Source organism: Methylobacterium sp. B4 (genome assembly GCF_003201865.1).
GTDB lineage: Bacteria > Pseudomonadota > Alphaproteobacteria > Rhizobiales > Beijerinckiaceae > Methylobacterium.
Window position 1 is genome coordinate 115,344 of the sequence record NZ_QJJJ01000004.1, and the last position, 56,675, is coordinate 172,018.

A 56,675-nucleotide genomic window follows, 5' to 3' on the forward strand; every position below is an offset into this window, starting at 1 on the left:
GAGGAGTGGGGCACGAAGTCCGGGCGCGAGAGCGGCAAGACCGGCGAGCGCTACCTGCCAAAAAAGGCCCGCGAGAAGCTCTCCGACTCCGAATACGAGCGCTCGACCGCCAAGAAGCGGTCCGATAGCGCCAAGGGCAAGCAGTTCTCGAAGCAGCCCGACGACGTGGCCGAGAAGGCCGCCTCGAGCCGCAAGACCGGCGGGAAGACCGGCAAGACCGCCGCGAAGGGTGGCAAGACCACCACGAAGGGCGGCAAGAGCGGGACGACCAAGGCGCAGTTGATGGAGCGCGCCCGCAAGCAGGACATTCCCGGCCGTTCGAAGATGACCAAGGGCGAGCTGGAGCGGGCCCTCGCGTAGGCACGCGGAAGCGATGGCGGGAAGGTTCGATTCCTCCCCGTCGTCGTCTCAGGAACCTTTCCCGGGCTCGATCATGGCGAAACCAGCCCTGTCGAAGGAGGGCCGGGCCTCCGGGCTCCGCACGCGCGGAAGCGTCAGGAAGCGCGGCTCCGTTGCATTGCGCGCGTCCTTGGTCAGGCCGGCGAGAAGAACGGCGAGCCGCCCGGCTGTCCAAGTGCGGCGGGTTCACGCGCAGCCGATCATGACAGATCCCGGGATCGCGGGCCGGATGCCGCATTCACGGCGCGGGCGCGAGGGCTTTGCCAGGCAAGCTGGTCCGTTAAATCCAGGCGGACATCGCGCGGAGAGGGGCGGCTTTCGCAGCCCCCGGCCGAGACCGGCTCACTCCTCGTCGGGGCCGGCGGCGGAGACCTCGGGCTCGTCGGCCGTGTAGCCTTCGAGCCAGTCCAGGCTTTCCTGCGAGCCGGCCTCGTAGGGGTTGGCCGAATCGGGCTTGCCCATCGCCTTGGCGGACTTGCCCTCTTCGAAGATCGTGTACGACACCACCGCCATCGGATCACCCTTTTCTCGACCTGCGAACCGCGCATCCCGGCTCGGCAGAAGCGCCGTGACAAGCGTTGCGCGTGCGCCCGGGTTCCGCTCCCGCCTCAGGGGGCGGCGTCCGGATCCCCGGCCGGCCTGGCCTCGGCGCGGTGGAGGCGGCTCAGCAGCACCAACAGCGGGCCGGGCAGCGGTGCTTCGAGGGCGGCCGCATCGAGGATGTCCGGCCGCGCCGTGCGGCGGCGGTCGGCGCGCGGCTCGCGCTTGACGATGATGGGTGAGCGGGGACGGGCGGGTCTGGGTGTCATGACGCGGCAGGTACTCGAAGCGCCTCGATGAGCGGGACGAACTAACCCTCGCAAGACACCCTTTCGCCGTTTGCCGTCCCAACGGCCGCGACGGCTCGGACGGGCGTCTGTGCGAGAAACACTTTGGCCGGTGAGAACGTCCCCTCTTCACCCCGGTTCCATGAAATTCGTCCGGAAATTAAACATAATGCCGCAGGATTAGGCTTTAAAGTCCTTGCCTGTGCTTCCGGGATCACGGCTTTGGCCTGCCGGCTCGCAAAGCAGGAGGCGCGCCGGCATGCTGCGGTTATCCGTGGCCCTGCGGGCGGACGGATGGTAGAGGGCGGCTCATGCTCGAAGGTCTGCCGCCGCATCGTCCCACGCACGTCCTGCGCCTGATCACGGACGAGCCCTCCGCTCGCGCCATGACCGAGCTTCTGGGCGAGATGTTCGACCCGATGGAGACGGCGGTGGCCGCCTTCGAGGTCGAGGAGACCGGGGCGTGGCGCCTCGAAGCCTATTTCTCGGAGGAGCCGGACGCGGAGATGATCCGCGACCTCATCCGCCCCCTGGTCGGCGACCAGGCCGACGAGGCCGCCTTCGAGACCATCGACCAGCAGGATTGGGTGCGCGCCTCGCTCGAAGGGCTGAAGCCGGTGCGGGCGGGCCGCTTCCTCGTGCATGGCGGCCACGACCGGCACCACGTGCGGCCCAACGACCTCGCCATCGAGATCGAGGCGGCGCTCGCCTTCGGCACCGGCCACCACGGCACCACGCTGGGCTGCCTGCGGGCACTCGTGGCCGAGATGAAGCAGCGCCGCCCCGCGCGCGTCCTCGACGTCGGCACCGGCACGGGCATCCTAAGCTTTGCCGCCGCGCGCGCGCTGCGCATCCCGGTCGTGGCCGGCGACCTCGATCCGGAGGCCGTGACGACCGCGCGGGAGAACGCCCGCCTCAACGGCCTCGGGCCGCTCATGCGCCTCTACCACGCGCCCGGCGTGCGCCACGCCCTGGCGAACCGGCCGCGCGGCTTCGACGTGGTCTTCGCCAACATCCTGGCCCGCCCGCTCAAGCGGCTCGCGCCCTCGCTCACCGCCGTGGTGGCCGATCACGGTGTGCTGATCCTCTCCGGACTGATCGAGCGCGACGTGCCCGGCGTGCTCTCGACCTACCGCCACCGCGGCTTCCATCTCGCCCGCTCCGGCGTGATCGAGGGCTGGGCGACCCTGGTGCTGCGCCGGGGCGGATCCGCACCGCGCCCGCGCTGAACGAGGGTGACGCGGGCGGGCGCGAGGCGGTACGCTTCCGCCATGACCAACGACCCGCGCCGAAGCTCTCGCCCCCGCTTTCAGACCTTCGACGATCCGAGCCACGCCAAGGGGGCCGAGCGGATCGAGGCCCTGCGCGCGGCCCTGCGCGAAATCGGCGCCGACGGCTTCGTGGTGCCCCGGGCCGACGAGCACCAATCCGAATACGTGCCCGCCAACGCCGAGCGCCTCGCCTGGCTGACGGGCTTCACCGGCTCGGCCGGTCTGGCCGTGGTGCTCGCCGACGCGGCCGCCCTGTTCGTGGACGGGCGCTACACCCTGCAGGCGCCCGAGCAGGTCGATACCGGCACGATCACCGTGGTGCCGCTGGCCGAGACGACGCCGGAAGCCTGGCTCGGCACCCATCTCAAGGCCGGGCAGGTTCTGGCCTACGACCCCTGGCTCCACACCGTCGACGGCGTCGCCCGGCTGGAGCGGGCCGCGGCCAAGGCCGGAGCCTCCCTGCGCCCGGTCGAGGCGAACCTCGTGGACGCGGTCTGGGCCGGGCGCCCCAAGCCTCCGGCCGGCCGGGTCGCGGCCCAGCCGGACGCGCTGGCGGGCGAGAGCCGCGAGGCCAAGCTCGACCGCATCCGCGCCGCGCTGGCCGAGGGCGAGCTCGACGCGCTGGTGATCTCCGATCCGCACAACCTCGCCTGGGCCTTCAACCTGCGCGGGGCCGACGTCGCGCACACGCCCCTGGCCCTCGGCTACGCCGTCCTGCCCCGCGAGGGCCGGGCCGCCCTCTATCTCACCTCGCCCGAGATCGACGCGGATCTGCGCGCCGCCCTCGAGCCGCTGGCCGACCTTCGTCCCCGCGCCGCCTTCGCCGAGGCTGTCGCGCAGGCCAGCGCGGGCGCGGCGCGGGTTCGCCTGGACGCGGCGACGGGCGCGGCGGCGCTCAAGGGGCTCGTCGAGGCGGCCGGCGGCGTGGCCGATACCGGCCCCGACCCGGTCACCGCGATGAAGGCGGTGAAGAACGCCGCCGAGATCGCCGGCTCCCGCGCCGCCCATCGCCGCGACGGGCTGGCCGTGACGCGCTTCCTCGCTTGGCTCGACCGGGCGGCGGAAGACGGCGTGAGCGAGATCCGGGCGGTCGAGGCCCTGGAGGATTTCCGGGCCGAGGGCGGCGAATTGCGGGACGTCTCGTTCCCGACCATCTCCGGCTCCGGGCCCAACGGGGCGATCGTGCATTACCGCGTCACCCGCGCCACCGACCGCACCGCGCGGCCCGGCGAGCTCTTCCTGATCGATTCCGGCGCGCAATACGCCGACGGCACCACCGACATCACCCGCACGGTCGCCATCGGCACGCCCACGGACGGGATGCGCGAGCGCTTCACCCGCGTGCTGAAGGGGCAAATCGCCATCGCCCGCGCCGTCTTCCCCGAGGGCACCACGGGCGCGCAGATCGATGCCTTCGCCCGGGCGAGCCTGTGGGAGGCAGGGCTCGATTACGATCACGGCACCGGCCACGGCGTCGGCGCCTTCCTCTCGGTGCACGAGGGGCCGCAGCGCATCGCCAAGACCGGCACGGTGGCCCTGAAGCCCGGCATGATCCTCTCGAATGAGCCGGGCTATTACCGTGCGGGCGCCTACGGCATCCGCATCGAGAACCTGATCCTGGTCGAGGAGCGGACGGTTCCGGGGGCCGAGCGGCCGATGCTCGGCTTCGAGACGCTGACGCTGGCCCCCATCGACCGCCGCCTGATCGATGCGACGCTGCTCGGCGCCGCCGACGCGTCCTGGCTCGACGCCTACCATGCCCGCCTGCGCCGGAGCCTCACGCCCGATCTCGACGGGGCGACGCGCGACTGGCTGGAGGCGGCGACCCGGCCGCTCGGCGAGGCAAGCGCGTGAGCGGGCGGCCGAACCCCTCCGTCCTGTTCGTGTGTCTGGGCAACATCTGTCGCTCGCCCCTGGCCGAGGCGGCCTTCCGGCTCGAAGCCGGGCGGGCCGGGCTCGCGATGAGCGTCGATTCCGCCGGCACCGGCGACTGGCACGTGGGTGAGCCGCCCGACTCCCGCGCCATCGCGGTGGCGCGGGCCAAGGGCGTCGACATCTCCGGCTACCGCGGGCGGCAGGTGACGGCAGCCGATTTCGACCGCTTCGACCACGTGGTCGCCCTCGATCACGCCAATCTCGCCCGGCTGCGCGCCCTGCGCCCGGCCGACTCGCGGGCGGCCTTGAGCCTGCTCCTCGACCACGTGCCGGGCCGGGCGGGCGAGCCCGTGGCCGATCCCTATTACGGTGCGGACGAGGGCTTCGAGACGACCTGGGCCGACGTGACCGAGGGCGCGCGGGCGCTGGTCCGGCGCATCGCGGGGACGGGATGAGCGACCTCGCGCGCCGTGCCGCGGATCTCCTCGGCGGCCGGCTCGCCGAGGCACGGTCGATGGCGGGCGGAAGTCTCTCGCGCTGCGCGGCCCTGCGCCTGGAGGACGGGCGCGAGGCGGTGGCCAAAACGGGCCCCGCGCCGCGGACCGAGGCGCGCATGCTGGAGGCCATCGCGGCGGCCGGCGTGCCGGCCCCGTCCGTCCTCGCGGTCGATGACGCGATCCTCGTGCTCGAGCGCCTGCCCGATGCGGGGGCCGGACCCGGCGCCCAGGCCGATCTCGGCCGCGTCGCGGCGCGCCTGCACGCCGCCTCCGGCCCGCGCTACGGCTGGTCGGAGACTTACGCCTTCGGTCCCGTCGTCATCGAGAACGCCTGGAGCGACGACTGGCCGGGCTTCTGGGGCGGGCGGCGCCTGCTCTGCCATGCCGGCCACCTGCCCGCGCCCCTGGCCCGGCGGGTAGAAGCGCTCGCGCGCGATCTGCCGAACCGCCTGCCCCGGCATCCGCGCCCGGCCCTCCTCCACGGCGACCTGTGGGGCGGAAACGTCCTCTTCGCGGGCGGGCGCGTCGTCGGGCTGATCGACCCGGCCTGCTATCATGGCCACGCGGAGATCGATCTGGCGATGCTCTCGCTGTTCGGCCATCCGGGGCCGGCCTTCCGCGAGGCCTACGGCCCGGCGGAGCCCGGCGAGGCGGAGCGCGCGCCGATCTACAAGCTCTGGCCGGCGCTGGTGCATCTTCGGCTGTTCGGCGCCGGCTACCGCGGCATGGTCGAGGGGCTGCTGCAGGCGGCCGGCGTCTGACACCGTTTCCGGCCGATCGCCCCGGATCGTCATGGCGCGGCGGAGCCGAAGCCATCCAGCGCTCCGAATGATCCGGAGAAGCCCCGCCCCTGGATCGCTTCGCTCAGGCTCGCGATGACGGCCCGAGGTGAAAGCCGAGATCCTCGAACCGAAGTCCCATCAGAACATCCCGTTCGCGTTGGCGGAGTGTTCGGGCAGGATCTGCAGCACGTCCCAGTGCTCGACGATGCGGCCGTCGTCGTCGAGGCGGAAGATGTCGATGGCGGCGTAGTCGTGGTCGCCCGGCCAGTGCTGGAGACAGTGCAGCACGACGAGATCGCCCTCGGCGACGGCGCGCTTCACCTCGACGCGCTTGCCCGGCCATTCGCGCGCCATGCGCTCGAAATAGGCGATGAAGCCGTCCTTGCCGCTGGCCACGTGCGGGTTGTGCTGGATGTAGTCCGCGCCGGCGTAGCGCTCGATGGCCTCGCGCGGCCGGCCATCGTTGAACATCAGTTCGTAGAAGGCGATGACGGTCGCCTTGTTGCGCGCGAGGTCGCTCATGCTGTCGCTCCGGGTGGCCGGAGGGGGCCGGCTCCCCGCGTCGCCCGGCCCGGACGCGCCGTGCCGATCGCCTCGAGGCGCGCGACCCTACTCCGCCGGGGCGGGAGCCTCCAGCGCGCGCGGCTCGAAGCGGCCATCCTGCGTCGGCTTCATCTCGACGCGCCGGTCGTGGTGCTTGTGCAGGGTCGAGCGGTGGCCGATCGAGACGATGGTCGTGCCGGGCAGCGTCTCGCGCAGCATCCGGTAGATCTCGGCCTCGGTCTCCTCGTCGAGCGCGGCGGTCGATTCGTCGAGGAACAGCCAGTCGGGCTTGGCCAGGATCGCCCGGGCGATGGCGAGGCGCTGCTGCTCGCCGCCGGAGAGGCGCCGGTCCCAGTTGTCGATCTCGTCGAGCCGGTCGGCGAGCTGCGGAAGCCGGGCGGCCTCCAGCGCCGCGCGTATGGCCTCGTCGGAGAACTGGTCGATGGTGTGCGGGTAGGCGACGGCGCCGCGCAGGGAGCCCAGCGGGATGTAGGGCCGCTGCGGCAGCACGAGCGCCGATTGCCCGGCCGGGACGTGGACCCGGCCCTTGCCGAAGGGCCAGATGCCGGCGATCGCGCGGAACAGGGTCGATTTGCCCGAGCCGGAGGGGCCGCTGACCAGGGTCGCGCTGCCCTTCGGCAGGCTGAGCGTGTCCGCCCGCACGATCTCGCGGCCGTCGGGCAGGGCGAGGGTAAGGTCGCGGGCGGTCACGGCGCTCGCGGTGTCATTGTCCTGGGCGAGCCCGTAACCGGCACTCGCCAGGGCCTCGGCCTTCGTCATCGCCCGCTTGAACGAGCCCAGACGAATGGTGTTCGCCTTGTAGGCCGCGAGGATGGTGTAGGAGTTGATGAAGAAGTTCAGCGAGTTCTGGACGTTGCTGAAGGCGTTGGAGGTCTGCTGCAGGGCGCCCAGGGTGATCTTCTTGGCGAAGAACGACGGCGCGGCGATGATGAGCGGGAAGACCGCGCTCGCCTGCCGGTAGCTGAAGGTGAAGGCGATCAGCTTGATGCGCCGGAAGATGATGCCGACGTAGTTGTCGACGATGGCGTGGAACAGGGTGTTGAGCCGCGAGGTCTCGGCCCGCTCGCCCCGCAGCAGGGCGATCTGCTCCGAGTAGATGCGGTTGCGCGCCAGCGCGAAGCGGAAATCCGCCTCGACCTGCTCCTGCCGGTAGTCGAGGCCGATGAGCGGCTTGCCGATCAGGTGGGTCAGCCAGGTGCCGACCACCGCGTAGGCGATGACCAGCCAGACCAGGAAGCCCGGGATCACCGCGTCCGTGAAGGGCAGCACGAAGTCGCGCGAGAGCGTCCACAGGATGACCATGAACGAGACGAGCTGCGCGGCCTGCGAGAGCAGGCGGGTCGAGAGCGTCGTGGTCTGGGCGATGAAGCTGTTGACGTCCGACTGGATACGCTGGTCCGGGTTGTCGGCGTCCTCGTCGGTGAAGGGAATGCGGTAATGCGTGCCGTCCCCGAGCCAGCGCTGATAGAGGCTCTGGGTGAGCCAAGTGCGCCAGCGCAGCTGCAGGGCGGAGTCGACGTAGAGGTCGAACATGCCGAGCACGACGTTGAGGGTCGCGAGCGGAATGAAGACCCACAGCACCTGATTCCAGAAGGCGGGCGCGTCGAGGGCCTGCAGGGAATTGTACATGTCGCGGTAGAAGAAGTTGAACCCGAGGGTCAGCGCGACATCGGCGAAGTTCACGAAGATCGAGAGCGCCACGAGATTGCGGCCGATTCGCCCCTCGGTGGTGCCGAACCAGCGGAACATGCCGACCTCGCGGCTCGGCGCGTCGCGGTTCGCGAAGTAGGGGTCGGCGATGAGGGTGATGTCCCGGATCGGCTTCCAGTGCGAGACGGCGAGCACGATGGCCCCGAAGACGACGGCGCCCGTCGCGGCGAAGTCCGGCGGGAGCAGGGCCGCGACGAAGCCCGGCAGGGCTCCGGCATTGGCCAGCGTCTTGGACACGGCCAGCAGCAGGTAGCCGGCGCCGTAGACCGAGACGAAAATCTTGAGATAGGCCGAGAGGTTGTTCGAGGCGAGCAGGATGCCCGCCATGGCGAAGCCCGCCAGCGAGACGTAGAGCGGGGGCGAGGGAAGCCCCGGCGCGGCGAGCAGCAGGAGGGCGACGAGCGCCGTGAGCACGGCCTGGATGCCGAGCCCGCTCTTCAGTGCGGCCACGCAGGTACTCCTTCTCGCTGTGCCGGTCCGCGTCCACCCGGGTCGGGTGACGGGGCCGGCCCACGGGGTCGGTCGCCGAACGCAGCGCCCGGCACGGCGCCCGTGGCCAGCCGTCATGGCGAGAACGTGGCGTCGCGCCGCTCCTGTCACGTGAAATTTCGGTCATGTCGAGGGCCGGACCGGTCCGCCGCCAGCGCCCTGGGAGCTGAGGTGCGACACCGTGGACCCGTCTCCTGGCGCGGCGCGGACGCGCCCGCTCTCAATTCGGGTCCCAGTTCCAGTCGCCGTAATCCGGCTCGCGGCAGCGGTAACCGATCGGGCATTGCGGGTTGTCGCGCGTGGGCACGAAGCGGAGTTCGGCGATCTCGGTGAGTTCGCAGAAGCTGCGGTCGCGCACGAAGCGTTCCGGGGGGCGCCCGCCCAGACTGAGCACGACGTCGCCCTGCTCCTTCACCGTGGCCATCGCCTCCGCGCAGATCACGCGCGTCGCGGGGGGCCGCGTCTGGGCATGGGCCGGGGGCAGCGCCAGGAAGGGCGCCAGCGCCGAGCCGAGGACGGCGAGGGTGACAGGTTTCATCACGCAGGGACTGTCGACGGCCAGCGGGGACCGCCAAGCTTGACCATGGCAGGTTCTGCCAGCGGCGGGAAGAGCTTGCCGCGCTCCTCGCCGTGCCTCTGCCGCAATCCCGGCGTCTACCCTCAGGAACCGGGCCGCGGAGGGCTTCCGGTCGGCGCCCTGCCCCGCCAGAGTCGGTGCGCCTCTCGCCTGGGAGGCAAGCGAGCCATGGCGTGCCTGTCGATCCTCGATCGCGATGCGGTGCGCGCCGCGCCGGCGTTGCGCGAGCCCTGCAGCGGTCTCCTCGGCGGGGCCGGCATCACCGGGCCGGGTGGCCTCACCGCGGACGCGGTGACACTCGACACGCCGATCGACGAGTTGGAAAGCGACGCGTTCTCCCCCATTCTAGGCGATACTTTCGGCGTCGACCTCGTCCCCTGCCCGCGGCTGACCACGATCATGACGCGCAGCCAGCTCGAATACGGTGCGATCCGCGCGGACGGGCCGTCCAAGGTCGGGGCGCTGCTCGTCTCTATGAATGATGCATGGGACGCGCCCGCCGCGGGCCGCCGGCGGGTCCGCTTCGAGGGCCGGAACGACACGCCCTTCGCCGTCGCGGGGCCGCCGACGAGGGGCACGATGGTCGCTTGTCTGCGCTGCGACCTTTCCCGGCACGGCCCCGCGTCGCTCGAGGGCGAGCGTCGCGTCGTGCGGTCGATCTCGATGAAGGATGCGGCCGAGCCGCCGCGTGAGCGCAACCGGACGGCTCCGTTTTCAAAAGGTGGTTTCGGGCGGTGAACGGCGAGGGTGGAGCGCATGCCGGGGGGACGGCGATGACGGAGGCAGTGCGCGAGGCGGAGAAGCCCGGCGCGGGTGACGGCGAGTCGCCCGGCCCGGCGGCCGCGCGGCGCCGGCTGGCGATCCCGATGATCCTGGCCGCGGGCTGGGGGGCGCTGTTCGCCTACACCGTCGTCGTGCTCACCGATGACGGTCCCGTGGCGGCCACGGCCGGGAGCAGCCGACACGTCTCCAGCGACGGCGGCGGTATCGATGTGCCGGAGGTGCGCCTGCCCGAGCCGGAGCGGGTCGCCGCGCCCGCCGCCGGCCATTCCGGACCCGCGCGGGTTCTCACCGTCGCCGCGCCCGCCCCGCCCCTGGAGATGGTGAGGCCGGACGCCGAGCCGCGGCCCGTCGCGCCGCAGGTGGAGCGCGCGGCCTTCGTCGGCGTGTGGGGGCCGACCCCCGTGGCCTGCGGCCAGCGCCAGCGCCGCCGCGGCTTCATACCCGCCACGATCAGCGAAGAGGGCGCCAAGGCCGGGCGCACCATCTGCCGCTTCCGCAACAACCGTCGAGAGGGCAATGCCTGGACCATGGCGGCCGATTGCAGCGAGCGCGGCCGGCGCTGGACTTCGCAGGTGCGTCTGCTCGTCGAGCAGGACCGACTGACCTGGACGAGCGGCAAGGGACAGGCGAACTACATCCGCTGCGGGCGCAAATCGGGCTGAAAACGCAGCGGCAGGGCTCCCGCCCGAAAGACGACCCGCTCGGGCGTGAAGCGCCAGAGCCGCTCGGCGCCCTCGATCCCGCAGGTCGCCGCCGGATCGAGCAGGACCTCGGTGCCGCCCGTCATCTGCAGAAGGTCGCCGCCGGAAAAATCGGGAAAGACAAGCCCGGCGCGCGGGTTCACGAGCAGGTTGCCCAGCGTATTGAAGAAGCGGTTGCCGGAGTAATCGGGGATCGTGAGGCTGCCGTCGGTTCCGACCCGCACGAAGCCGGGCGGCCCGCCGCGGTGCGAGGCATCGACCTGCCGTCGTCCGTCCCCGTCCTCGACGAAGCTCGCGACGAAGAAGGTGTCGGCCCCCTCCACGAGCGCCCGCGCCCGGCCGTCGAGCCGGTCGGAGGGGACGGGCGCCGGGGCCTCGGGCCGTGCCTCCGCCGTTTGCGTCTCGCGCCGCGGGCGGATGTATTGCGGGCAATTTCCGAAGCTCTGCTCCACCGCGACCGTGAAGCCCGCGGGGCCGTCACGGCGGAGGGTGCCGTTGAGGCGGTTGCGGCGGCGCGTGCCGAGTTCGATCCCGAGCAGGCCCACGCCCGCGCCGTCCTCCAGGCCGTCCTCGGCCGGATCGTCGGGCGCGGGCTCCGCCTCGATCCGCAGATGGCGAGGGTCCGGCGCGTGCAGGAAGCCCGGCTCGCCGGCTCGCAGGGTGGCCCAGGGCCGGCCGGCCCGGTCCACTGTCCCGAGGACGAGGAAGGGGAGCAGCGGATAGAAGTTCTGGTGCTGCTCGGTCAGGTGATCGCGGATGACCCGCGGTCCGAGTTCGGCCAAGCGTGCGGCGAGGCCGACGCTCTCCTGGATCGCCACCTCGCCCCGGTGCCAGGGGGAGGCGGCCTGTGGCTGCGGGCTCATGACCGGACCTCACGCTGCGTTCAGGCCGACGGGTGAGGCCGGGAGCGGCACGAAGCCGGGTAGCGCCTCGATCCGGGCGAGCCAAGCGCGGACGCGGCCGTAGGGCGCCAGATCGACGTTCCCCTCCGGCGCGGCGGCAATGTAACTGTAGAGCGCCACGTCGGCGATGGTCGGGCGATCGGCCGCGATCCAATCGCGCGAGGCCAGTTCCGCGTCGATCAGCGCCAGGATCCTGTGGGCGCGGGCGATCACCTCGCCGGTGTCGAAGGAGGCGCCGAACAGCGTGACGAGGCGGGCGGCCGCCGGGCCGAAGGCGATGGGTCCGGCCGCCACCGAGAGCCAGCGCTGCACCCGCGCCGCCCCTTCCGCATCCTCGGGCAGCCAGTCGCCGCGGCCGAGCTTCTTGGCGAGGTAGACCAAGATCGCGTTCGAATCCGGCACGACGGTCCCGGCATCGTCGAGGACCGGGATCTGCCCGAACGGGTTGAGCGCCAGAAAGTCGGCCGAACGGTTCTGGCCGCCCGCCATGTCGACCTCGACGGTCTCGTAGGGCTGGCCGACCAGCGACAGGAACAGGCGCGCCCGGTGCGCATGGCCCGAGAGCGAGAGACTGTAGAGCTTCACCATGCGTCTCCTTCCGGCCTGGATCGGCCGCGGAGGCAGGAGACTGCCGATCCGGAGCGGTGTGAAGCACGGTTCTCGGCAGATGACTGTTGCGTACAGCGGAATAATCGAAAGGCTCAGCCCGTTCGGGAGGTATGGCGATGGATCGCTGTCAGGGAATGCGGGTGTTCGTGCGGGTGGCCGAGAGCGGCGGCTTCGCCGGGGCCGCGCGCAGCCTCGCCATGAGCCCGCCGGCGGTGACGCGGGCCGTGGCCGCGCTCGAAGACGCGATCGGGGCGCGGCTGTTCATCCGCACGACGCGCTCGGTGAAGCTGACGGAGGCGGGCGCGCGCTACCTCGAGGATTGCCGGCGCATCCTCGCCGATATCGAGGAAGCCGAAGCCGCCGCCGCGGGCTCGACCGCCACGCCCACGGGAACGCTCACGCTCACCGCGCCGGTGCAGTTCGGCCGCCTCTACGTCCTGCCGGTGCTGACGGAGTATCTGGAGCGCCACCCCGCCGTTTCGGCCCGCGCCCTGTTCCTCGACCGCGTGGCCAACCTCGTCGAGGAGGGCGTGGATGTCGGCGTGCGGATCGGACATCTCGCCGATTCCGGCCTCACCGCGCTGCGGGTCGGCAGCGTCCGCCGTGTGGTCTGCGCCGCGCCGGCCTATCTGGAGCGGCACGGCGTGCCGGAGGCCCCCGGCGACCTGCGCGACCACGCGGTGATCGGCTCGACGAGCCTCGGGGCGCTGCCGGACTGGCGCTTCGGCCCCGAGCGGCGCACGAGCGTCACTCTGCATCCCCGGCTCGTTTGCAGCACGGTCGACGCGGCGCTCGCGGCGGTGCTCGACGGATGGGGGATCGCCCGTCTCCTGTCCTATCAGGTCGCGGCGGCCGTGGCGGAGGGCCGCCTGCGCCTCCTCCTCGCCGAGCATGAGGAGGCGCCGCTGCCGATCCATGTCGTGAGCCCCGAGGGGCGCCGGGCGCCAGCCAAGACCCGCGCCTTCGTCGATCTGGCGGCGGCGCGGCTGCGGGCCGACCCGCGGGTGAACCCGGCGGCTTGAGACAGGCCGCCGCCCGCGCCCGTGCCGTGACGCGGAGCCATCCCGCGCGCCACCCTCTCTGGAGAAGGCGGCGCCGCTGGATCGCTTCGCCTTCGCTTGCGCGGACGATGGAGGAAAGACCCCTCCCCTCAGTACACGTCCGCCTGGTAGCGCCCGGTCTTCTTCAGGGCGGCGAGGTAGGCCACGGCCTCGTCCGGGTTCTTGCCGCCGAACTGGGCGGCGACGTCGATGATCGCCCGCTCCACGTCCTTGGCCATGCGCTTGGCATCGCCGCAGACGTAGAAGTGGGCGCCGCCCTCCAACCATTTCCACAACTCGGCGCCGTTCTCGCGCATCCGGTCCTGCACGTAGGTCTTCTCCGTGCCGTCGCGCGACCATGCCAGCGAGAGGCGGGTCAGCACCTTCTCGTCCTTCAGGCCGTTCAGCTCCTCCTTGTAGAAGAAGTCGGTCGCCTGCCGCTGGTGGCCGTAGAACAGCCAGTTGCGGCCGGGCGCCTTCGTGGCCGCGCGCTCGCGCAGGAAGGAGCGGAACGGGGCGACGCCGGTGCCGGGGCCGCACATGATCACGTCCTTGGACGGGTCCTGGGGCAGGCCGAAGCCGTGCGCCTTCTGCAGGTAGATCCGGACCTTGGTCTGCTCCGCGAGACGCTCGCCCAGATGGGTCGAGGCGACGCCCAGACGCAGGCGCGAGCGATGGTTGTAGCGCACCGCATCGACGGTGAGCGAGACGCGGCCGGCATCCATCCTGGGCGAGGAAGAGATCGAGTAGAGCCGCGGCTGCAACTCGTCGAGCGCTTCGAGGAAGACCTCGGCGTCGGGGCGCGCGCCGGGGAACTTGTGGAGCGCGCCGAGCACGTCGAGATAGGCCGCGTCGCCGTCCGGATCCTCGCCGGCCGCGAGCGCCTGCGCCTTCTTCCGAGCGGCGCCGGAGGTCAGCAGCGAGAGGAGCTGGTAGAGGTTGTCCGGCGCCGCACCGAGCGAATAGTCGGTGAGCAGCCGGTTGCGCAGGGTCTTGCCGGCGATCATCCGCTCGGGCCGGGTGCCGAGTTCGGCGATCACCGCATCCACCAGCGCCGGGGCGTTGGCGGGGAACAGGCCGAGGGAATCGCCCGCCTCGTAGGTGATCGGCGTGTCCCGCAGGTCGATCTCGATGTGCCAGGTCTCCTTCTCGCCGCCCGGCGCGTTGAGGCGCGTGCGGGAGAGGAAGGTCGCCTCCACCGGGTTCTCGCGGCAGAAGCCCAGCGGTTCGAGTTCCGGCTCCTTCTTCGGAGCGTCGCCCGCCTCCGCCTTCGGCGCGGCCGCGCCGCCCGCGGCGCCGAACTCCTCGTCGAGCTTCTTGAGCATCCGAAGCGTCTCTTTGCCGCCGGGCTGGCAAAGGTTCAGGCGCTCCTCGCTCTTGAGGAAGATCGCGTTGGCATAGTCGGCGCAGTTGTAGCCGCATTGTCCGCAATCCTGCTGGGCCATGGCGGCCATCAGCTTCTGCGGTTCGGAGCGGTCCTTGGCGATCGCCATGCGGTCGTTGATCGGCATCGACGGGTCGTGCCAGGGCGCGTCGTCGTTGTCGGCGAGCTTCGGGCCCGTCGACGGCGCCTCGCCCGCCGCAAGGGCGGTGGCGCCCTCCACGGCAGGGCCGAGGAGGGCGGCGAAGTAGCCCGACAGCCAGGAGCGCTGGTCGGCGTTGAACGGGGCGCTCTCGGGGATGAGAACGAGCGGGGGCGCGACGTGCTGGGTCATGCGGCGGCCTTGAGGGCGGGTTGTTCTTCGGCGGCGTCGCGCAGGGCCTCGGGGCCGGTGCGCGCGGTGAAGGCTTGGAAGCTCTCCTCCGGGCCCTGGCGGCGGGCGAGATAGGCGTTGAGCAGCGCCTCGACGCGCGAGGGCACGTCGTCGGCCTTCACCGCCTTCCAGATCTCGGTGCCGATCTTCGGATTCTCGGCAAAGCCGCCGCCGACCACGACGTCGTAGCCCTCGACGGTGTCGCCCTCCTCCGAGACGACGACCTTGGCGCCGATCAGGCCGATATCGCCGATGTAGTGCTGGGCGCAGCTATGATGGCAGCCGGTGAGGTGCACGTTCACCGGCACGTCCAGCGCCGGCACGGTCCGCTCGACATGGTCGGCGATGATCATCGCGTGACCCTTCGTGTCGGCGGCGGCGAACTTGCAGCCGCGCGAGCCGGTGCAGGCGACGAGGCCCGCGCGGATGCCGGCGGCCTTGATGGTGAGGCCGAGGGCCGCGACGCGGGCTTCCACTTCCGCCACCTTCGCGTCCGGCACACCCGAAAAGATGAAGTTCTGCCAGACCGTCATGCGGATCTGGCCGTCGCCGCATTCCGCCGCGATCCTGGCCAGACCGCGCATCTCGTCGGTGGTCATCTTGCCGACGGGCAGCACCACGCCGACCCAGTTCAGGCCGGGCTGGACCTGGGCATGGACGCCGACATGGCTGAAGCGGTCGGTCGGCCGGCGCGGCGCGACGTGGGCGCCGTCGACCCGGTCGAGCTTGCGCCCGAGCCGCTCCTCGACGGCGGCGATGTACTTGTCGAAGCCCCAGGCATCGAGGACGTACTTCATCCGGGCCTTGTTGCGGTTGGTCCGGTCGCCGTTCTCGATGAAGACCCGGATGATCGCGTCGGCCACAAGGTTGCAATCCTCGGGCCTGAGGACGATCCCGGTGTCGCGGGCCAGATCCTTGTGGCCCGAGATTCCGCCGAGCACGAGGCGCATCCAGACGCCCGGCGCGACCGCGGCGCCCTCCAGCACCTCGATCGCCTGGAAGCCGATGTCGTTCGTCTCTTCGAGCGCCGGCATCACGCCGCCGCCGTCGAAGGAGACGTTGAACTTGCGGGGCAGGCCGTAGAGCGAGCGGTCGTTCAGGATCCAGTTGTGCCAGGACTTGGTGAGCGGACGGGTGTCCAGCAGTTCCTGCGCGTCGATGCCGGCGGCGGGCGAGCCGGTGACGTTGCGGATGTTGTCGGCGCCCGCGCCCTGCGCGGTCAGGCCGAGATCGATCAGCCCGTCGAGGAAGGGCTGGGCGTGCTCAGGGTTGATCTCGCGCACCTGCAGGCCGGCGCGGGTGGTGACGTGGCTGTAGGCGCCGCCATGGGCCTCGGCGAGGTCGGCGAGGCCGGCGAACTGCCAGTGCTGCAGGATGCCGTTCGGAACCCGGATCCGGCACATGTACGAAGTCTGGGTCGGCGCGACCCAGAACATGCCGTGGTAGCGCCAGCGGAAATTGTCCTCGGGCTTCGGAGCCTTGCCCGTGGCGGCCTCCGCCTTCAGGCGGTTGTGGCCGTCGAACGGGTTCTCGGCGCGCTTCCACTTCTCCTGGTCGCAGAGCTTGCCGCCCTCCTTCACGGTGCGGATCTGCGCCTTGATGTGGATCGCGTCCGGGCCCGTGGGCTCGGCCGGCGCGCTCGCCGGGGCTTGGCCCGCGGCGAGGCCGCCGGTCATCCGGGCGGCGGCGATGCCGGAGGCGAAGCCTTCGAGATACCGCTTCTGCTCGGCGTTGAATTCATCTGCCATCGCTGCCTCACTCACGCTGCGAGGGTTTTCGGGGCCGGGCCGAACATCAGGTCGTCCCGGTCGTCTGGAGAGAGCGGCGCGCCGGAGCGGATAAGCTCCTTGCAGCGCGCCTGCTCGGCGATATCGCCGACGAAGACCGCCCCGGCGAGGCGGTTATCGGCGATGATCAGCTTGCGGTAGAGGCCGGCGGCGGCGTCGTGCATCACGACCGCCTCGGCGCCCTCGGGCGTATCGACCCATCCGGCCGAGAAGACCGGCAGACCCGAGACCTTGAGGCTCGTGGCCAGCGACGTGCCGGGATAGGCCGCCGCCTCGCCCAGCAGGTGGCGGGCCAGCACCTCGGCCTGCTCGTAGGCGGGCTCGACGAGACCGTAGGTCAGCCCGCGATGCTCGGCGCATTCGCCGAGCGCGAAGATCGCCGGGTCGGAGGTGGTCATGCGGTCATCGACGGTGATGCCGCGCCCGCAGGCGAGCCCGCAGCCCTGCGCCAGACCGGTCGAGGCGCGGATGCCCACCGACATCACCACGAGGTCGGCCGGGATCACCGTACCGTCCTTCAGCAGCAGGCGCTCGACCCGGCCCTCGCCCTCGATCGCGGCGGTGTCGGCCGACAGCATTACCTTGACGCCGCGCGCCTCCATCGCCGCGCGCACGAGGCGGGCGGCCGTGTGGTCGAGTTGGCGCTCCATCACCCGGTCCATGACGTGGATCAGGGTGGTGTCGACGCCGAGCCGGGCGAGCCCGACCGCGGCCTCCAGGCCCAGAAGCCCGCCGCCGATGACCACCGCCTTGGCATGCTCCACCGCCGCCTTGCGGATCGCCGCCACGTCGGCGAAGTCGCGAAACGTCAGCACGCCGGGCAGGTCGATGCCGGGCAGCGGCAGCCGGATCGGCAGCGAGCCCACCGCCAGCACCAACTTGTCGTAGGGCAGCACATGGGCGGAGCCGACCAGCGCGATGCGGTTGGCCCGGTCAATCCCGGTCACCGGCGCGCCGGTGACGAGGCGGATGCCGTGCTCCTCGTACCAGGAGAGCGGACGGAAGCCGCAGGCCGCCTCGTCCACCTCCCCGCCGAGCAGCGAGGAGAGCAGCACCCGGTTGTAGGCCGCCACCGGCTCGGCCCCGACCACCGTCACGTCGAACCGGCCCGGGGCGCGCTCGGTCAGCCGCTCGAGGAAGCGGAGCGAGGCCATGCCGTTGCCGACGACGACCAGTCTTTCCTTCACGCCCATGACGCCGTGATCCCCCATCACGATGTCAGGCGGCCAAGGCCGGCTTGGCGTGGCGGGCGTAGAGGAATTCCAGCACCGCGGCGCGGGCGTGGACGTAGGTGGCGTCCTCCACGAGGTCGAGCCGGCGGCGCGGGCGCTTGAGCGGCACGGGCAGGATCTCGCCGATGGTGGCGGAGGGCCCGTTGGTCATCATCACGATGCGGTCGGAGAGCAGCACCGCCTCGTCCACGTCGTGGGTGATCATGATGACGGTGTTCCTGAGCCGCGTCTGGATCTCCATGAGCTGGTCCTGGAGATGGGCGCGGGTCAGCGCGTCCAGCGCGCCGAAGGGCTCGTCCATCAGCAGCACCGTCGGCTCCATGGCGAGCGCGCGGGCGATGCCGACGCGCTGCTTCATGCCGCCGGAGATCTCCGCCGGGCGCTTGTCGGCGGCATGCATCATGTTCACCAGCGCGAGGTTGTGCTCGATCCACTGCGCCCGCTCGGCGCGGGACTTCTTGCCCCGCGCGACCTTGTCGACCGCGAGCGCCACGTTCTCGCGCACGGTGAGCCAGGGCAGCAGGGACTGGTTCTGGAACACCACCGCGCGGTCGGGGCCCGGGGCGTTCACCTCCTTGCCGTCGAGGAGCACGCCCCCGGTCGAGGCCTTGAGCAGGCCGGCGACGATGTTGAGCACCGTCGACTTGCCGCAGCCCGAGTGCCCGATGATCGAGACGAACTCGCCCTTGGCGATGTCGAGGTTCACGTCGCGCAGCACCTCGGAGGTCGTGCCGCCGCGGCGGAAGGAGATGCCGACCTGGGAGAGAGAAAGGTGAGCCATGGTTGTTCTCCCTCAAGCCGCGGAGGTGCCGCGGGTCACGAGCACGCCGACGCCGGCGACCAGCCGGTCGAGGACGAAGCCGATGAGCCCGACATAGACGAGGGCGACGATGATCTCGGAGATGTGGGAGGAGTTCCACGCATCCCAGATGAAGAAGCCGATGCCGACGCCGCCGATCAGCATCTCGGCCGCGACGATGGCGAGCCAGGACAGGCCGACGCCGATGCGAAGACCGGTGAAGATGTACGGCGCGGCCGAGGGCAGCATGATCTTGTAGAAGAACTCGATCGGGTTCAGCCGGATGACCGCGGCGACGTTGCGGTAATCCTGCGGAATGTTGCGGATGCCGACCGCGGTGTTGATGATGATCGGCCAGATCGAGGTGATGAAGATCACGAAGATTGCCGAGGGCTGCCCGTCGCGGAAGGCGGCGAGCGAGAGCGGGAGCCAAGCCAGCGGCGGGATCGTGCGCAACACCTGGAAGATCGGGTCGAGGCCCCGCATCGCCCAGTCGGACTGGCCGACCAGGGTGCCGAGCATCACGCCGGCCACCACGGCGAGGGAGAAGCCGAGCGCGACGCGCTGGAGGCTCGCCGAGATATGCCAGAACAGGCCCTTGTCGGTGCCGCCGTTGTCGTAGAACGGGTCGACGATGATGTCCCAGGCCTCCGTCACCACCCGGGAGGGCGGCGGAAGGCCGGCGGTGGGGGAGGAGCACAGCACCTCCCACAGCAGCAGGAAGCCGGCCAGCACGATGAGCGGCGGCAGGACGCGGGCAGCGACGCCGCGCAGGCCGGCGAAGGTGACCAGCGGCGCGCGGACCGTGGCGGTGCGCGCGCGGGCGGTGGTTGCGAGGGTTGCTCCGGTGGCCATCACGCGACCTTCTTGATGCCGAGGCTGGCGAGGTAGGCGGCGGGGTTTTCCGGGTCGAAGACCTTGCCGTCGAACAACGTCTCGACGCCGCGCGAGGTGGATGTCGGGATCGTCGACACGCCGAGCGCCTTGGCGGCCTCGCGCCAGAGATCCTCGCGATTGACCTTGGCGATCAGCGCCTTGGTGTCGGTGGCCGGGTCGAACTTACCCCAGCGGATGTCCTCGGTGAGGAACCAGAGGTCGTGCGACTGGTACGGGTAGGAGGCGTTGTCGGCCCAGAACTTCATGATGTGCGGGCTGTTCTCGACGACGCGGCCGGTGCCGTAGTCGAACTTGCCCTTCATCCGGTCGACGACGTCGGCCACGGGCACGTTGATCCACTGGCGCTTGGCCACGATCGCCGCCATCTCGTCGCGGTTCTCGGGCTTGTCGCACCACTGCTGAGCCTCCATCACCGCCATCAGCAGGGCTTTTGCCGCGTTGGGGTACTTGTCGACCCAGGCCGCGCGCATGGCGAAGGCCTTCTCCGGGTGATCCTTCCAGAGTTCGCCGGTGGTGATGGCGGTGTAGCCGATGCCCTGGTGGATGAGCTGCTCGTTCCACGGCTCGCAGACGCAGAAGCAGTCCATCGTGCCGACCTTCATGTTCGCCACCATCTGGGGCGGGGGCACGACGATGGTCTCGATGTCCTTGTCGGGGTCGATGCCGCCGGCGGCCAGCCAGTAGCGGATCCAGAGGTCGTGGGTGCCGCCCGGGAAGGTCATGGCCGCCTTCACCGCCTTGCCCGATGCCTTCTTGGCGTCGAGCACGGCTTTGAACGGCTTGGTGTCGAGCCCGATCTTGTGGTCGATGTGCTCCTTGGCGATCGAGATGCACTGACCGTTCAGGTTGAGCCGGGCCATGATGTACATCGGCACCGGGACGTTGTTCTGCGTCACCCGGCCGGCCGAGATCAGGTAGGGCATCGGAGTCAGGATGTGGGCGCCGTCGATGCCGTTGCCCTCGGAGCCGAGCACGAGGTTGTCGCGGGTGGTGCCCCAGCTCGCCTGCTTCAACACCTCCGTCTCGGGCAGGCCGTACTTGGCGAAGATGCCCTTCTCCTTGGCCACGAAGAGCGGCGCCGCGTCGGTCAGCGCGATGAAGCCGAGCTTGGCCCCCTTCACCTCCGGCCCCGCGCCCTGCGCGAAGGCGCCCGCCGGCAGCGCGGCGCGGGCCGCACCCGCCAGTGCGAGCGCGGCGGCCGCGCCCTTGAGGACGCCGCGGCGGGTCGTGTTGCCCTGATCGATGCTCATCCGCCCTTTGTCTCCGTTGCCTGAGCGCGCATGAAAAAAGCCGCCATCCGGGATCGCTGGCGCGATCGACTCTCGTCGCGTGCCGGCAGTCCGGATCAGCGGCCTTGCTGATGTGAGGAGCCCGTCATCGTTGGCAGGCCCGCCTGGAACAGTTCGCAGGAAGCGTGCCAACCCTTCCGCGCGGCGGTATCCCGGGAGCGGCGGAGGCGCCCACCGGCTCCCCCGCAGCGACCGGTGCAGCAAACGCGTGCAGTGCACAAAAAAGAGGCTGCTGGCGATCGGATGCGCACGTCCGCGCCCGGATCGCGCCTTCGCCGGGCGGATTCTGCGCCGTCGGTGGGCCTCAGGCCCGGGTCGCCGCCGCGAACAGGTCCGGCCGGTAGAAGGCGGCGGCCCGTTCGGGCCCTCTGCCGCCGGCCGCGATCTGCCCGCAGGCGGCCATCTGCGCGACGATCCAGCGGGCATGCTCCGGATCGGGGGAATGGGTGGCGCCGTCGAGGCGCAGATAGTCCGGCTGCTCGCGCTCGGTCCCGTCGGGAGCCACGATCAGGGCACCGCTCAGCGTGCGGGCCAGCAGCGCGGCATCGGCGCCCAGCCCGGCCCGCTCGGCGAGCAAGCGGCTCAGAGCGTCGCGGTTGGCCGGATCGGCGCACCACAGGCCGGCCCGGTGGATCGCCCGGACGAGCGGCAGGGTGAAATCCGCGCCCTCGGGCACGGCGAGCACCTTTTCCGGGCAGTCGGGCGCGATCTCGCAGCCGAACGCCGCGATGCGGCCGAGGCCTGCCGCGACGGCGATGCTGTTCCACGGGGCGCCGACGCAGAAGCCGTCGATCTGGCCGCGCCGGAGCGCGTCGACCGTGTCCGGTGGAGGCACCACCACGAGCCGTAGGGACGCATCCAGATCGAGCCCGCCCGCCCGCGCGAACAGGCGAAGCTGGTAGGAGTGACTGGAGAAGGGATGCACGGTGCCGATCGTCAGGGGCGTTCCGGCCTCCGCCCGCTCGCGGGCGACCCGCGCGAAGGCCGCGGCGACGGGTTCGACGGCCTCGCTGTCCGGGGCCATGGCCTGCCACAGCCCGTTCGAGACGGTGAACGCGTTGCCGTTGAGGTTGAGCGCCATCGGCACGCAGAGATCCGCCTGCGGCCCCGAGAAGCCGAGCGCGCTGGCGATGGCGAGCGGCCCCAGCATGTGGGCGGCGTCGAGATGACCGAGGGCGAGCCGGTCGCGCAGGGTCGCCCACGAGGGCTCGCGCGAGAGTTCGATCTCGAGGCCCTCGTCGCGGGCAAAGCCTCTCTCCGCCGCGGCGATGACCGGGGCGGCGTCGGTGAGCGGGACGTATCCGAGCGTCAGCCTCATCCGAGCAGGTCCGCGGCGGTGACGATGGCCCGGGCGATGTCCACGATCTTGCGCTTCTCGTTCATCGCCTGCCGCCGCAGGAGCTTGTAGGCCTCCTCCTCGCTCAGGCCCTTGCGCGTCATCAGGATGCCCTTGGCCCGCTCGATCAGCTTGCGGTCGGCCAGCTCCGAGCGCGCCTCGTCGAGCTCCCGCTGAAGCCGCGCGAAGGCGTTGAAGCGGAGGATCGCGATGTCGAGGATCGGCCGGATCCGCTCCGAGCGCAGGCCGTCGACCACGTAGGCCGAGATGCCCGCATCGACGGCGGCCTGCATCATGGTCTGGTCCGAGCGGTCCACGAACATCGCCACCGGCCGCTCGGCCTGCCGGGACAGGCCCGACATCTGCTCCAGCACGTCCCGGCTCGGGCTCTCGAGATGGACGACGATCACGTCGGGCTTGAGCCCGGCGACACGGGCCTGGAGGTCGGGCCCGTCGGGGATGACGACGACGTTCGCCACGCCCGAGGCGCGCAGGCCCTCCTCCAGGATCGCCGCGCGGGCCCGGCTCGGATCGATGACGGCGACGGTGAGGCTGGTCTCGGTCATCGAGGCCTGAAAACGATTCGGTCCGTTCGAGGAAGGCTTACGGGGAGCCGGGCGGCTCGGGAAGCCGTTCCGGCAGGCAACCGCGCTGCCCGCCCTCGCGCTTTCCGGCCCGCTTCGGGCACGACTCGTGACGCGCGTTACGAACCGGACACGCGGCGGCCCCGCTTCTGCCGCAAACCGGACGCCAAACTCAAGCCGTTGGCGAATCCATCGGGAGGGTCCGGTTCATGCGCGTCTTCGATCCGCTGCGGAAGCCGGACGTTGCCACGACGCATCGCGCCGTGGTCCCGCCCCTGCTGCCGACGCTCGGCCTCGCCCTGGTCGCCGCCCTGCTGTCGCTGACCTGCCGCGAGCCCGCCAAGGACGCCCCGAGCCCGAACAGGCCCGTCTCCGTTCAGGCGCTGCCCGTCATGGCCAGCGCCGACCGGCTATCGGTGTTCGATCCCGGCAAGGCCCTGCTCGCCGATCTCGATCCCGTGCCGGCGAGCGAGGCCTTCGCTCGCCTCGCGCCTCCGGTCGTGGCCAGTGAGGCCCCGGCCCGCCCGGCGCGCCAGCCGATGATGGCGAAGTCCGAGCGCCGCCGTCCGCCCGCGAGCCGGGTGGCGACGACGCAGACGCCGCCGGCGGCCCCGTCGAAGCCCGTGGCCGAGCCGTTCGAACGCTCCACCGCATCGGAGGCGGAGGATCAGCGCTTCCTGCCCGCGGGCGCCCTGCCCTTCGCCGCCGTCGATGCGGCCTGGGACGCCGCCCGCAGCGCCGGAGCCGGCGCGGTGAGCCTCGGCGGCTCCGTCGTCAGCCTCGTCTCCGCGCTGCGCTGAGCCCCGGCCGGGACCCCTGCCGCCTCCATATTCGTCAAGCCCAAGCCTTGCTGAGCGCGGCGGCTGCGCCACTTCGCGCTGACAGACGTGCCCGGCGAACGGTTCGCCGCGTCCGGATGCCCGCTGGCGGGTGACGGGCGCGGCCGGTGGGCACGCCAAGCGAGACCGAGACCTGCCTTCGCCCCGCGCCGGTCGGCTCGGACGAGGCGACGGAGTACCGGATGGCGGGACGGATCGAGGATTACGCCCTGATCGGGGACGGCCGCACGGCGGCGCTGGTCGGGCGGGACGGCAGCATCGACTGGCTGTGCATGCCGCGCTTCGACGCCTCCGCTCTGTTCGCGGGCCTGCTCGGCACGGACGAGCACGGCTTCTGGAAGCTCGCCCCGGCCGCAGCGGGCGCGCAGCATTCCTGGCGCTATCGCAGCGGCTCCCTGGTGTTGGAGACGACCCATAAGACCCACGAGGGCGAGGTCCGCGTGACCGACTTCATGCCGGTCGGCGACGGCTCCCACGTGATCCGCCTCGTCGAGGGCGTGCGCGGCCGGATGGCGATGCGCATGGAGCTGGCCGTTCGCTTCGATTACGGCTCGGCCGTGCCCTGGGTCTCGCGCAGCGAACTCGGCGACCTGCGGGCGATCTCGGGCCCCCACAAGGTGGTCCTGCGCACCAACGCGCCGATGCGCGGCTCCGCCCGCCAGACCACGATCTCGGAGTTCACGGTCTACAAGGGCGACGCGGTCCGCTTCGTCCTGAGCTACGGCGCCTCGCACGAGGACGATCCGGCGCCGATCGAGCCGCGCCGATACCTCGCCGACACCAACCGGTTCTGGCGCGACTGGTCGAACCGCTGCACGCTCGAGACGCCCTGGGACGACATCCTGCGCCGCTCGCTGCTGACGCTGAAGGCGCTGATCTACGAGCCGACCGGCGGCATCGTGGCGGCGCCCACCACCTCGCTGCCCGAGGATCTGGGCGGCGTGCGCAACTGGGACTACCGCTTCTGCTGGCTGCGCGACTCCACCTTCACGCTGCTGGCGCTGATGGATTCGGGCTATATCGACGAGGCGCGCGCCTGGCGCGACTGGCTGACCCGTGCGGTGGCCGGCAACCCGGAGCAGGCGCACATCCTCTACGGCATCGCGGGCGAGCGCCTGCTGCCCGAGATCGAGCTCGACTGGCTGCCCGGCTACGAGAATTCCCGGCCCGTGCGCGTCGGCAACGCGGCCATCGCGCAGTTCCAGCTCGACGTCTACGGCGAGCTGTTCGACGCCCTGTTCCAGGCCCGCTCCCGCGGCATGGCGGAGGACAAGGAGGGGGTGCGGGTCGGTCAGGCCCTGATCAAGCACCTGGAGACCGCGTGGCGCGAGCCCGACGAGGGCATCTGGGAGGTGCGCGGTGGACGGCGCCACTTCGTCCATTCCAAGGTGATGGCCTGGGTTGCCTTCGACCGGGCGATCCGCAGCGTCGAGATGATGGGCGCCGACGATCCCCGCCCCTCCGACCCGCCCCTCGAGCATTGGCGGAACCTGCGGGACGAGATCCACGCCGAGGTCTGCGCCAAGGGTTTCGACCCCGAGCTGAACAGCTTCGTCCAGTCCTACGGAAGCAAGGCGCTGGACGCGAGCCTTCTGCTCATCGCGCATATGGGCTTCCTGCCCCAGGACGACCCGCGGGTGGTCGGCACGGTCGCGGCGGTGGAACGCCACCTGATCCGCGACGGATTCGTGCTGCGCTACGAGACGGAGGGGCAGACGACCGACGGCCTGCCCGGTGACGAGGGCGCTTTCCTGCCCTGCAGCTTCTGGTATGCCGACAATTTGATCGGGCTCGGCCGCTGCGAGGAGGCGCATGCCCTGATCGAGCGCCTGATCGGCGTGTGCAACGACCTCGGGCTGGTCTCCGAGGAGTACGACGTGCGCGCAAAACGGCTGGTGGGCAACTTCCCCCAGGCATTCACGCATGTTGCGCTCGTCAACACGATCCTCAATTACAGCCGCGCAATCGGTCCGGCGACGGAACGGGGCAGCGGCGCGGACCATTCCGAGTCGAGGGCAGGCGAATCCATCGCGGCGCAATAGGCGCGTCCCGTCCCCCGGGCGGGCGATGGAAGCGAGAAAGACGGGTACTCCATGAGCGGTGCAGACACGAGCCCGAAGGCGGCCCTGAGCGAGGGCGACAAGCTCGCGATCGACACGATCCGGACGCTCGCGATTGACGCGGTGCAGAAGGCGAATTCCGGCCATGCCGGCGCGCCGATGGCGCTGGCGCCCGTCGCCTACACCCTGTGGAACCGGTATCTGCGCTACGACCCGGCCCATCCGCACTGGCCGAACCGGGACCGCTTCGTGCTCTCGGCCGGCCACGCCTCGATGCTGCTCTACGGGCTGCTGCACCTCGCCCGCGTCGCGGAGAGCGATGGCGGCAATGCACCCGCCATCTCGCTGGACGACATCAAGAAATTCCGCCAGCTCGACAGCCGCACGCCGGGCCATCCGGAATACCACTTCACCACCGGCGTCGAGACCACCACAGGCCCGCTCGGCCAGGGCGTGGCGAACTCCGTCGGCATGGCGATGGGCGGCCGCTTCAAGGGCGAGCGCCTGAACCGGCCCGACCTGCCGCTGTTCGACTACAACGTCTACGCCATCTGCTCGGACGGCGACCTGATGGAGGGCGTCAGCCAGGAGGCCGCCTCGATCGCAGGGCATCTGCGCCTGTCGAACCTCTGCTGGATCTACGACAACAACACCATCACCATCGAGGGGCACACCGAACTCGCCTTCTCGGAAGAGGTCGCCGCGCGCTTCCTCGCCTATGGCTGGCAGGTGCTGCGGGTGGCCGATGCCAACGACACCCACGCCATCGCCTCGGCGCTCGAGACCTTCCTGCAATCGAGCGACCGCCCGACGCTGATCATCGTCAACTCGATCATCGGCTACGGCGCGCCGACCAAGCAGAACACCGCGAAGGCCCATTCCGATGCGCTCGGCCCCGACGAGGTGAAGGGCGCCAAGCGCGCCTATGGCTGGCCGGAGGATTCCGAGTTCCTCGTGCCGGACGGCGTCTACGACACCTTTGCCGACGGCATCGGCAAGCGCGGCGCGGCCCTCTACGCCCAGTGGCAGGGCTTCTTCGAGGCCGCCAAGGCGGCGGATGCGGAGCATGCCGAGGATCTGTCCGCCTTCCTCGAAGGCCGCCTACCCGACGGCTGGGACCGGGACATCCCGGTCTTCGAAGCCGACGCCAAGGGGCTCGCGACGCGCGAATCTTCCGGCAAGGTGCTCAACGCCATCGCCCGAAACGTGCCCTTCCTGCTCGGTGGCTCGGCCGATCTGGCGCCGTCGAACAAGTCGAATCTCACCTTCGAGGGCGCGGGCTCGCTGACCCCGTTCGAGCCGGGCGGACGCAACATCCATTTCGGCGTGCGCGAGCACGCCATGGGCTCGATCGTGAACGGGCTCGGACTCGTGGGCCTGCGCGCCTACGGGGCGACCTTCCTCGTCTTCGCCGATTACATGCGCCCGCCGATCCGGCTCGCCTCGCTCATGGAACTGCCGGTCTTCCACATCTTCACCCACGACTCGATCGGCGTGGGCGAGGACGGGCCGACCCACCAGCCGGTGGAGCAGATCCTCTCCCTGCGTTGCATCCCCGGCCTCGTGACCCTGCGCCCGGCCGACGCCAACGAGGTGGCCGAGGCCTACCGGGTGATCTTCTCGCTGAAGGATCAGCCGGCGGTGCTGGCCCTCTCGCGCCAGCCCCTGCCGACCTTCGACCGCTCGAAATACGCCCCCGCCTCCGGCACCGCGAAGGGCGCCTACGTGCTCGCCGACTGCGAGGGCACGCCGGAGGTGATCCTGATCGGCACGGGCTCCGAGGTGCAGCTCTGCGTCGGCGCCTACGAGACCCTGAAGGGCGAGGGCGTGAAGGCCCGCGTCGTCTCGATGCCGTCCTGGGAGCTGTTCGAGCGCCAGGACGAGAGCTACCGCAACAGCGTCCTGCCGCCCGAGGTTCTGGCGCGTGTGGCGGTGGAACAGGGCAGCGTGATCGGCTGGGACCGCTACGCCGGCTCCTCGGGTTCGATCGTCGGCATGCACACCTTCGGCGCCTCGGCCCCGATCAAGGACCTGCTGGGCAAGTTCGGCTTCACCGCCGAGAAGGTGATCGAGGCCGCCCGTGCGCAGGTGGCCAAGCACAAGAGGTAGGGCGCAAGGAAAGGCTCTCCCCTCTGTGGAAGAGGGTGGCCCCTGCCTCGGCAGGGGTCGGGCAAGGGGAGCGCCGCTCCCGGAGGGGCGGGCCGGCCCCTCTCCCGCCCTGCATCCGCAGGCACCCTCCCCCGCAGAGAGGGGAGGGTTACGGGACGCGCGCCGCCCTATCTACGGGTGCAGGACGCTTGAAAAACTTCACGCGAGGACGACCGAGATGAACGCGCTGAACGCCCTCTTCTCCGAGCACGAGCAGGCGGTCTGGCTCGACTTCGTGGCCCGCGGCTTCATCGCCAAGGGTGAACTCAAGGCGCTGGTCGAGCGGGACGACCTGCGCGGCATCACTTCCAACCCGGCCATCTTCGAGAAGGCGATCGGCCACTCGGCCGAGTACGACGACAGCCTCAAGGCTGTTCTGAGCCAGGGCGATGCCCGCGTCATCGATCTCTACGAGGGGCTGGCCATCGCGGACATCCAGGCCGCGGCCGACGTGCTGCGCCGGGTTTACGACACGAGCGACGGCGCCGACGGCTATGTCAGCCTCGAAGTCTCGCCCTACCTCGCGCTGGATACCGAGGAGACGCTGAACGAGGCCCGCCGCCTCCACAAGGCGGTCGATCGCGACAATCTCATGGTGAAGGTGCCGGCCACCCCCGCCGGCCTCCCGGCGATCCGCCAGCTCACGGCGGAGGGTATCTCGGTCAACATCACCCTCCTCTTCTCGCAGGACGTCTACGAGGAGGTCGCCAACGCCTTCATCGACGGCCTGACCGAGTTCGGAAAGAACGGCGGCGACGTCTCGAAGGTCGCCTCCGTGGCGAGCTTCTTCATCAGCCGCATCGACAGCCTCGTGGACAAGAAACTCGACGAGGTCGGCGGCTACGAGGATCTGAAGGGCAAGGTGGCGATCGCCAACGCCAAGCTCGCCTACCAGCGCTACAAGCGCATCTTCTCGGGTGAGAAGTGGGCCGCGCTGGAGGCCAAGGGGGCCAAGGCGCAGCGCCTGCTCTGGGCCTCCACGGGCACCAAGAACAAGGCCTACTCGGACGTGCTCTACGTCGAGGAGCTGATCGGCAAGAACACCGTCAACACCATGCCGCCGGCCACCATGGACGCGTTCCGCGACCATGGGCGGGTGCGGGCGACGCTGGAGGAAAACATCGGCGAGGCCGAGACCGTGATGGCGCGCCTGGCGCAGGCCGGTATCGACATCGAGGCGGTCGCGCGCCAGCTCGTGGAGGAGGGCGTGCAGCTCTTCGTCGACGCCGCCGACGCGCTGCTCGGCGCCGTCGCGGGCAAGCGGGCGGCGCTGCTCGAACACCGGCTCGATGCCCAGACCTTCAAGCTCGGCGAGGCGCTGCAGGCGGCCACCGACAAGGCGGTCGAATCCTGGCGCGCGAGCGGCGCCATCCGCCGCCTCTGGGCGCACGACAACACCGTCTGGACCGGCCGGGACGAGGACAGGTGGCTCGGCTGGCTGCGCATCGTCGAGGACGAGCTGGAGCGCGTCGATCTCTACGAGAGCTTCGCCGAGGAGGTCCGCGCGGAGGGCTTCACCGACGCGGTCGTGCTCGGCATGGGCGGCTCCAGCCTCGGCCCGGAGGTGATCTCCGCGACCTACGGCCACCGCGAGGGCTTTCCGCGGCTCCGTATCCTCGATTCCACCGATCCGGACGAGGTCCGCGCCGTCGAGGCGGCGGTGAACCTCGAGAAGACCCTCTTCATCGTCGCCTCGAAATCGGGCTCCACGCTCGAACCGAACGTGTTTCGCGATTACTTCCTCGGCCGGATGAAGGAGGTCGTCGGGGCCGAGAAGGCCGGCCGCCACTTCGTCGCCGTCACCGATCCGGGTTCCGCCATGGAGAAGGCGGCCAAGGAAGACGGCTTTCGCAAGATCTTTCTGGGCGTGCCGCAGATCGGCGGGCGCTACTCGGTGCTCTCCGCGTTCGGTCTCGTGCCGGCGGCCGCGGCCGGCGTCGAGATCCGCGAGTTCCTCGACAGCGCCCGCATGATGGTCCGCTCCTGCGGACCGGCGGTGCCGCCCGCCGCCAACCCCGGCGTGCGCCTCGGCGCGGCCATGGGTGTCGCGGCCAAGGAGTTCGGGCGCGACAAGATCACGATCATCGCCTCCCCCGGGATCGGCACCTTCGGCACCTGGGCCGAGCAGCTCATCGCCGAGTCGACCGGCAAGGAGGGCGTCGGCATCATCCCCGTCGAGGGCGAGCCGGTCGGCGTGCCGGCCGTCTACGGCGAGGATCGACTGTTCGTGTACTTGCGCCTGACCAGCCAGGCCGATGCGCGCCAGGACGAGGCGGTGAAGATCCTGGAAAGCGAGGCGCAGCCGGTGGTGCGCATCGATCTCGACAAGGTCGAGCAGCTGCCGCAGGAATTCTTCCGCTTCGAGATCGCGACCGCCGTGGCGGGCGCGGTGCTCGGCATCAACCCGTTCGATCAGCCCGATGTCGAGGCGAGCAAGATCGAGACGAAGAAGCTGTTCGCCAGCGCCGAGGAGACCGGCACCCTTCCGGCCGAGACGCCGATCTTCGAGGACGAGACGGTCGCGCTCTACGCGGATGCGGCCAATGCCGAGATCCTGCGCCAGGGCGACGGCTTCGAGGCGATCGTCGCCGCCCATCTCGCCCGGGTGAAGGCGGGCGATTACGTCGCGCTGCTGGCCTATGTGGAGCGCAACGAGGCGCATCACGCGGTGCTTCAGGAGGCCCGTCTGAGCCTGCGCGACGCGCGCCGGGTCGCGACCTGCCTGGAATTCGGGCCGCGCTTCCTCCACTCGACGGGGCAGGCCTACAAGGGCGGACCGGCCTCCGGGGTGTTTCTCCAGATCACCGCCGATCCCTCCGCCGACCTGCCTATCCCCGGGCGCAAGCTCGGCTTCAAGACGGTGATCGCGGCGCAGGCCCGGGGCGATTTCGCCGTGCTGGCCGAACGCAAGCGCCGGGCGCTGCGAATCCACCTCAAGGGCGGCGACGTGTCCGGCGGCGTGAAGCGCGTGGCTGCGGCGATCAAGGCGGCGGGCTGAGTCAACGGCAACCGGATAGCGCTCCCCTCTTCCCGCGTGCGGGGAGAGGGGATGCGCCGCCGACCTTGTCTGTCAGGGGCATCAATCGGTGAGCGGACCCGGGATCGCGGCCTCGGCCTCGACGAGCAGGCGCTCCTCGTGGCGCTTCATGAACAGCCAAAGGGCCAGTCCGCCAAAGATCACGAAGGCCAGCAGAGCGAGGCCGACGGGGCCGACGATGTGCTCGATCGAGCGCCCGCAGGCATAGGCGCCAAAGCCCATGATGCCCGCCCAGGCGAGGCCGCCGAGGCCGTTGAACAGCATGAAGCGGCGCACGTCGAGCTTGTTCACGCCGGCCAGCACCGCCGCGTAGGCCCGCAGCATCGCCGTGAAACGGCCGAAGAACACGATTTTCCCGCCATGCTCACGGAACAGGTACTGCCCGAGCTTCAGCCGCCCGTGGTCGAGGGCGATGAGGTGGCCGTAGCGCAGCAGCAGGGGCATGCCCCAGCGCCGCCCGACCCAGTAGCCGACATTGTCGCCGAGGATCGCCGCGGCGGCGGCCGCCGCCACGATCAGGACGATGTTGAGGTTGCCGGTGCTGCCCGCATAGACGGCCGAGGAGATCAGGATGGTCTCGCCCGGCATCGGCACGCCCGCGCTCTCCAGCGCCACGACGACGAAGACGGCGAGGTAGCCGTAATGGGCGATCAGGTCGGCGATCGGCAGTCCTTGGAGGAAGGACATGGATGAAAAAGCTCCGCGAAACGTGTCGCGGAGCAGTCTGGCCAGGAACGTGGCCGCAACAGGGCGCCGGAATTCTCAGCCCGGCTGAACGGCCTCGGCCGGACCGACGCCGGCTTCCGCCGGGTCGCGAGTGGGCGTGCCGGCAGCTTCGCGTCCCGGCCCCTCTTCGGCAAGGCTGCAAGCTTTTGGCGGCGGCAGCAGGTACGCCAGGGCTTCCGAGACGCCGAAGAGCACCGGGTTCGCCCGCAGGCCGGAATCGGGCGGAAGGAGGGAGATGGTCTCGATCATGGCGGGTGCCGGGTTGCCTGCCCGCCGAAGGGCGGGAGTGGTTATAAGCCGCCCGCCGGCCTGCGGTTGCATCGCGCCGCGCCGCCCGTGCCACGCGGCACTTGGCCATCGGGGCCGACCGAGCGCCCTCCCCTCAGCTCGCCTTGATGAAGGTTTCGACGCTGGCGCCCAGGCTCGCGGAATGGGCCGAGAGGCTGTCGGCGATGCGGCGCACGGAGTCGACGAGACTGCCGGTGGCGTTGGCGGCTGAGGACACGCCGACGATGTTGCCGGACATCTCCTGGGTCGAGGCGGCCTGCTCCTCCACCGCGCTCGCCATGGCCAGCGTCAGGCCGGAGAGTTCGGTGACGGCGGCGGTGATGGTGCCGATGGCGTCGACCGCCTCGCCGGTGGCGCTCTGGATCGCGGCGATCTGTCCGGAGATCTCGCCGGTGGCCCGGGCGGTCTGCTCGGCGAGCGCCTTCACCTCGGCGGCCACCACCGCGAAGCCGCGACCGGCGGCGCCGGCGCGGGCCGCCTCGATGGTGGCGTTGAGCGCCAGCAGGTTGGTCTGGTCGGCGATCGTGCGGATCATCGCCACCACCGCATCGACCTTGCGGGCGTTCTCGGCCAGGAGCCGGACGGTGGCATCGGTCGTCTCGGCCTGGACCGCGATGCGCTGGGCCCGTTCGGAGACGCTGCCCACCTGCCCCGAAATCTCCTGGATCGAGGCCGTCATCTGCTGCGAGCCCGCCGCCACCGAGGCGGCGCGCTGCCGCGCCTCCTCCGCCGCGCCGGCCAGCCCCTCGGCGGAGCGCTGCATCTGCTCGACGGCGCCGCCCACCGCCTCCACCACCCGCGAGACTTCCGACTCCATCTCGACCTGCGCGGTCACCACCGCCCAGGTCATCATCGGCCCGAGATAGCGGCCGTCGGGCCCGTTGATCGCAGAGACGCGCAGGTCGAGCGTCTCGGGGCCGACCTTGATCCGGGCCCGGTGCGGCAGCCGGCTCGCATCCGCCAGCATGGCCCGCTGGTGGTGGGGGTTCTTGTGGAACACGTCGAAGGACTGGCCCAACATCTGCGAGACCTTGATCGGCAGATGCCGCTCGATCGTGCCGAGCGTGGTCCGCGAGGTCGCGTTGAGATAGTTGATCTTGAAGTTGTCGCGCGGATCGGCGGTCATGACGGCGATGGGCATGCCGTCGATCATCGTCATCAGGCGATTGGTCTCGTTCTTCTTGACGGTGATGTCGGTCGCGAACTTCATGACCCGGATCGGCCGGCCGTCCGTGTCCAGCACGGCGTTGTAGGTCGCCTCCAGCCATACGCGCCGACCCGCCTTGTCGAGTCGCGCAAACTCGCCCGAGGCGTATTGCCCGTTGCGCAGGTTCTCCCAGAACCGGGCATAGTCGGCGCTCGCGGCGTGGTCGGGCTCGACGAAGATCCGGTGATGGCGGCCGACGATCTCGTCGAGCGTGTAGCCGAGTACGCCGAGGAAGTTCTGGTTCGCCCCCAGAACCGTGCCGTCCATGGCGAACTCGATGGTGGCGAGTGAACGGTCGAGCGCATCGAGCTTGGCTTTCGCGTCGTCGAATCTCGGTTTGCGAAACATCAGGCAACCCCCGTGACCGACCCTCCTCCTGCTGCCATGTGGTGAGGAGCGATCGAAGTCATTGATCGAAAAAGGATACCCGGTCGCGTTTGATCCGACTCTCGGTCTCCGATCCCAGGTTGAATATTTGATGTCGGATTTAATTACAGGTTAACGATAGGATCGTCGGCTTAGAATTCGAGCGTTTTTGCCAATATTTACCGCGAGCCGGAAGCTTTCGTCGGATCATTCGACTTGCATTATAACATAAGATGATAAGTCAGTGATGTGGAAATATCTGTTTCCGAGAGCGATATGGTTCCTGCTTGATTCAAGCGAAAATGCTGTCTTCAGCCCGAGCCTTGCTTGAGAAGCGATCTTTCCAAAGCTCATATCTGTCATCCCGAACGGATCAACCGGACGTGGTATGATCTCGCCTCCGTTTGATCGCCTCGGCCTTCGCCCCTCTCCGTCATGGTATGGCGGAGCCGAAGCGACCCGGAGCGCGACCTGTCCGGACAGTGCGGAGCCCTGGATTGCCACGGCTTCGCCTCGCGAGAGCGACGGAAGAGACCAAGGCGACCAACCGGAAACCGTATGAGACCGGTGACGTCGGAGCAGGCGTGCGAACAGGTTCGGGACAGCCGGAAGCGCGGCTCCTCGGTCGAGGAGCGCACCGCGCCGAACACATTCGCTCAGGCGGAGTCTCGCCCCCGACGGTCGAGCGCGTCGAGCGCGACCGGCGCTGCGTGAGGGCGGCTGCCGAGCATGGCGTCGATCAGCGCCAGCACCTCGGTCCGTCCGACATTGGCCGCCGGCTCGAACGGCGTCCAGGTCTGGGTGAAGTCGAGGCGTTCGAACACGTCGCGGTAGCGACGCAGCTCGTTCACGGTCAGCGGCACGCCGCGCACGAAGGCCTTGTGGGCCGAGATCGTCCGCGCCCGCCGAAAGTTCTCGGGATCGAGTTCGAACTTGAGCGCGTCGCCGCAGAAGCAGATTTTTCGCGAACGGTCGAACAGGACCGCGTGGCCGTCGAAATGGCCCGCCGTGCGGTGCAGTTCGAGGCCCGGCAGCGGCTCCAGGAAGTCGTCGTAGGGCCAGGAGACCTGAAGCGCCGCGCTCCAGGTGAAGTCGGCGGCCGGCAGGCAGAGTTCCGGGTCGAAGCGGTCCTGCAGCTGCACCAGCGCCCCGTAGGAATGCGGGTGGGAGGCGGAGAGCACTTTCATGCCGCCCAGCCGCTCGATCTGGTCGAGCGCCGCCACGCTGAAGACGGGGCAGCCCTCGAAACCCATGTTCCCCCTGTCGGTCTGGATCAGGTAGGCGCTCGGGCCGATGCCGGAGACGGGCTCGTTCCAGAAGCGCCACACGCCGGGCTCCAGTTCCTCCCAATGGCAGGGGAAGGCCGCCTGCGCCTCCGGCTCCGTGCGGAAGCGCCAGCCGTCCTGCGGCACCACGTGGCGGGCATCGAGGCACATCGGGCAGCTCGGCGGCGCCGCGAAGTGGCGCTGCCAGAAGCCGCAATTGTCGCAAGCGTAGGCGGGAAGCTTCAGGGCGCCGGCGAAGGGAAGGTAACCGGGCAAGGTGCGTGTCCTCGTGGGGCGCCCGCGCACGGGCCGGAGAGCGGCAACGGTCCTAGCCGCGCGAACCGCCCGACGGAAGAGCCGGGCGCGCCCGCATCAGGGACGTGGGAGCAGGCGCAAGGGTTTGCTCAGGGCACGCACCGCGAGCGCGCTCCCGAGCAACGCCGCGCCCGCCAGACCGAACACCAGGGCGTCGCGCTCCCGGCTCGTCCAGAACTCCGATCGGGTCGCCTTGGTCCGCTCCCGCGCGGCGCCGTCGATGATCGCCCCGCTCGCGACCGGCGCGTCGAGGTTGCCGCGGCGATCCGGAAGCGGTTCCTTCTCCACCATGGCGTCCCAGCCCTCGGCCGCCTTGCGGTCGGCGTAGGAGGGCCACAGGGCCTGCGCGGCCGCCATCAACACCGAGGTTCGTCCGACCCAGATCTCGCGGCTCGGCCGCGTCGCGGCGTGATAGATCGCCTCGGCGCACAGGCGCGGATCGAAGACCGGGTCCGGGGCGCGCTGCCCGTGGCCGGTGCGGGTCCGGGTCCAGCCGAATTGCGGCGTATTGACTGCGGGCAGGTAGACGACGCTGAGCGCCACCGCGCTCTTCTCGTGGATCAGCTCGGCGCGCAGGGAATCGGTGAAGCCGCTGAGCGCGAACTTGGCCCCGCAATAGGGCGCCTGAAGCGGCGCCGCGCGGATGGCGAGGCCGGAGGAGACCTGCACGATCACGCCGCGGTCGCGCGGCTTCATCCGGCGCAGCGCGGCGAGCGTGCCGTGCACGGCGCCGAGATAGGTCGTCTCCGTGACGCGGCGGAACTCCTCCGGCGTGATCCGGTCGGCCGGGCTCACGATCGTCGTCATGGCGTTGTTGATCCAGGCCCGGATCGGCCCGAGCTCCCGCTCGATCCGGTCGGTGGCGGCCTCGATCGCCTCGGCATCGGCGACATCCGCCGGAATCGCGAGCACGGCGGCACCCTCGCGGGCGAGCATCGCCGCGGCCTCGTCGAGGCGGCGGGCATCGCGCGCAAGGATCGCCACCGACCAGCCGTGCCGGGCGAAATGCCGGGCGGTCGCGAGGCCGATGCCGGCGCTGCCGCCCGTGACGACGGCGACGCGGGGCCCGCCCGTCCTGTTGCTCGCGACCAAGACGCCCCTCCCGCCGTTCTCTTGCCGCGACAATGCGGGCCACCGCGGGGAAGTTGCCGTGGGCCGCGCGGCCTCTTCGTCGCGGGGCCGAGGCTCGGCCGAATGCGAGAAGGCCCGCCGATCGGGGATCGGCGGGCCTTCCTGAGGTTCGGGAAGTCGGTTCGGGCTCAGCCGTGGGCCGGGGCTCCGTTCGGCGCGCCGTGGGAATCCTTGCCGTGCGGATCCTTGCCGCGCTTCCTTCCGATCCAGATCACCGCCTTGCGGATCACCACGTAGAAGACCGGCGTCAGGAACAGGCCGAAGAAGGTCGCGCCGATCATGCCGAAGAACACCGCCGTGCCGAGCGCCTGACGCATCTCGGCGCCGGGGCCCGTGGCGATCACCAGCGGCAGCACGCCGAGGATGAAGGCGAAGGCCGTCATCAGGATCGGGCGCAGGCGCAGGCGGCAGGCCTGGACCGCGGCATCCACCGGCCCCTTGTGCTCGCTCTCCTCGATGTCGTGGGCGAATTCCACGATCAGGATCGCGTTCTTTGCCGCCAGACCGATGAGCACGATGAGTCCGATCTGGGTCAGGATGTTGTTGTCCTGTCCCCTCAGCTGCACCCCGAACAGGGCGGCGAGCACGCCCGTCGGCACCACCAGCAGGATCGCCAGCGGCAGCGCCCAGGATTCGTACTGCGCCGCGAGCACGAGGAACACGAGCAGCACGCCGAGCGCGAAGACGTAGATGGCCGTGCCGCCCGCCGCCTTCTGCTGATAGGCGATCTCGGTCCAGTCGTAGGCGTAGCCCTCGGGCAGCGCGCGCTTGGCGATCTCCTCCATCGTGTCCAGGGCTTGGCCCGTCGAGACGCCGGCCTGCGCCACGCCCTGGATCGGCACCGAGTAGTATAGGTTGAACCGCTGCACGATCTGCGGACCGGTGATCTCGCGGATCGAGGCCAGGGTGCCCATCGGGACGAGGGCGCCTGTGGAGGAGCGCACCTTGAGCTGCTCGATGTCGCGCTGCGACATGCGGTAGATCGCGTCACCCTGTACGCGCACCTGATAGATGCGGCCCAAAGTGTTGAAGTCGTTGACGTAGGTGCCGCCGAGCGCCGCCTGGACGGTGTTGAAGACGTTGGCGAGCGGCACGTTCAGCATGCGCGCGATGGTGCGGTCGATGTCGAGGTAGAGCTGCGGCGTATCGTTGCCGAAGGTCGTGAAGACCCGCTGCACGTCCTTGCTCTGGTTGGCCTGCCCGATCACCTCGCCGGCCGCCGCGAGCAGCGGGCCGATTGCTGAAGACTGGCGGCTCTCGATCTGCATCTTGAAGCCGCCGCCCTGGCCGAGGCCGCGCACCGGCGGCGGCGGGATGACGATGATCCGCGCCTCCTGGATGCCGGCGGTCGCCTTGAGCACGTCGCCGGTGATCACCGCCGCGCTGCGCCCCTGTGCGGCCCGCTCCTTGGCGCCCTTCAGGGTGAGGAACATCACCGCCGCGTTGGTGGTGTTGGTGAAGGTGGCGCCGTCGAAGCCGGCGATGATGACGGTGTTGGTGACGCCGTCGACTTTGCGGGCCAGCGCCGCGGCGTGGTTCACCGCCGCCGTCGTGCGGTCGAGGGAGGCGCCGGCGGGCAATTGCACGACGCCGATCAGGTAGCCCTGATCCTGGTCCGGGATGAAGCCCGTGGGCGTCGTCCGGGCAAGATGCAGCGTCGCTGCGATCACGCCCGCATAGAGGATCAGCATGGCGATCACGCCGATCGCCGTGCCGGTCAGGAAGCGGATCGAGTGGGCGTAGCCGTTCGAGAGCCAGTCGAAGCCGCGGTTGAACAGGTGCGCCAGCCAGTTGACGAACCGGGTGAGGAAGAACTTCGGCGGCTTGTGCTCGTGGTGGGGCTTCAGCAGCAGCTTGCAGAGCGCGGGCGACAGGGTCAGCGAGTTGAAGGCCGAGATGATCGTCGAGGCCGCGATGGTGAGCGCGAACTGCTTGTAGAACTGGCCCGAGATGCCGGGAATGAAGGCCGTCGGGATGAACACCGCCGCCAGCACCAGGGCGATGGCGATGACCGCCGAGCCCACCTCGTCCATGGTCTTGTGGGCGGCCTCGCCGGGCGAGAGACCCTCGGCCATGTTGCGCTCGACGTTCTCGACCACGACGATCGCGTCGTCGACCACAATGCCGATGGCGAGCACGAGCCCGAACAGGGTCAGGTTGTTGAGCGAGAAGCCGAGTGCCGACATCACCGCGAAGGTGCCGACCAGCGACACGGGGATCGCGATCACCGGGATCAGCGCGGTGCGCCAGCTTTGGAGGAAGACCAGCACCACGATGACGACGAGGAGGACGGCCTCGAACAGGGTCTTGTAGACCTCGTGGATCGATTCTTCGATGAACTCCGTCGGGTTGTAGGCGATGCGGTACTCGACGTCCGGCGGGAAGTTCTTCTTCAGCTGCTCCATCGTCGCCTTGACCGATTCCGCGGCCTCGAGCGCGTTGGTGCCCGGCCGCTGGAAGGCGCCGATGCCGACCGCGGGCGTGTCGTTGAGGAAGGAATTGGTGGTGTAGTCCTTCTGGCCCATCTCGACGCGGGCCACGTCGCGCACGCGCACGAGGCGCCCGTCACTGGCCTTGACGATGACGTCGGCGAACTCCTCCGGCGTCTGGAAGCGCCCTTGCGACTGCACCACGAGCTGGAAGGCGGCGCCCGGCGCGGCGGGCGGGCCGTTGAGCTGGCCGGCGGCGACTTGGACGTTCTGTTCCTGCAGCGCGCTCGTGATGTCGGTCGTGGTCAGGCCGTAGGCGGCCATCTTCTGCGGATCGATCCAGATTCGCTCGGCGTACTCGTTGCCGCCGAAGATCGTGATGTCGCCGACGCCGTCCAGGCGCAGCATCTCGTCACGGATGTTGAGGTAGATGTAGTTGGCCAGATAGTTCTGGTCGTAGGTGCGCTTGGGCGAGAGCAGGTGCACGACCAGCATCAGGTCGGGCGAGGCCTTGCGCACGATGACGCCGAGGTTGCGCACGTCCGGCGGCAGGCGGGGCTGGGCCACCGAGAGCCGGTTCTGGACGAGGACGTTCGCGATATCGAGGTTGGTGCCGACCTTGAAGGTCACGGTCAGCAGCATCGCGCCGTCGTTGGTCGACAGCGAGGTCATGTAGAGCATGTTGTCGACGCCGTTGATCTCCTGCTCGAGCGGCGTCGCGATCGTGGCCGCGACCGTCTCGGCGTTGGCGCCGGGAAAGCTCGCGCGCACGGTCACCGTCGGCGGCACGATCTCAGGGTATTGCGAGACCGGCAGCTTCTCGTAGGCGACGAAGCCGACGATGAGGAAGATGATCGACGTCACCGAGGCGAAGATCGGCCGGTCGACGAAGAAATGGGCGAAACGCATCGTTCAAACCTCTCGCCGCCGGAACAGGCGCCCTCGCGCCGGCCCTCGCAGCTTGCCGTCTGCGTTCAGGCCGGCGCCCCGGCTGGTGCCGAGGCGCCGACGTTCGATGATCAAGGCTCGCTCCGCGCCCGCCCCCGCGGCCGCAGCGGCGTCACTTCTTGGTTGGCGGCAGCTCGATCGTCTCGGGCTTCACCTGGGCGCCCGGGCGGACCTTGGCCACGCCGTTGACGACGACGCGCTCGTCGCCCTTCAGGCCGTCCTGGATCACGCGGTAGCCGTCGACGATCGGCCCGAGCTTGACGGGCACGGCCGAAACCTTGTCCCCCTCGCCGAGGACGTAGACGATGCGCTTGTCCTGGTTGGCCGAGACCGCCTCGTCGGGGATCATGATGCCGCGGAAGGGCTTGGTCGCCGGCATCGAGACGATGCCGAACAGGCCCGGCTTGATGAACCGGTCCGGGTTCTCGACGGTGGCGCGCATCAGCATCGTGCCGGTAGCGGTGTCGACCCGGTTGTCCACGAAGTCGAGCGTGCCCTTCCGGCTCGCCTTCTCCTCGCCGGAGAGCGCGATGTTTATGGGCGCGCCCTTGCCGCGCTGCATCTGGCCCATGCCGATCCCGAGCGTGTTCTGGTATTTCAGGAACGAGCGCTCATCGACGGTGTAGCCGAAGTAGATCGGATCGAGCGAGACGATCCGGGCCAGGATCGTCTGGTCGGTGCTGACGATGTTACCCTCGGTCACGAGACGCTGGCTGATCCGCCCGTTGATCGGCGACTTCACTTCCGTGAAGTCGTAGTTGAGCTGGGCGTTGCGCAGGGCGGCTTCCGCGCTGTCCACGTCGGCCTGGGCGGTCTGCGAGGCCTGACGGCGCTGGTCGGTGACCTGCTCGGAGATGTTGCCGCCGCGCGAGAGCACCTGCGCGCGCTCGAGGTCGGTCTGCGTGAAGGAGAGACGCGCCTTGGCCGACGTGAGCGCGGCCTGCGCCTGCTCCAGCGCCGCCTTGTAGGGGCGCCGGTCGATGATGAAGAGCACCTCGCCCTTCTTCACGTCCGCGCCGTCCTGGAACATGATCTTGTCGAGGTAGCCCGTCACGCGGGCGCGCACCTCGACGAATTCGATCGGGTCGAAGCGGCCGGTATACTGGTCCTGCTCGACGATCTCCCGCACCACCGGCTTGGCGACCGTCACGGTCGGCGGCGGGGCACCCGGCATCTGCGCCTGGGCGGAGCCGGCGCCCAGGAGGACGACGACAGCCAGCGGCGTGGCGAGGAGAAGAGGCCTGAGGCTGCGCATCATTCGGTTCCCTGCATGGCGCGGCCTAGTCCCGGCGACGGCGTATGGGGCGTGCGCTCGCGCACATAGCCGCCGATTCGCGCGCAAGTCGTCGCGGAACGGCGCTTCGTGCCAGCAATTCTTAACCTTCGATCGGTTCGCCCGACCCGTACCAATCCTTGAAGGCGCCGGCGTAATGCTCGTTCAGATCGAGCCCGGCCTGTTGCGCGGCGGCGATGGCGTGGACGGAGCGCACGCCGGAGGCGCAGGAGAAGACGGGCCTTCGCCCGTCCGCCTCGATCAAAGCCTTGAGGGCATCGGCATCGAAGGTCGAGAGCGGATGGGAGACGGAACCCGGAATGCGCCCGCGGGCGAATTCGTGATCCTCCCGCACGTCGATGAGCAGGAGTGAGCCGTCCGACAGGCCCTGCTTGACCGTCTCACGGTCGAGGTCGACCACCTTCATCGCAACCGACCTTTCCGGGCTGGAGCGCTGACCGCCGAAACCGTCGTGGCGGGCCATGCGCGACGGGGTTTCTTATGTCGCCGGGCCTGCGCCGCGCAACCGGCGGCCGGGAGGCCCGCCCGCGCTCAAAGGTCCACGGCGGCCGGCAGGCGGTCCAGCGCGGCGTCCGCCCTCTCGAAATGAGCCGCCCAGCTCGGCGGCTCGTAGCCGGCCAGCCGGCCGGCCAGTTCCGCACGGAGGGCGGAGGCCGGCTCGCTCAGAGCGGTCACGGCCTGCGCCCAGCCGGGGCCGTCGAGGGGATCGAGGAAGTGGGCGAAGCGTCCGCCGATCTCCCGGTGGACCGGGATGTCGGAGGCCACGACCGGCAGGCCGCTCGCCGCCGCCTCGACCACCGGAAGGCCGTATCCCTCGATGAAGGAGGGCATCAGCAGGGCAGTTGCGCCGCGCATCAGGCGCGCGAGGCCGTGCGTGGACAGGCCGATGACCTCGCTCACATGGGGGCGCAGGGCCGGGCAGCGATCGAGCATGTCCGCGACACTTTCGATCTCCCAGCCGCGCCGGCCGATCACGACGAGGCGCGGGGTCGCCGCGCCCAGGCGCTCGGCGAGGCTGCGCCAGACGTTGAGCAGAAGCAGGTGGTTCTTGCGCGCCTCGATGGTGCCGCAGACGAGGAAGGTCGGGCGGACGAGGCCCGGCAGGCCCGCGCCCCGATCTAAGAAGACCGGCTCGACGCCGAGCGGGACCACGCTCACCGGCCGCGGGGCCAGGCCCTGCTCCCGCAGGTAGCGCGCGAAGCGCTCGCCGACATCGCCCGAATTGACGAGGACGTGGGCCGCGTGGCGCGCCACCGTCGCCATGCGCGAGGCGTGGCGCTCGGCCTCCCCCGGCCGACCGTATTCCGGATGCGAGATCGGGATCAGGTCGTGCACGAAGAAGACCGGCCGCACGTCGCGCCGGGTGTAGAGCCAGTCGAAGCGCGCGGGCAGATCGAGGCGGAGATGGGAGGTGTGGAGATAGACCGTGCCCTGCGGCAGCCGGTCGGTCCCGTCGGCGCGCAGCACCCGCAGCAGGGTCTCGGCCTGAAGCCGGCGGCGATGCAGCCCTCGCCCTCCCCGGCGCCCGCCTGCCTGCCGGGCCGGAGGGGTGTCCGAGGCGAGGCAGGCCGCGAGATCCCGGAAGACGGGATCGGCCTCGGCGGTGACGTCTTCCACCCAGCCCGCCGCGACGGTCTCGACGATGGCGCGGGCGCTCGCGCGATCGAGGACGCGCGGCCCGAGCGCGGTCGAGACGAGGCCGAACCGCGTGCCTTCGGGGCCACCCTCGAGGTAGTGCCGGGCATAGGCGAGATCGACCCGGTCGATGCCGGTGGGGCTGGCATGGCGCAGCCGCGTGATGAGGCGGGTCAGGTCGATGGCGATGGTCGCGGGCATGGCGCGCTGAATAGACCGGTTCCGGGGCCCGTGGCGACCGCCGACCCGCGCCGGCCCCCTTCCCGCCTCACGCCGGTTCCGCGCCGGTCGTCCGTGGCTCTAATGCTGCGGCCGGTCGATGGAGCCGGGCCGGCTCGCGATCTCGCGGCCGAGCTCCATCAGAACGGCATCGACGAGGCGGCGCAGCTTGCGGCTGCCGCTCAGGTCGATTGCCTGACGGGCGGCGATGAGTAGTTCCGCCGCCTCGTCGATGGCCTCGGCCGCGATATCCCTGTCGTGACCCAGCAGGGCGCGGGCCTCGGCGCTGAGCGCGGCGACGTCGACCAGCGTTCCTTCGGCGCGCACCGGCCGCTCCTGCCCGTCCCGCTCGATCCGGCCGCGACACAGCACCCGGCTCAGGCCTCCGGCCACGGCCGCGAAGTGGAACTCGGCCGAGACCTCGTCCTCCCCCTGCTCGGTGGCCCGAAAGAGCTCGGCCAGGAACCGGTCGGCCTCCTGAAGGTCGAGACCGGCGGTCGCGCGCTCGCCGCGCAGGGCGCGCCCGGCGAGATCGCCGTCGCCCGCCATCAGGTCGGCCGCACCCTCATCCAGAAGGAAGTGTCCGGTGGCCGGATCCCATTCCCAGGCTCTGATGGTGCCGGCTTCCGCCAGCGTTCCGACGAGCGCCGGGTTTGCGCCCTTCCGGGCGTCACTGCGTCTGCGTTTCAAAATCTTGCTCCCCGCGCAGGATGCGTCAGGCTGATCATGTCCACGTCGCCGCGGCGCGCGGGCTGCGGCGGCTCTCTTCTGGCGGCGGGCGTCGCGCGTCCGCCGCCGGGTCCCGATCCTCAGGAGGCGAGGCGGGCGACGCTCGTGCGCGACGGGGCCAGCACCGAGCGGATGTCGCCGCGCTTGGCCTGGAGCTGGCGCAGGGAGCGACGGTCGAAGGCCGCCTCGACGGCCACGATCTCCTCGCCTTCGATCTCGTGGGGCAGGCCGAGCGGGATGGCGCGCAGATGCAGCTGCAGGAGGCGCAGGATCCAGCTCGTCGGCATCTCGGAGACGAAGCTCGACACGCCGCGGGGCAGACCCCACTCGACGATCGCCGTCATGAGGGCGAGCGCGGTCGGGTTGAGGCGCCGGCCCGAGGTGCGGGCACTCTCGGCCACACAGATGCGGCCCCATTCGAAGATGTGCGGGCCCGAGGGCGCCGCGCCCTCGCAGAGCTGCGGCAGCACCATCGGCAACAGGTAGGGCCGGGTGGTCGGCAGCAGCCGCGAATAGCCGATCACGGCCTCGTCGTCGTCGAGGGCGAGGAGGTGAACGGCGTGCTCGTCGTCGAACTCGTCGATCTCGCGCCGGTCGGGGCGGGCGAGAGCGCTCCAGCCCAGCTCCTCCACGAAGACCCGGTGCCGCAGGCGGAAAGCCTGATCGAGGGCGCCGGCGTAGTCCTGCATATTCTCCGCGGTCACGACATGGATCATCGGAACACCTCTTGGAAAATCCAAGATCGGTGATCCCAAATCCGGGTACCCCGCATCACTACGGATTTCCGTAGGGTTCTGTACGGGGCCGGACGTTCGCGGCTGGGCGCACACGGCTCCGCCGCCGCCAAAGCCCGCGGAATCGGCGCGCAAACTCTCTATCGTGGATTGCAGATCGGAGGCAACGTCCGGCCTCGTCGGCGCCGTGGAGACGCCGGTCCCGTCAGACGATCAGGCCGCGCCGGAAGCCTTCGGCCACCGCCTGAGCCCGGGTCACGCAGCCGAGCTTCACCCGGGCCGAGCGGAGGTGGAAATCCGCCCCGTGGCGCGAGATGCCCATCAGTTCGCCGATTTCCCAGTCCGTCTTGCCCTCGGCGGCCCATTGCAGGCTCTCGCGCTCGCGGGCTGTCAGGCCGATCCGGCGCTCGCTGGGGCCGCTGTCGATGAGCAGCATCTGCCCGACCACGTAGGAGGCCAGAAGCGTCAGCACTCCGCGCTGGGCCGGGCTGATGTCGAGGCGGGGCCCCGCGAAGGTCAGGCCGCCGCGCTCCTCTTCCAGCGTCGCGAGCGGCACGGTGAAGCCCTCGCCGAGGCCGAACTCGCGGGCCTCGCCCATCACCTGCTGCGAGCGCCGCTCCGTGAGAGACGCCGCCTCGATCTCCGACCATTGGAAGCCGGTCGTCGTACCGAGCGTCGCCTGAACGACGGGGTCCGCGTACATGTAGCCTTTGGAAAAGTAGAGCCTGTTCCACTCTTCGGGTGTATTCTCGACGATGACGTAGTTCTTCTGCGTCCGCGCCGGAAGACGCTTGACGGGGATCATCGACGAGATGACGTATTCGATCCCGAATGAACTCAATCGCGGCATGATGGCCCGCAGGACATCCTCACGCGAATGCGCTCGATCGAGCGATTTGAGGATTTCCAACGTCAGGTCGAGCGATTTTCGGGACATGGCGCACGAAAGAGATGCATTCCCATTACGATAGGTCGGAATGACGCAGTTGAGAAGTGCTGTAAAAAATTTCCTTTAAGTTGCATCGCGGCGTCGTGTCGGGACTTCTCTCGCCCCTCGCGACGGGACTGGCTCCGTCACTTGTGAACCGGCGAACACTGGCCTGGAAACAACGGGCGCCACCTCGTTCCCCGGGCCGGACCGAACGATCATCGTTCGCCCGAGCACCTATTCGTGGCGGATCGTGACGATGCGGAGCCGGTCGCGTCGAACGGAACGGTTCGCGGACCGGTCTTCCCGGAAACGGCGGAAGGGGCGTGCTTTCGCCCCACGCGATTGCCGCGGGTATCCTTCGGCCCTGCGCCCATCGAGTGCCACGAGCGGGATAGCGCGGGATGGACGCCTTCAGGTTGTAATGTCCTATCGACAAGCGGGCTGGTAGCGCGCGATACAAGGGAGGATGTGTGTCGCTCACCGCTCACGCTGCGCCGGGCCGCCTTGCCGCCCGCGGCTCTTCCATCAGTGACGGAGCGAAGCCGACCGGTCTCGCGACGGGCGCGAAACGGCTGCGGCCATCGTAGATCGATCGGAGAGGAAGGGGATCGCGCGGTTGCCCGTACTCGGGCCGACGAGCAGCACGCAAACCGCCCTCGGCAGGGCAGGCGGTGGCTGGACTCGTTCTCGAAAAGGAATGGTCGGAGTGGCGGGATTCGAACCCACGACCCCTAGTCCCCCAGACTAGTGCGCTAACCGGGCTGCGCTACACTCCGACGCCCCTGAGGGCTCGGCGCTCTTAGCTTTCCGCCTCGGGCCGCGCAACCCCTTTTCGCTGCGGCCGCCACCGAAGCCGTCGCCCGCGCAGGCTCTCGACGCCGCGATCCCGAGACGGCTTCGGATTCAAGGCGGCTGAAGAGTGCCGGCTTTCCGGCCGCGCTTCGAGGGGTCGGCGACTTGGAGGCTGTTGACGGCACTGTCGGGCTATGGCTGTAGGCAGGCACCGCCCTGCAGGGATCGAAATCCGTCATGTCCGAAGGCGATACGCTGTCCAAGGCCCTTGCCGATGTCCGGAGCCGGATGGGCGACCTCCAGACCGAGTACGACCGGATCTCGGCCGAGCTGACCAAGCTCAAGGTCGCCGAGCGCTCGCTGGCGGCGATCGTCGAGGGCGCTCCGCTGGAGGGCTTGGGCGGGCTCGGCGGGTCCAAGGGGGATGCGGGCGACGGCGCGGCGCGCGCGGGCCGCGGCGGCCGGGGCAGCCGCGGGCCGAGGGCGAATTCGGCCAAGGGGCGGCTGAAGGCCCTTCTCGATGAGGCCGGACCGCAGGGCCTGTCGCATGCCGAGATCGCCCGGCGCCTGCCGGATGTCGCCCCCAACACCCTGAACACCTATCTCAGCGTCATGGCCAATAGCGGCGAGGCGGTCCGGCGCGGCGACTTCTACTCGGCCGGCACCCCGGCCTCGTCGGCCCAGGTCGAGCCGGACGACGCGGCCGAGACCGGGGAAGCGGACGAGGACGCCGACACGGACGTCTGATCGCCGTCTCCACCCGTCCTCACTGCGGCGAGGAGGAGCGGCGGACGGTGTCCGGGACCTTCAGTCCGGCAGCGCGAAGACGACGAGGGCGTCGCCCGTGCCGAAGCCCGAGCCCTTGGTGAAGGAGGCGCCGCCCGCGGCCACCGCCACGTATTGGCGTCCGTCGACCGCGTAGGTGACCGGCGGCCCGCCGATGCCGGCTCCGCACTGGAAGCGCCAGAGGATGTCGCCGCTCGCCGCATCATGGGCGTCGAGATGCCCGTCCTCCTCGCCGGAGAAGACGAGGCCGCCCGCGGTCGCGAGCGTTCCGCCCGAGAGCCGGCTGCCGGACCTGCGCGACCAGGCCACCGCACCGCCCCTGCCGAGATCGACGGCCGTCAGCGTCGAGAAGCTGGGTTCTCCCCTCGCCTCGCCGGTCTCGGTGTAGCGGACGGCCTCGCGCCCGGCGGCCGGCGGGACGGTCTTGACCGTGTAGGTCGCCGCCCCGTGCCGAACCTGCGCGAAGGCGAGGCCGGCCCCGGCATCGTAGGCGACGGGATGCCAGGACACCGCCCCGAGCGGGCCGGGACTGACCACGGTGCCCTCCGGGCTCGGGGGCAAGAACAGGTTCTTGTGGGTGATCAGGGGTGCGGATTTGGCCAAGAGGCGTCCGTCGGTCCGGTCGTGCACGTAGATCCAGCCGAGCTTGCTCGCCTGCGCCACCGCCTTCACCGGCCCGCTCCCGGCCGCGAAGTCGAGCAGGAAGGGCGGGCTCGCCACGTCGTAGCCCCACTGCTCGTGCGGCACCTGCTGATAATGCCAGCGCAGAGCGCCGGTCCGCACGTCGAGCGCCACGAGGCTCATCGTGTAGAGGTTGTCGCCCGGCCGCGTCAGGCCGAAATTCTGCGGGGCCGGATTGCCGGTGCCGAGATAGATCAGGCCGAGCGCCGGATCGTAGGCCGGGGTCATCCAGAGCGAGCCGCCGCCGACCTTCCAGGCCTCGGCATGGCGCGGTGCGGCCGCCTTCTCGGCGGCGATGTCCCGGTTGAGCGGCAGCCCGTCGGCGGTCTTCTCGACGAAGCCGCCCTCCCAGCCCTCCGCCTTGGTGACGTACCAGCGCCAGCGCTCCTCGCCCGTGCGCGCATCGTAGGCGGCGAGCCAGCCGCGCCGGCCGTAGCCGCCCTCGATCCCGACCACGGCGCCGCCGTCGAGGCCGCCCTTCTCGTCCTCGACATGCAGGCCGTAGCCCGCCCCCGTGACGCCGACGATGACGAGACCCTCGGCCACGAGCGGCGGCATCTTGAAGCCGAGCCGGCTCGAGCCCTGGACCGGCTTGTCGCCGAGTGACGCCGCCAGCGCCGAGGCGGTCTCGCTCTCGCCCTCCTCCGGTCGCACCGCCTCCCGGTCCCAGACCAGCCGGCCGCTCTTCGCGTCGAGGGCGATCACCCGTCCGTCCATGGTCGCCTCGAAGACGAGGCCGCCGGACACCGCCACGCCCCGGTTCGAGGGCGGCCCGAAGATCTTCTCGGTGCGCGCCTTGTGGGTATAGGTCCAGAGCACACGCCCGGTTTTCGCCTCCAGGGCCGCCACGTGGTTGCCCGTGGTCGAGAGGTACATCACGCCGTCGACCACCACGGGCTCGGCCTGGAAGGTGCCGGTCACGCCGGTCTGGAAGATCCAGGCCGGGCGCAGGCGAGCAACGTTGCCGCGGTCGATCTGCGCCAGCGGCGAGTGGTGCGTGTTGGTGGCATCCCGCCCGAAGGCCGGCCAATCCTGCAGGGGCCGAGCGCCCTCGCCCGCGCCGGCCGCCGCGAGCGACATCAGCAACGCCAGAGGCGCGGCGACGCGGCGGCGTAAAACCCGACCCTCGGCAAGCGTCATCGCCCACGTCTTTGCCTGTCGCGTCACGGCCCTCTCCTCCCTCTTTGTCTCTTGGTTAGGGCGAGACAGGACGTCTGTCGAATGGATCGACGCTGAGGCTGCCCCGACATCTTTCTCGGACCTATTGCCTCGCGAAATCGTTGTTGAAGCAGATCGGACCGGCATCGCATGCGCGCGACGGCCGCTTCACCGAGACGAGGGAGATCGATGCGTACTCTGATCCTGGCCGCGACCCTGGCCTTCGCCACCCCCGCCTTCGCCCAGACCGCGGCACCGGGGCCGGCGGCGCCGCAATCCGGTGCGCCGGTGGCCGGCGGCCAGAACAACACCGGGGCCGACACCAACGTCACCATTCCGCGCGGCAGCACCGGGGCGGACACGGTGCAGACCAATTCGGCCGCGGGCGGCAACGCCAACCAGCCCTCGCGAGCCGTGCCGCAGGGCAGCGGTGGCGGCGGGAGCGGCAGCGGCGGCGGCAACTGAGACACACCAAGCCTGCCGTTGTAAGGAGGGGCCCGGCCGCAACGCCGGGCCCTTTTCGCGTGCCTGACGAGCGACCCGACCCCGGCGCGCGGTTCGGGCGAGGCCGTCAGGCGCGCGGCGCCATCCGTAATTCGAAATGGGCGCCCGGACCCGGCAGCAGCGCCAGCGTTCCGTCGAGCTGGCGGGCGAGGTTGCCGATGATGCGCATCCCGAGACTCGCCCGCGCCTTCAGGGGATCGAAGCCCGGCGGTAGGCCGATTCCGTCGTCGCTGACGGAAACGGTCAATCCGCCGTCCTCGCGCATCGCCGCCGTGACCCGGATCGAGCCCTGCCCTTCCGGGTAGGCGTACTTGATCGCGTTGGTGACGAGTTCGTTCACGAACAGGCCGAGGGGGATGGCGAGGTCGGCCGGCATCGTCACCGCCTCGGCCCGGCAGATCAGCGCGTGGGCGCCCGCGGTCTCGGTGAGCTTCTCGCACAAGGCTTCGAGGAAGCCCGCCACGTCGATGCGGGTCAGGTCGGGCTGGCGCCAGAGCTGGTCGTGAACCTGCGCCACCGCCTCGACGCGGGTGCGCGCATCCGCGAGCGCGCTCTTCACGTCCGGGTTCTCGGTGCCGCGCGCCTGAAGGGCGAGCAGACCCGCCACGACGGCGAGGCTGTTCTTGACCCGGTGACTCATCTCCCGGCTCAGCAGGTCCTGCCGTTCGATCGCGACCTTGAGCTGGGCCTCCGAGCGCTGGCGCTCGATGGCGCTGCCCAGGAGGTTGGCGAAGCCCTGCATGAAGGCGATGTCGGCCGGCCCGAACACGCCCTCGCGGGTGTCGTCCACCTCCAGCACGCCGTAATGGCCCTCGCGGTTGGTGATGAGCACGTTGACCGCCCGGCGGATGCCGTGGCTGGCCATGAGTTCGGGCGTGCGGAAGCGCGTCTCGTTCTCGAGGTGGTTGGAGATGACCGGGCGACCGGTTTTCAGGGCGTAGCCCGCGGGCGAGGCGAGGTCGGCACCGACCGTGGCCCGCCCGACGCATTCCTGCTCCCAGCCGACGCCGGCACAGACGAGGAGCAGATCCTGGGCGGGCTGGTATTCCAGCGCCTTGCAGAACTGCGCCTGCATGCCCTGTGCGCAGAGTTCCGTCGCCCGCTGCAGCAGCGGCAGGAGTTCGGTGGCCCGCAGGGCCTCCACACCGAAATCGGAGAGGATCGCCTGCTGGCGCAACCGGAGGTCAAGCGCCTCGGGCGACAGGTCGGTCATGGAATCGGCTCGGCTTTCCCAGGATGCGGGCGCGCGCGCGTCGGCGCGCGGGCCGCCCTCGCAGACGACGATGTCCACAATGTGGGAGGTGGGCCTTCAACGTTCGATGGAAAGACCCGGTCGGCCCCGGTCCTTCCATCGCAGCCGCTTTCGCCCTGCCGCCCCGAGCCGGAGACGGCGCGACCGGAGCCGGGTGCCGGCTCCGGGGCATTGGCTCAGGGGATGGCCTCAGGGTTTGGCGTTGAGCAGCGCCTCGGCCCGGTCGAGGGCCGCCTCGCAGCCCTTCGCGTCGCCCTTGCCGTCGGCGGTGCGGGCCTCCTCCAGGGCGACCTTGGCCTGCTGGGCTTGGTCGGCGCCCTTGCCCGCCTCGGCGGACTTCTCCGGGGGGGCCTCGCGCCGGTCGGTCTGACCGCCGGTGCCGGTCTGGCCCTCACCCTCGCGGTGGGCGGCGATGGTCTTGCTGCCGGTGGAGGCCGAGATCGCGGTGTTCGCCTGGGACTTCACCCGGCCGTCGAGGGCGGCGATGCGGTCGGAGCAGGGTGAGGCCAGGGCGGGCGCCGCGACGAGGGTCGTCAGGAGCGAAAGGCAGAGTGCGGCGCGTGCGGCCTGCGTCATGGAGGGGCGTCCTCTTCGTATCGAATGCGACGGGGAAAGCCGCGAGAACGCCCGGGGTTGCCATCCCGAGCGCGGAAGAGGCCGACCCCCGCGCCCGAGACATGGCGATGTCCCCTTCCCCGCCTGCGAGGATCAGGCCGCTTTCACCGTCGTGAGGAAGCCGCTCACCGCGGCGCCGAGCTGCTCGGAGCGGCGCGTGAGTTCGGAGGCCGAGGCGAGGACCCGGGCCGAGGCTGCGCCGGTCTGACCCGCCACGTCCCGGACGGCCACGATGTTGCCGGTGACGGATTGCGTGCCCTGGGCCGCCTGGGCGACGTTGCGCACGATCTCCTGGGTGGCGGCGCCCTGCTGCTCCATCGCCGCGGCGACGCCGCCGGCGATCGTCTGAAGCTCGACGATGGTCTGGCCGATGGCCTGGATGGCGGCGACCGCCTGACGCGTCTCGTTCTGGATGTGGCCGATCTGCGCCGAGATCGTCCGGGTCGCTTGGCTCGTCTGATCGGCGAGTTCCTTCACCTCGCCCGCCACCACGGCAAAGCCGTGGCCTGCCTCGCCGGCGCGGGCCGCCTCGATCGTGGCGTTCAGTGCCAGCAGGTTGGTCTGGCCGGCGATGGCCGAGATCATGCCGACGACGGCACCGATCTTCTCGGCGCCCTCCGACAGGCTGCGGATGATCGCGTCCGTGCGCGCCGCATCGGCGGCGGCCCGGTCGGACATGCCGGAGGAGCGGGCGACCTGCGCGGCGATCTCGCCGATCGAAGACGCCATCTCCTCGCTGGCCGAGGCCACCATCTGGACGTTGGCCGACATCTGCTCGGCCGCGCTCGCCACGCTCGCCGATTGCTCGGTCGTCGTGGAGGCCGAGCGCGCCATGCCCTGCGCCGTCGCCTCCATCTCGCTGGCGGCCGAAGCCAGGGCGCGGGAGAGGCCGGAGACCTCCGCCTCGAAGCTTGCCGTGGCCTGATCGAGGGCCTGTGAGCGGCGCGCCTTCGTCTCGGCGTCGCGCGTCCCGCTCACATCCGCCTCGCGCCGGGCGATCATCGCATCCTTGAACACCTGGACGGCGCGGGCCATCGCGCCGATCTCGTCGCGCCGGGCCGCGCCGTCGATCGAGACGGCGAGGTCGCCCGCCGCGAGCCGGCTCATCGTGCCAGTGATGGCGTTGATCGGGCGGACGACGCCGCCCAGCACGGTCAGGACACCGTAGGCGAGGCCGCCGCAGGCCAGCAGCAGGCAGGCCAGGATCGCTCCGCCGGACCAGCTGGCGGCGACCTGCGAACGGTCGAACTCGGCGCGGCTCTCGCGTATCTGCAGCGCGGTCAGCTTCGACATGGCCTGCTGGAATTGCGGCATCCGCATCAGCAGGGTCTCGTGCGCGGCGGCATGCGCGTCGGAATTTCCGCGCGACAGCTGCGTGACGAGGTCGGCGATCATCGTCCCGTTGCGCGTCATGTGACCCTGCATCACCGCGATGAGCGCCGACTCCTCCTCGGTCTGGCTCGTCGCGACGTAATCGGACCATGCCTTGCTCAGTTCGCGCGCGTTGCGCTCGATCGATTCGGCGGCCGCCTTCGGAACGCTCTGCCCCTCGGCGGCGCTGCGCGAGGATTCGATGATCCGGTCATAGTTGTCGCGCATGGCCAGGAACCGGCCCAGCGGGACGAGCCGGTCCTCGAAATTGCTCTTGAGGCTGGCGTTGCTCCAAGTGAGCGCGAGGCTACCGACGCCTGTCGAGATCAAGAGCAATAGCCCCATGAACGACAGCATGAGGATCAGCCGGCTTTTGATCGTCACGGGCAACATGGAGGGCACCCCGGGGCATTTCACGCTCTGATTGCCGATCCTGGCGCCGGATTGTGCAAGATAAGTAAAATATGATGGCCCCGGCGAGATAAAATGCGGTGGTTGTCATTTGGACCGAGCCAGGTTCGGGTGACGAGCCCCCGACGCCGAGAGCCGCTTGTCCCAGAGAGACGCTCTTGCGATGTCCTGCCATCGAAGCGGTCGTTCCGCCCGGTCCCGTCCGCGAGGCTTCGATGCAGAAGCGCCCCCGACGGGTCCCGTCGCATCTCCAATTGGGGAGCGACGGGGCCGCCGAGGGCGCTTCCTATAGTCTCGACGGCCGGCCTCGACCGGCCTCTCGATCCCGGCTCCGCCGCCGGGACCGAGGCTGACGGATCAGGTGCTGAGCTGGTCGCGCAGCGGCAACTCGCGCACGCGCCGGCCGGTTGCGGCGAAGACCGCGTTGGCGATGGCCGGCGCGACCGGGGGCACGCCCGGCTCGCCGACGCCGCCGAGCGGGCTGTCGTAGTCGCTCGAGGGCAGGAGGTGCACCCGCACCGCCTTCGGGGCGGCGTCGATGCGCAGGACCTCGTAGCCGTCGTAGTTTGACTGCTCGGCCCGGCCGTTCTTGAAGGTGATCTTCGAGGTGAGCGCGAGGCCCATCCCCATGACCACCGCGCCCTCCATCTGGGAGCGGACGCGCTCCGGGTTGACCTGCGGCCCGCAATCGACGGCGATGTCGATGGCGTGGACCTTCACCCCACCCTTGTCGTCCACCTCCACCTCGGCCGCGACCGCGGTGTAGGTCACGAAGCTGTAGTGGCCGGCGATGCCGAGACCCCGGCCCTTCTCCAGCTTGCGGCCCCACTTGGCGCCGTCGGCCACCGTCTCGATCACGCGGCGCAGGCGGCCGGTATCGACGGGGTAGCGCTTCGGATCCTCGCCGTAATTCCAGACATCGCCCATCTCGGTCGGGTCGATCTTCCGGGCCGGGCCGATGAGTTCGAGCAGGTAATCCTTCGGATCGCGGCCCGCGGCATGCGCGAGTTCGGCGACGAAGGATTGGATCGCGAAGGCGTGCGGGATGTTCGAGACCGAGCGGAACCAGCCGATCCGGGTATGGGCGGCGGCTTCCGGGTTCTCGAACCGCAGGTTCTTCAGGGCGAAGGGGTTGTTCACGAGACCCATGCCCAGCTCGAACGGCAGCTCGTGCTTGGGATCGGGCGCGAAGATCGAGCCGATCGTCGGCGCGACCGAGCGGTGCAGCCACGCCACCGGCATGCCCTTGTCGTCGAGGCCGGCCTCGATCCACTCCACCGAGATGGTGTGGTAGTAGCTATGCTGGATGTCGTCCTCGCGGGTCCAGACCAGCTTGACCGGCGCGCCGTCCATCGCCTGGGAGCAGAGCGCCGCCTCGACCACGTAATCGGGCTTGGACTTGCGGCCGAAGCCGCCCCCGAGCAGCGTCACGTTCACCCGCACCTTGTCGGTGGGGAGGTTGAGGCGCTTCATCACCCGGTCATGGGCGGCCTGCGGCCCCTGCGTGCAGGCCCAGACCTCACAGGCGCCGTCCTTGATCCGCGCGACCGCGGCCGGGGGCTCCATCGGCGCCTGGGCGAGGTGGGGCACGAAGTACTCTGCCTCGACCTTCGACTTGGCGCCCTTCATCGCGCCGTCGACGTCGCCTGCGACCCGCACGACCTTGCCGGGCTTGCGCGCGGCGGCTTCCAGCTCCTTGCGGAAGGCGGTGGTGTCGTAGCCGGCGTTCGGGCCGTCGTCCCAGGTGATCTTGAGAGCCTCGCGGCCCTTCATCGCCGCCCAGGTATTCTTGGCGATGACGGCGATGCCGCCCAGCGGCATGAACTCGGACGGGATCTCGCCGCCCTCGATCTTGACGATCTTGACGACGCCCGGGACCTTCTTGGCCTCGCTGTCGTCGAAGGAGACGACCTTGCCGCCGTAGACGGCCGGACGGGCGACGACGGCGTAGAGCATGCCGTCGAGCTTGACGTCGAGGGCGTAGATCGCCTTGCCGGTGGTGATGTCGCGGTTGTCGATGAGGCCGATCTGGCCCTTGCCGATGTAGCGGAAGGCGTCCGGCTTCTTGAGCTGCACGCTCTCGCGGGCCGGGACCGGCAGGGAGGCTGCGGCCTCGGCCACCTCGCCGTAGCCGAGCTTGCGCCCCGACTTGGCGTGGGTCAGCACATGGTTCTCGGCCTTCACTTCGGAGGCGGGCACGCCCCACTGCTTGGCGGCGGCCTGGACCAGCATCAGCTTGGCGGCGGCACCGACATGGCGGAAGTGCTGGAAGAAGTGGCGCAGCGAGCGCGAGCCGTCGGTGTCCTCGTTGCCGAAGCGGGTCTCATCGCCCCAGGCCTGGACCACCTTCACCTTCGACCAATCGGCCTCCAGCTCGTCGGCGACGGTGAAGGCGATCGAGGTGCGAACGCCCTGGCCCATCTCGGAGCGGTGGTTGGTGACGGTGACCGTGCCGTCCTTGGCGATCGAAACGAAGATCTTCGGGTCGTCGCGCCAGCCGTTGGGCATGCCGTCGGCGCCGAACTTCTTCGCCTTCTGCTCCTCGGTCTGGCCCTCGTCGGCCCGGGCACGGTCCGAGAGCGACAGGGCGAGCACGAGGGCGCCCATGCCGCCGATGATGCCGCGGCGGCTGAAATTGTCGATGCGGACGGGTCCGGCCGCGTTCTCGGAGGCGGCGAGTTCCGCCATCAGCTTGGCTTCGTGAATCACAGGCGATCTCCCTTGGCGGCGGGCGCCGTCTGGCCGGCGGCCTGATGGATCGCGGCGCGGATGCGCGGATAGGTGCCGCAGCGGCAGATGTTGCCGCTCATGTTCTCGTCGATCTGCTGATCGGTCGGCTTCGGCGCGTCCTTGAGGAGCGAGGCCGCCTGCATGATCTGGCCGGTCTGGCAGTAGCCGCACTGCGCCACGTTCAGATCGCGCCACGCCACCTGGACCGGGTGGTTGCCGTCCGGCGAGAGCCCCTCGATCGTGGTGATCTCCTGGCCTTCCGCCGCGGAGACCGGGGTGATGCAGGACCGCGCCGCGGTGCCGCCGAGATGGACCGTGCAGGCGCCGCACTGGGCGATGCCGCAGCCGAACTTGGTGCCGGTGAGGCCGAGTTCGTCGCGCAGGTACCACAGCAGCGGCATCTCGGGATCGCCGTCGAAGCTGCGCTCGGCTCCGTTGACCGTGAGTTTTATCATTGTGCCATCTACCGTTTCAGGGTGATGCCGGACATGCGGATGGGAGCCCTTCCGCAGGCCGGCCGTCGATTCCAAACCCCATCATGCCTGTTCGGGACCCGTCCGAAGGCCCGTCGAGCGGGTGGTTCGGGCCCGAGGGGCCGGTACGGACGCGACGCGCCTATCCGGCTCTTCGTTGATTGTGCTCGCACGGCGTCGCGGGGGACGGCGGTTCACCGGTCCGGCGCGGCGGTACGGAGGAACGCGAAAACACTCGCGCCCAGGATCGAAGCCGCGGGCAGGAGCCACGACGCGAGACCGGTCCGGCCCCGTTTGCATTCGATATTTTGGAATTAATCAGAACTGGGATGCTGTGGCAATCAACCATGATAGCCCGCGGACCGGCATCCGCCCCCTCCGCGCCGGGTCCGAGCAGGCACGGGCAACGGTCTGTGCGGGCGCGCACATCGCCCGCGCGGGCGACGGCTTCAGAGCCGATGCCGCTTCGGCTCGGCCTTCGCCGCCTCGGGCAGGGCAGCGTACCATTCCGCGTAGGGCGTGTTGTGGATCATCCGGCGGTTCTGGTCGGGGGTGCCGTCCGTCCACCAGACCGGGCCGCGCTCGCCCAGACCGTGCTTGGCGAGATCCACCGCCGCGCGGGCGCGCCGCAGCGCCTCTTCCTCGCCGGAGCGCTTGGCCGCCCGCACGGCGCGGCGGGCATCCATCAGGTCGCGGACCAGCCGGTCGCGCTGCACCGGTTCGAGGTCGGGCCGGTGGCGGCGCCACAGCCGGCCGTGGACCACGATGTAGCGCCCGTCCGGCGTCTCCAGCACGCGCATCGGCGCTCCCTTCGGCCCGGTCGTCAGGCGAAATCGCCGATGTCGTCGGCCACGGCGTCGGGCGCCGTCACCGAGGCGTGGCCGTCCTGCCAGAGAC

General features: G+C 70.2%; 49 protein-coding genes and 1 tRNA gene (2 of these 50 cut by a window edge). 14 read left to right on the forward strand and 36 right to left on the reverse strand.

The annotated features are described in order from the left end of the window. On the forward strand, positions 1-360 hold the 3' portion of the coding sequence (locus BY998_RS07765) for a hypothetical protein (RefSeq protein WP_110351069.1). 198 nt of this gene lie to the left of the window's left edge; 360 of the gene's 558 nt are visible here — the last part of the coding sequence; its start codon lies off the left edge, out of view; the stop codon is at positions 358-360. A gap of 381 nt (positions 361-741) precedes the next feature. Here the strand turns inward: BY998_RS07765 and BY998_RS24260 are convergent, their stop codons facing one another. Both BY998_RS24260 and BY998_RS07770 read right to left on the reverse strand, forming a co-directional pair. After that, entirely contained in the window at positions 742-912 is a 171-nt protein-coding gene (locus BY998_RS24260; RefSeq protein WP_181425456.1) for a hypothetical protein, read from the reverse strand. A gap of 95 nt (positions 913-1,007) precedes the next feature. Continuing rightward, positions 1,008-1,208: a hypothetical protein gene (locus BY998_RS07770; protein WP_110351070.1), complete on the reverse strand. Its 201-nt coding sequence runs from the start codon at positions 1,206-1,208 to the stop codon at positions 1,008-1,010. 329 nt (positions 1,209-1,537) lie between these two features. Between BY998_RS07770 and BY998_RS07775 the strand changes: the two genes are divergently transcribed. From BY998_RS07775 to BY998_RS07790, 4 genes are read left to right on the forward strand one after another with little or no spacing between them, the layout of a single operon-like run. Beyond that, positions 1,538-2,455: a 50S ribosomal protein L11 methyltransferase gene (locus tag BY998_RS07775; RefSeq protein ID WP_110351071.1), complete on the forward strand. Its 918-nt coding sequence runs from the start codon at positions 1,538-1,540 to the stop codon at positions 2,453-2,455. A 42-nt stretch (positions 2,456-2,497) separates the two neighbouring features. Beyond that, positions 2,498-4,351: an aminopeptidase P family protein gene (locus tag BY998_RS07780; protein WP_110351072.1), complete on the forward strand. Its 1,854-nt coding sequence runs from the start codon at positions 2,498-2,500 to the stop codon at positions 4,349-4,351. Then, positions 4,348-4,827, forward strand: a complete 480-nt coding sequence (locus BY998_RS07785) for a low molecular weight protein-tyrosine-phosphatase (protein ID WP_110351073.1) — start codon at positions 4,348-4,350, stop codon at positions 4,825-4,827. Before BY998_RS07780 ends, BY998_RS07785 begins: the two co-directional genes overlap by 4 nt. Continuing rightward, the gene (locus BY998_RS07790) at positions 4,824-5,630 is read left to right on the forward strand and encodes a fructosamine kinase family protein (protein ID WP_110351074.1); all 807 of its coding nucleotides are present in this window, start codon (positions 4,824-4,826) and stop codon (positions 5,628-5,630) included. The genes BY998_RS07785 and BY998_RS07790 overlap by 4 nt, the downstream gene beginning before the upstream one ends. Before the next feature lie 159 nt (positions 5,631-5,789). On the opposite strand, the gene BY998_RS07795 is transcribed toward BY998_RS07790, so the two are convergent. The 3 genes from BY998_RS07795 to BY998_RS07805 all read right to left on the reverse strand — a co-directional run bounded on the left by BY998_RS07795 (position 5,790) and on the right by BY998_RS07805 (position 8,952). Beyond that, entirely contained in the window at positions 5,790-6,173 is a 384-nt protein-coding gene (locus BY998_RS07795) for a nuclear transport factor 2 family protein (RefSeq protein WP_110351075.1), read from the reverse strand. 87 nt (positions 6,174-6,260) lie between these two features. Further along, on the reverse strand, positions 6,261-8,375 hold the full coding sequence (locus tag BY998_RS07800) for an ABC transporter ATP-binding protein/permease (protein ID WP_110351076.1): 2,115 nt from the start codon (positions 8,373-8,375) through the stop codon (positions 6,261-6,263). 259 nt (positions 8,376-8,634) lie between these two features. Beyond that, on the reverse strand, positions 8,635-8,952 hold the full coding sequence (locus BY998_RS07805) for a hypothetical protein (protein WP_110351077.1): 318 nt from the start codon (positions 8,950-8,952) through the stop codon (positions 8,635-8,637). A 240-nt stretch (positions 8,953-9,192) separates the two neighbouring features. Here BY998_RS07805 and BY998_RS07810 point away from each other — a divergent pair, with 240 nt between their 5' ends. Together BY998_RS07810 and BY998_RS07815 are read left to right on the forward strand one after the other, a co-directional pair. Further along, positions 9,193-9,729 (forward strand): 2OG-Fe(II) oxygenase, encoded by a 537-nt coding sequence (locus BY998_RS07810; protein ID WP_245421519.1) that lies wholly within the window; start codon positions 9,193-9,195, stop codon positions 9,727-9,729. Positions 9,730-9,764: 35 nt separating this feature from the next. Next, complete coding sequence (locus tag BY998_RS07815; RefSeq protein WP_110351079.1) at positions 9,765-10,436, forward strand: hypothetical protein; 672 nt, start codon at positions 9,765-9,767, stop codon at positions 10,434-10,436. On the opposite strand, the gene BY998_RS07820 is transcribed toward BY998_RS07815, so the two are convergent. Further along, entirely contained in the window at positions 10,406-11,338 is a 933-nt protein-coding gene (locus BY998_RS07820) for a pyridoxamine 5'-phosphate oxidase family protein (RefSeq protein ID WP_110351080.1), read from the reverse strand. The genes BY998_RS07815 and BY998_RS07820 overlap by 31 nt on opposite strands. 9 nt (positions 11,339-11,347) lie before the next feature. Then, positions 11,348-11,962, reverse strand: coding sequence for a glutathione S-transferase (locus tag BY998_RS07825; protein WP_110351257.1), 615 nt, complete (start codon positions 11,960-11,962; stop codon positions 11,348-11,350). 140 nt (positions 11,963-12,102) lie between these two features. Between BY998_RS07825 and BY998_RS07830 the strand changes: the two genes are divergently transcribed. Further along, the gene (locus BY998_RS07830) at positions 12,103-13,008 is read left to right on the forward strand and encodes a LysR family transcriptional regulator (RefSeq protein ID WP_110351258.1); all 906 of its coding nucleotides are present in this window, start codon (positions 12,103-12,105) and stop codon (positions 13,006-13,008) included. Positions 13,009-13,136: 128 nt separating this feature from the next. Here BY998_RS07830 and BY998_RS07835 read toward each other — a convergent pair whose 3' ends face one another. The 8 genes from BY998_RS07835 to BY998_RS07870 form a co-directional block, all read right to left on the reverse strand. Then, positions 13,137-14,741, reverse strand: a complete 1,605-nt coding sequence (locus BY998_RS07835) for a sulfite reductase subunit alpha (RefSeq protein WP_110351081.1) — start codon at positions 14,739-14,741, stop codon at positions 13,137-13,139. Beyond that, positions 14,738-16,528, reverse strand: coding sequence for a NirA family protein (locus BY998_RS07840; protein ID WP_110351082.1), 1,791 nt, complete (start codon positions 16,526-16,528; stop codon positions 14,738-14,740). The genes BY998_RS07835 and BY998_RS07840 overlap by 4 nt, the downstream gene beginning before the upstream one ends. Before the next feature lie 11 nt (positions 16,529-16,539). Beyond that, a complete protein-coding gene (locus tag BY998_RS07845) occupies positions 16,540-17,760 on the reverse strand; it encodes an FAD-dependent oxidoreductase (protein WP_110351083.1) in 1,221 nt (406 codons plus the stop codon). A 25-nt stretch (positions 17,761-17,785) separates the two neighbouring features. Next, complete coding sequence (locus BY998_RS07850; protein WP_110351084.1) at positions 17,786-18,580, reverse strand: ABC transporter ATP-binding protein; 795 nt, start codon at positions 18,578-18,580, stop codon at positions 17,786-17,788. Positions 18,581-18,592: 12 nt separating this feature from the next. Continuing rightward, complete coding sequence (gene ntrB, locus BY998_RS07855) at positions 18,593-19,453, reverse strand: nitrate ABC transporter permease (protein WP_110351085.1); 861 nt, start codon at positions 19,451-19,453, stop codon at positions 18,593-18,595. Next, positions 19,453-20,745, reverse strand: coding sequence for a CmpA/NrtA family ABC transporter substrate-binding protein (locus BY998_RS07860; RefSeq protein WP_110351086.1), 1,293 nt, complete (start codon positions 20,743-20,745; stop codon positions 19,453-19,455). Before BY998_RS07860 ends, ntrB begins: the two co-directional genes overlap by 1 nt. A 343-nt stretch (positions 20,746-21,088) precedes the next feature. Next, positions 21,089-22,102, reverse strand: coding sequence for a CmpA/NrtA family ABC transporter substrate-binding protein (locus BY998_RS07865; protein ID WP_110351087.1), 1,014 nt, complete (start codon positions 22,100-22,102; stop codon positions 21,089-21,091). Further along, on the reverse strand, positions 22,099-22,686 hold the full coding sequence (locus BY998_RS07870; protein ID WP_110351088.1) for an ANTAR domain-containing protein: 588 nt from the start codon (positions 22,684-22,686) through the stop codon (positions 22,099-22,101). The genes BY998_RS07865 and BY998_RS07870 overlap by 4 nt, the downstream gene beginning before the upstream one ends. Before the next feature lie 227 nt (positions 22,687-22,913). Between BY998_RS07870 and BY998_RS07875 the strand changes: the two genes are divergently transcribed. The 4 genes from BY998_RS07875 (at position 22,914) to BY998_RS07890 (ending at position 30,749) form a co-directional block, all read left to right on the forward strand. After that, positions 22,914-23,504, forward strand: coding sequence for a hypothetical protein (locus BY998_RS07875; RefSeq protein ID WP_110351089.1), 591 nt, complete (start codon positions 22,914-22,916; stop codon positions 23,502-23,504). Between the two features lie 221 nt (positions 23,505-23,725). Then, the gene (locus BY998_RS07880; protein WP_110351259.1) at positions 23,726-25,585 is read left to right on the forward strand and encodes a glycoside hydrolase family 15 protein; all 1,860 of its coding nucleotides are present in this window, start codon (positions 23,726-23,728) and stop codon (positions 25,583-25,585) included. Positions 25,586-25,636: 51 nt separating this feature from the next. Next, positions 25,637-27,712 (forward strand): transketolase, encoded by a 2,076-nt coding sequence (tkt, locus tag BY998_RS07885; RefSeq protein WP_110351090.1) that lies wholly within the window; start codon positions 25,637-25,639, stop codon positions 27,710-27,712. Between the two features lie 217 nt (positions 27,713-27,929). Beyond that, a complete protein-coding gene (locus tag BY998_RS07890; protein ID WP_110351091.1) occupies positions 27,930-30,749 on the forward strand; it encodes a bifunctional transaldolase/phosoglucose isomerase in 2,820 nt (939 codons plus the stop codon). 81 nt (positions 30,750-30,830) lie between these two features. Here BY998_RS07890 and BY998_RS07895 read toward each other — a convergent pair whose 3' ends face one another. The 13 genes from BY998_RS07895 to BY998_RS07955 all read right to left on the reverse strand — a co-directional run bounded on the left by BY998_RS07895 (position 30,831) and on the right by BY998_RS07955 (position 45,781). Beyond that, positions 30,831-31,475, reverse strand: a complete 645-nt coding sequence (locus tag BY998_RS07895; protein ID WP_110351092.1) for a DedA family protein — start codon at positions 31,473-31,475, stop codon at positions 30,831-30,833. A 75-nt stretch (positions 31,476-31,550) separates the two neighbouring features. Continuing rightward, the gene (locus BY998_RS07900; protein WP_110351093.1) at positions 31,551-31,763 is read right to left on the reverse strand and encodes a hypothetical protein; all 213 of its coding nucleotides are present in this window, start codon (positions 31,761-31,763) and stop codon (positions 31,551-31,553) included. Positions 31,764-31,896: 133 nt separating this feature from the next. Continuing rightward, positions 31,897-33,357: a PAS domain-containing methyl-accepting chemotaxis protein gene (locus tag BY998_RS07905; protein ID WP_110351094.1), complete on the reverse strand. Its 1,461-nt coding sequence runs from the start codon at positions 33,355-33,357 to the stop codon at positions 31,897-31,899. A gap of 674 nt (positions 33,358-34,031) precedes the next feature. Further along, a complete protein-coding gene (locus BY998_RS07910; protein WP_110351095.1) occupies positions 34,032-34,916 on the reverse strand; it encodes an MBL fold metallo-hydrolase in 885 nt (294 codons plus the stop codon). Between the two features lie 96 nt (positions 34,917-35,012). Further along, a complete protein-coding gene (locus tag BY998_RS07915) occupies positions 35,013-36,047 on the reverse strand; it encodes an SDR family oxidoreductase (protein WP_110351096.1) in 1,035 nt (344 codons plus the stop codon). Between the two features lie 167 nt (positions 36,048-36,214). Beyond that, positions 36,215-39,424 carry a multidrug efflux RND transporter permease subunit gene (locus BY998_RS07920; protein ID WP_110351097.1) on the reverse strand — a complete coding sequence of 1,070 codons (3,210 nt, stop codon included), beginning with the start codon at positions 39,422-39,424 and terminating at the stop codon, positions 36,215-36,217. 151 nt (positions 39,425-39,575) lie between these two features. Beyond that, a complete protein-coding gene (locus BY998_RS07925; protein ID WP_110351098.1) occupies positions 39,576-40,721 on the reverse strand; it encodes an efflux RND transporter periplasmic adaptor subunit in 1,146 nt (381 codons plus the stop codon). Between the two features lie 118 nt (positions 40,722-40,839). Beyond that, on the reverse strand, positions 40,840-41,163 hold the full coding sequence (locus tag BY998_RS07930; protein ID WP_110351099.1) for a rhodanese-like domain-containing protein: 324 nt from the start codon (positions 41,161-41,163) through the stop codon (positions 40,840-40,842). 125 nt (positions 41,164-41,288) lie between these two features. Beyond that, positions 41,289-42,605, reverse strand: coding sequence for a glycosyltransferase family 1 protein (locus BY998_RS07935; RefSeq protein ID WP_110351100.1), 1,317 nt, complete (start codon positions 42,603-42,605; stop codon positions 41,289-41,291). An 87-nt stretch (positions 42,606-42,692) separates the two neighbouring features. Next, on the reverse strand, positions 42,693-43,301 hold the full coding sequence (locus BY998_RS07940) for a hypothetical protein (RefSeq protein WP_245421520.1): 609 nt from the start codon (positions 43,299-43,301) through the stop codon (positions 42,693-42,695). Positions 43,302-43,420: 119 nt separating this feature from the next. Further along, on the reverse strand, positions 43,421-44,056 hold the full coding sequence (locus BY998_RS07945) for an acyl-homoserine-lactone synthase (RefSeq protein ID WP_110351101.1): 636 nt from the start codon (positions 44,054-44,056) through the stop codon (positions 43,421-43,423). A gap of 223 nt (positions 44,057-44,279) precedes the next feature. Continuing rightward, entirely contained in the window at positions 44,280-45,011 is a 732-nt protein-coding gene (locus tag BY998_RS07950; protein WP_110351102.1) for an autoinducer binding domain-containing protein, read from the reverse strand. A 692-nt stretch (positions 45,012-45,703) separates the two neighbouring features. Then, positions 45,704-45,781 (reverse strand) — tRNA-Pro (locus BY998_RS07955). Positions 45,782-46,034: 253 nt separating this feature from the next. On the opposite strand from BY998_RS07955, the gene BY998_RS07960 reads away from it, so the two are divergent. Continuing rightward, positions 46,035-46,544, forward strand: coding sequence for a hypothetical protein (locus BY998_RS07960; RefSeq protein ID WP_110351103.1), 510 nt, complete (start codon positions 46,035-46,037; stop codon positions 46,542-46,544). Between the two features lie 60 nt (positions 46,545-46,604). Here the strand turns inward: BY998_RS07960 and BY998_RS07965 are convergent, their stop codons facing one another. Next, complete coding sequence (locus BY998_RS07965; protein WP_110351104.1) at positions 46,605-48,431, reverse strand: PQQ-binding-like beta-propeller repeat protein; 1,827 nt, start codon at positions 48,429-48,431, stop codon at positions 46,605-46,607. A gap of 180 nt (positions 48,432-48,611) precedes the next feature. Here BY998_RS07965 and BY998_RS07970 point away from each other — a divergent pair, with 180 nt between their 5' ends. Next, entirely contained in the window at positions 48,612-48,887 is a 276-nt protein-coding gene (locus tag BY998_RS07970) for a hypothetical protein (protein WP_110351105.1), read from the forward strand. 106 nt (positions 48,888-48,993) lie between these two features. Here BY998_RS07970 and BY998_RS07975 read toward each other — a convergent pair whose 3' ends face one another. The 7 genes from BY998_RS07975 to BY998_RS08005 all read right to left on the reverse strand — a co-directional run. Beyond that, the gene (locus BY998_RS07975; protein WP_110351261.1) at positions 48,994-50,139 is read right to left on the reverse strand and encodes a histidine kinase dimerization/phosphoacceptor domain -containing protein; all 1,146 of its coding nucleotides are present in this window, start codon (positions 50,137-50,139) and stop codon (positions 48,994-48,996) included. Positions 50,140-50,367: 228 nt separating this feature from the next. Beyond that, positions 50,368-50,754, reverse strand: coding sequence for a hypothetical protein (locus BY998_RS07980; RefSeq protein ID WP_110351106.1), 387 nt, complete (start codon positions 50,752-50,754; stop codon positions 50,368-50,370). Between the two features lie 132 nt (positions 50,755-50,886). Then, entirely contained in the window at positions 50,887-52,557 is a 1,671-nt protein-coding gene (locus BY998_RS07985) for a methyl-accepting chemotaxis protein (RefSeq protein WP_181425457.1), read from the reverse strand. Between the two features lie 375 nt (positions 52,558-52,932). Next, the gene (locus BY998_RS07990; RefSeq protein WP_110351107.1) at positions 52,933-55,284 is read right to left on the reverse strand and encodes a xanthine dehydrogenase family protein molybdopterin-binding subunit; all 2,352 of its coding nucleotides are present in this window, start codon (positions 55,282-55,284) and stop codon (positions 52,933-52,935) included. Beyond that, on the reverse strand, positions 55,281-55,760 hold the full coding sequence (locus tag BY998_RS07995; RefSeq protein WP_110351108.1) for a (2Fe-2S)-binding protein: 480 nt from the start codon (positions 55,758-55,760) through the stop codon (positions 55,281-55,283). The genes BY998_RS07990 and BY998_RS07995 overlap by 4 nt, the downstream gene beginning before the upstream one ends. Before the next feature lie 467 nt (positions 55,761-56,227). After that, complete coding sequence (locus BY998_RS08000; protein WP_110351109.1) at positions 56,228-56,578, reverse strand: hypothetical protein; 351 nt, start codon at positions 56,576-56,578, stop codon at positions 56,228-56,230. 23 nt (positions 56,579-56,601) lie between these two features. Further along, positions 56,602-56,675: the 3' portion of a hypothetical protein gene (locus BY998_RS08005; protein ID WP_110351110.1), read on the reverse strand. 109 nt of this gene lie beyond the right edge of the window; 74 of the gene's 183 nt are visible here — the last part of the coding sequence; the start codon falls outside the window, past its right edge — the gene reads right to left on this strand; its stop codon occupies positions 56,602-56,604.

Coding starts and splice junctions, on each gene's coding strand:
- BY998_RS07995 (WP_110351108.1), bottom strand. CDS start 55,760: ATGATAAAACTCACGGTCAACGGAGCCGAGCGCAGCTTCGACGGCGAT.
- tkt (WP_110351090.1), top strand. CDS start 25,637: ATGAGCGGTGCAGACACGAGCCCGAAGGCGGCCCTGAGCGAGGGCGAC.
- BY998_RS07980 (WP_110351106.1), bottom strand. CDS start 50,754: ATGACGCAGGCCGCACGCGCCGCACTCTGCCTTTCGCTCCTGACGACC.
- BY998_RS07905 (WP_110351094.1), bottom strand. CDS start 33,357: ATGTTTCGCAAACCGAGATTCGACGACGCGAAAGCCAAGCTCGATGCG.
- BY998_RS07815 (WP_110351079.1), top strand. CDS start 9,765: ATGACGGAGGCAGTGCGCGAGGCGGAGAAGCCCGGCGCGGGTGACGGC.
- BY998_RS07845 (WP_110351083.1), bottom strand. CDS start 17,760: ATGGGCGTGAAGGAAAGACTGGTCGTCGTCGGCAACGGCATGGCCTCG.
- BY998_RS08000 (WP_110351109.1), bottom strand. CDS start 56,578: ATGCGCGTGCTGGAGACGCCGGACGGGCGCTACATCGTGGTCCACGGC.
- BY998_RS07890 (WP_110351091.1), top strand. CDS start 27,930: ATGAACGCGCTGAACGCCCTCTTCTCCGAGCACGAGCAGGCGGTCTGG.
- BY998_RS07805 (WP_110351077.1), bottom strand. CDS start 8,952: ATGAAACCTGTCACCCTCGCCGTCCTCGGCTCGGCGCTGGCGCCCTTC.
- BY998_RS07795 (WP_110351075.1), bottom strand. CDS start 6,173: ATGAGCGACCTCGCGCGCAACAAGGCGACCGTCATCGCCTTCTACGAA.
- BY998_RS07850 (WP_110351084.1), bottom strand. CDS start 18,580: ATGGCTCACCTTTCTCTCTCCCAGGTCGGCATCTCCTTCCGCCGCGGC.
- BY998_RS07900 (WP_110351093.1), bottom strand. CDS start 31,763: ATGATCGAGACCATCTCCCTCCTTCCGCCCGATTCCGGCCTGCGGGCG.
- BY998_RS07975 (WP_110351261.1), bottom strand. CDS start 50,139: ATGACCGACCTGTCGCCCGAGGCGCTTGACCTCCGGTTGCGCCAGCAG.
- BY998_RS07985 (WP_181425457.1), bottom strand. CDS start 52,557: ATGTTGCCCGTGACGATCAAAAGCCGGCTGATCCTCATGCTGTCGTTC.
- BY998_RS07830 (WP_110351258.1), top strand. CDS start 12,103: ATGGATCGCTGTCAGGGAATGCGGGTGTTCGTGCGGGTGGCCGAGAGC.
- BY998_RS07960 (WP_110351103.1), top strand. CDS start 46,035: ATGTCCGAAGGCGATACGCTGTCCAAGGCCCTTGCCGATGTCCGGAGC.
- BY998_RS07860 (WP_110351086.1), bottom strand. CDS start 20,745: ATGAGCATCGATCAGGGCAACACGACCCGCCGCGGCGTCCTCAAGGGC.
- BY998_RS07770 (WP_110351070.1), bottom strand. CDS start 1,208: ATGACACCCAGACCCGCCCGTCCCCGCTCACCCATCATCGTCAAGCGC.
- BY998_RS07945 (WP_110351101.1), bottom strand. CDS start 44,056: ATGATCCATGTCGTGACCGCGGAGAATATGCAGGACTACGCCGGCGCC.
- BY998_RS07820 (WP_110351080.1), bottom strand. CDS start 11,338: ATGAGCCCGCAGCCACAGGCCGCCTCCCCCTGGCACCGGGGCGAGGTG.
- BY998_RS07775 (WP_110351071.1), top strand. CDS start 1,538: ATGCTCGAAGGTCTGCCGCCGCATCGTCCCACGCACGTCCTGCGCCTG.
- ntrB (WP_110351085.1), bottom strand. CDS start 19,453: ATGGCCACCGGAGCAACCCTCGCAACCACCGCCCGCGCGCGCACCGCC.
- BY998_RS07895 (WP_110351092.1), bottom strand. CDS start 31,475: ATGTCCTTCCTCCAAGGACTGCCGATCGCCGACCTGATCGCCCATTAC.
- BY998_RS07790 (WP_110351074.1), top strand. CDS start 4,824: ATGAGCGACCTCGCGCGCCGTGCCGCGGATCTCCTCGGCGGCCGGCTC.
- BY998_RS24260 (WP_181425456.1), bottom strand. CDS start 912: ATGGCGGTGGTGTCGTACACGATCTTCGAAGAGGGCAAGTCCGCCAAG.
- BY998_RS07880 (WP_110351259.1), top strand. CDS start 23,726: ATGGCGGGACGGATCGAGGATTACGCCCTGATCGGGGACGGCCGCACG.
- BY998_RS07840 (WP_110351082.1), bottom strand. CDS start 16,528: ATGGCAGATGAATTCAACGCCGAGCAGAAGCGGTATCTCGAAGGCTTC.
- BY998_RS07865 (WP_110351087.1), bottom strand. CDS start 22,102: ATGAGGCTGACGCTCGGATACGTCCCGCTCACCGACGCCGCCCCGGTC.
- BY998_RS07950 (WP_110351102.1), bottom strand. CDS start 45,011: ATGTCCCGAAAATCGCTCGACCTGACGTTGGAAATCCTCAAATCGCTC.
- BY998_RS07835 (WP_110351081.1), bottom strand. CDS start 14,741: ATGACCCAGCACGTCGCGCCCCCGCTCGTTCTCATCCCCGAGAGCGCC.
- BY998_RS07875 (WP_110351089.1), top strand. CDS start 22,914: ATGCGCGTCTTCGATCCGCTGCGGAAGCCGGACGTTGCCACGACGCAT.
- BY998_RS07780 (WP_110351072.1), top strand. CDS start 2,498: ATGACCAACGACCCGCGCCGAAGCTCTCGCCCCCGCTTTCAGACCTTC.
- BY998_RS07925 (WP_110351098.1), bottom strand. CDS start 40,721: ATGATGCGCAGCCTCAGGCCTCTTCTCCTCGCCACGCCGCTGGCTGTC.
- BY998_RS07870 (WP_110351088.1), bottom strand. CDS start 22,686: ATGACCGAGACCAGCCTCACCGTCGCCGTCATCGATCCGAGCCGGGCC.
- BY998_RS07970 (WP_110351105.1), top strand. CDS start 48,612: ATGCGTACTCTGATCCTGGCCGCGACCCTGGCCTTCGCCACCCCCGCC.
- BY998_RS07930 (WP_110351099.1), bottom strand. CDS start 41,163: ATGAAGGTGGTCGACCTCGACCGTGAGACGGTCAAGCAGGGCCTGTCG.
- BY998_RS07920 (WP_110351097.1), bottom strand. CDS start 39,424: ATGCGTTTCGCCCATTTCTTCGTCGACCGGCCGATCTTCGCCTCGGTG.